Genomic DNA, 50263 nt, shown 5'->3' on the forward strand with positions numbered 1-50263 from the left:
TTGCATGTATTAGGCACGCCGCCAGCGTTCGTCCTGAGCCAGGATCAAACTCTCCATATAAGAGTTGATTAAGCTCGTTTGTCTTTTCTAAAAAGACTAATGATTTAAACGTTGACGTTTTGTTCGTTCAGTTTTCAAAGATCAATTTCGCTTGTTATATTTTACCTAATCGCTCAGAAGCGACTTTATTAATATAACATGTGTTGATTTTATCTGTCAACACTTTTTTTATAAGTTATCCGTCGTCTGTGAAAGTGTTTTTCGTTCATATCGCAGCGACGGATATAAATATAACAAGGATTTAAATAAAGGTCAATAGCTTTTAAAGTTTTTTTACGATAATTTTTTTTTGAGTTTGTAATACCTGTGATAAATTCCCTGACCTTTTGTTTCTATATTCACTACATCTATGAAATGCTTATCAATCAAATACTCCAGAAGCATGCTTAAGTCAACCGCATACAGATGAAGTTCATCATGGTTCATAATATCATGGATGGACCATTCTTCTTTCTCAGCAAGCACATCGGCAAGATGACTTATCCCTTGCTTGGTTCTTGAATGGATTAAAAACTCACTTGCAAGGAACAGCAGCTCCAGCCTTTTTTCAAGCGGCTCCTGGCTATTCACCAATTCTTCATACAGCTTCATGATTTCAGGCTCAATTTGCTTTACCTGATTCCATACAGTTACTTCCGGATGGAATCCATTTTCGATAACAGCAAGCCTGGCCAGATGATGAAGGGAATGGACAATATGGTTATAGGCATCAAAATAATGCCGATTTTCAAAGAAGGCTTTGCCATCCATATATCGTCTGATCAGCTTGGCAAACTCAAGTCCCATTTTTAATTTTCGTCCATAGAATGGAAACTCTCTTAATTCCACCTTCAGGTTATGAATATATTCATTTCGATCAAATAAAACTTTTCCACTATAGAGCCAATCAAAAATTTTCCGGTTCGACCCCAGCAGGATCCATTCGCGAAGCTGCTTATCGGTCACGATATGCAGAGCCGCTTTTTTATCTTTATATGTGTAATGTTTAACAAACACAGGTTCATCTGCTTCCTCAACAAGGATCAGCAGTACAGCATCAAATGTATCAGTAGCAGGAATAGCCTTTTGTATTTTTTCGGTCATAATCACGCCTAGAGTGTTTGTCTGGCTTGCCCGTTCCTGGTATATAGGACGGAGAATATCTTCCATCATAATTCCTCCATTTTATTGATAGCGTATATCTTCGACAATTATAAATGAAATCCTTCCAAAAGGTGAGACATTTTTCGACACCATTCTATATTAATATTTATTTCAGTAAAAGGAGTATGGTATAGTTAGTTTTTAGGAGGGAGCAGTATGGCTAAGTACTCAAATAAAATCAATAAGATTCGTACATTTGCCCTTAGTTTAATTTTCATCGGATTTATTGTTATGTATCTCGGAATATTCTTCAGGAATTCCGCTCTTCTCATGACAATATTTATGCTTCTCGGAATGCTCTGCATTCTTGCCAGCACCGGTGTTTATTTTTGGATCGGCATGCTTTCAACAAAAACCGTGCAGGTGGTTTGCCCGAATTGCGGAAAACACACAAAGATGCTTGGCCGCGTTGATATGTGCATGTACTGCAATGAACCTTTGACCCTTGATCCAAATCTTGAGGGCGCTGAATTTGATGAAAAATACAACAAAAAAAATACGAAGCAGAGCTGATTTATCTCTTGCTTCCATATTCAAGTTCTAAAATGACCGGCTCTCTAATAGCCGGTTTTTTATTGGATAAAGTGAAACTTCAATCAGTGGGGGTTTTCCTTATCCCCCACTGATTGTTAGTTGAACCAATCGGGCCTTTACGGGCAGTTTGACCCCCACTTATCCTCCTTTGATTCCTCTGAGTCTTGTAGTGGGGGTCTTACTGCCCGTTAGACTGCGATAAAAATAAAAAGCTGACAGCAAAGCGCCGGCAGCTTAAAAAATTTATTAGTGAGCTTCTTTACTTGCACAATCCGGACATGTTCCGTAAATCTCCATTCTATGATGGCTGATTTTAAAACCTGTAACATGCGAAGCAAGGTGCTCTACTTCATCCAGGCCAGGATAGTGGAAGTCTACGATCTTGCCGCAGCTTTCACAAATGACATGATAATGATGAGTGGTAACAAAATCGAAGCGGCTAGATGCGTCACCATATGTCAGTTCCTTTACCAGGCCAACCTCACGAAATACTCGTAAATTATTGTAAACTGTTGCCACACTCATATTTGGGAATTTCCCCTCTAATGCTTTGTATATATCGTCAGCAGTCGGGTGTGACATGGAGTTTATTAAATATTCAAGTATCGCATGACGCTGCGGAGTGATACGTACTCCAGTGTCTTTTAAAGTATCCAGCGCCTCTTTTAATTCCATATGCGCCACCGCCATGCACCTCTTTTCCAACAAATATTCTTACTTTATAATCTTTATAAATAGTGTACTAATTTTTTACCACATTTGTCAATATTACAAACACCTTAATAGAGGGAATCAGCTCTTTTCATCATGCAGCGGCTGCTCACCAGTGCCCAAATGGTGATTCACAAATCGCGCAGCAACAAACAGCAGATCAGACAGCCGGTTCAGATAGATTAAAACAAGCGGATTTACTTCATCACTGAGTGACACCGCACATCTTTCCGCTCTTCTCACAACGGTTCTCGCTACATGGAATGCCGCTCCTGAAGGATGGCCGCCAGGCAAAATAAAATTATTAAGCACAGTAAGATCAGCTTCCCACTCATCAATTTGCGTTTCCATGAGGGTGATATCCTCTTCCTTTATCGTCCATTTAACTTCTTTTCCTGCAGGCGTTGCCAGCTCTGCTCCTGCATGGAACAAGTCAGTCTGCACTTTATGGAATACCTGTTCCGTTTTTTCTTTACCGCTGAAATACTCGCTTCTTAAATGGCTTAAAGCCAATCCAATCATGGAATTCGCCTCATCACATGAACCGTATGCCTCTACGCGAATGTCATTCTTACTGACTCTTTGCCCATATATTAGTGATGTTGTCCCCTTATCTCCCGTTTTGGTATAAATCCTCATTTCAATACCCTCTTTCAAAATCGATGACATTCATATAATCTTTGTTATTTTTTATATATGTATGAAGGTTATGCCTAAAAATTTCAAAAGATCTTGGTAAATAGTTTTTTGTTCGGCTTGACAGGTGAGGTGTGACCGTTACATTTTCCATACTCCAGAAAGGATGGCCTTCAGGCAGAGGCTCACTTTCAAAAACATCCAGGTACGCATGTGAAATCTGGTGTTTTTCAAGTGCAGACAGAAGCACCTTTTCCTCGACAAGATCACCTCTTCCTATATTCATAAACACAGCAGAATTCTTCGCAGCAGCGAAATGCTTTTCTTTTAACAGATATTTAGTTTCTGGTGTGCTGGGAAGGACAGAAACGATGAAATCAGCTTCAGGAAGGATCCCTATTAGCCTGCTGAGTGGAAAAATACGATCTGTCCACATATTCTCCCTTCCGCTCCTATTCACTCCAGCCACTTTCATGCCGAAGCATTTGGCGAGTCTTGCAATCTCTCCCCCTATTGCCCCTACACCGATAATTAATAAGGTTTTTCCATGCAGCTCTTCCATTGGCAGATTACGATTCCAAACTTCTGCCTTTTCATTTTCAGCCAGCAATGCTCTTTGTTTAACATGGTCTAACATAGTTCCAAGTGCAAATTCAGCCATAGGGATTTTATGGATTCCTCTTGCATTTGTAATTAGGATGCCTTTCTCCTTGCAGGTTTCTAAAGGCATTTCATCCATTCCCGCTGACATCACCATAATCCACTTTAATTTTGTTGCTTTATGAATATGTTCTTCTGTCAGATCTTCACCATAGGTAATAAATACTTCAGCATTATAAAAGGATTCCCCTGCAGATTCTATTCCGTCGAAAAACAGGAAATCTCCCTCAGGGAAATCCCGAATTACTTCCTCACGCAGCTCTTCGGGAGGCAAAATGGAAGACACAATTTTCATAAACTCCACTCCAACGTAGTTTTATTCATCATACCACTCATCACTGAAGGGTAAAAATATTAAAAAAAAACGAACCTGTTCAGGTCCGTTTCGAAAAAGTATCTGAGGAGGTATGCCCTAATAAAATGATATGCAAAACTTGTTCTTCGGAATGGACAAAAGCCTTGTTCCGATAAAAAATAGGCTACCCATTTAAGCCTGAGTCAAATTCTCCTTAATATACTCCAGTGCTTCCTCGACATGATCCTTAACCTTTACCTTGCGCCATTCTTTCACGAGCTTGCCTTCCTGGTCAATTATAAAGGTTGAACGCTCAATCCCCATATATTCTTTCCCGAAGTTCTTTTTCAACTTCCACACACCGTACACCTCTGCCGCTTTATGGTCTTCATCTGCAAGCAGCAGGAAAGGCAATCCATGCTTTTCAATAAACTTCTCATGTCTGCTGAGCGGATCAGGACTTACTCCTAAAACGACTGCGTTCACATCTGCAAAATTCTGATGCTGGTCCCTGAAATCACATGCCTGCGTTGTGCAGCCAGGTGTCATGTCTTTCGGGTAAAAATACAGAACAACATTTTTCCCGCGGTAATCTGATAATTTCACTCTTTCACCATTGCTTGCCTCAAGCTCAAAATCTGGAGCCGTTTTACCGATTTCAATCGCCATCTTCATTCCTCCTGTTGAATAGTTTCTTACTCTAAGCCTATCCAACTTTTCCGGCAAAAACAACCGATATCATTATAAAGCACGGTCACCTGCATCAAATACTACCCTGGCTACGAATGCGGCCGGGATCACATACCCGATTAACGCTTCCAATACGGCAATAAGCCTGCCTATTCCAACAGGACTGACATCTCCATACCCAACAGAAAAAAGGGTTACCGCACTAAAATAAAAACCCGTCTCCAGCCTCTCGAGGAAACCGGTTTCCATATACTCAGTGCCGTCCATCAAAACCACCAGCCCATGTAAATCAAGCCAAATATATATCAGCCCAAACCCAATCAGAATCGTTGCATATAAACTTATGAGATAAAGGAAATTCTCAGCAGACACCCATCTTCCCTTAATCTTGGCGGATGAAAAAAGAGTCTGCAGACTCATGATCATGCACAGCACGATTAAAATCAGCGATAAATAAAAAGCCATACTGCACCTCATTTCGAAATGCCTTCCAATTCATTTATACGCTTATGGCCTTTCCCATATGACAGCCTGTCTCGGAAACTATTTCTGCTTTGGGACGGGTTCGCCCAATTAAGAAAAGCTCAAGCGCCTTGCTCATCCCCGACAAGCACAAGACGAGCCTTCCGGAAAGGCGTTCTTTGCCTTTTTGGGAGGATTGTCCGAAATGTGGAGGCGACTGCTTAGGGACGACAAGCATAAGACGAGCCCTGCAAGAAGGCGTTCTTTCCTTCTGGAAGGGATTGGCTTATGTCTCGAGTCCCTAGGAGCCGCAACTAGACAAGCTTGTGACCTCGAGGGGGTAGGCGCTGGAGCTAGACAGTTATCGACGTTCAAAAATTAAATACTTTCTTATCACTTAAAAAAAACCGGGATTTTATCCCAGTTCTAATTGCCCGCTCCCCGATATCGCTTAACACCTGAATTCCAGGTCAGGATCGAGATGCCGAAAAATACGATTCCGATTACAGGTGTTAAAAAGGAGTATAAAAACCATTCTTCTTTCCCCAGAAAGTAGGAAGCCGGATATACACCGACAAAGGCAAATGGAAGAACCCAGGTGAGGACAAAGCGTATAACACTATTGTAAATATCAACCGGATACCTTCCATAATTCCCGATGTTATACATCATCGGCATGATAGATGTTCTGGCATCAGCCCAAAAGCTGATACAGGCAATCAGTACAAAGATGCCTCCATACACAAGCATTCCGCCTATCACAAATAAGAAAAACAAGAACGGGTCTGTCCAGGAAATCCCTAAACCAAGGCTGTTTCCGGCGTAGATCATAACAGCAATACCTGTTACGGCCCCAAACAGGGATTCAAGCTCCATCCGTTCCAATACGATTTGAAACAAACTATGGATCGGCCTGGTTAAAATCCTGTCGAGTTCACCTTTTACTATATATCTCTCATTAAAATCCCAAATATTAAAGAACGATGAAAACAGTGCATAGGGCACAAGGAAAAAACCGTAAATAAAGATGATTTCATCCCTCGTCCAGCCGCCAAGCAGATTAGTATGGCCAAAGACGACCAGGATAAAAATTAAATTGACTGCCTGAAATAGAAGATCTGAAAAGATCTCAACAAATAAATCTGCGCGGTACTGCATTCTTGTTTTCATATATTGGGCGACATATTGAAAGAAAATGGCTATATAAAACATGCGTCACCCTCCTTGAATAATGAGCTGCTTTTTCGCTATGATCCACAGAACCTGAATGGGTATGATCAGAATAAGAACCCAGATCCCCTGCATAATAATCGCCTGGATGGCTTCATTTTTCGAAATACTATTTGTAAAAATCATGCTCGGCACATAGCTGATACCCTGAAAGGGCAGAAACTTCAGTACATCCTGTGCCCATAACGGAAAAAAGCTGATAGGAATCAGAAGGCCTGAAAAGAGATCAATCACAACTCTTTTTGCCCGGATAAGCCCTGTGTTATTAAATAAGAAGAAAGTGGTAATGCCTGTCAGCAAATTAATTTGAGTATTAATAAAAAAACTTAATACAATCGATACCGCAAAGAAAATCCAGGTCGTCCAATCCGCAGAAAATTGGAGCGGAAAAATGAACGAGACGATAACCATGCCCGGAACGGAGAAAAAGAAGAGACGGAATATTCCTTCCCCCAGTCCCTGCATCGTTTTCATACCCAGATAATTATATGGGCGGATCAGTTCCACCGCTACTTTTCCTTCTTTAATTTCAGCAGCCATTTCCCGGTCTATATTATTAAAATAAAACGCTCTGGCCATCCAGGCTACAGCCACATATGTCGACATCTGGATCACAGACATTCCCTCAATCGCATCTTTTTCTCCATAAATGGCACTCCACAAGAAATAGTAAGCGCCAATATTAATGCTGTAAATCAGAATACCTGTATAATAATTTGTTCTGTAGGCAAGCATCATCAAAAAACGGATCCGAATCATTTCGATATACTTATCCACAGGAACACCCCCGGGTAAAAGTAAATTCTTTCATTAAGATATCCCCCGGTCATAAATATTTCTTATGATTTCCTCTGTTGAAGTTTCTTTAATATTGATGTCTTTCACTTTCAAATCCGCAACCACCTTGGCAATCAGCAGGGAAATCAGTTCATCATTATCCTCTGTAAAGGCTGTAAAGATCGCTTCTTTCTCATCCTTTTCCCATTTCACTTCCGATGAAGCCGTTATTCGGTTTAAGTCGTTCAGGGTCACATCTTCAAGGAACTGGAATTCAATTTCCTTCCCTTCCCCCCATTTTTCCTTCAGGCTTTTTAAGGCTCCATCATAAATGATTTTCCCCTCATCCAGCATAACTACGCGTTCGCACAGCGCCTCGATATCAGACAGATCATGAGTAGTCAGCAGAATGGTTGTATTATATTTTTCATTAATTTCTTTTAAAAACTCCCTGATCTTCAATTTAACAAGCACATCAAGCCCGATAGTCGGCTCATCCAGGAACAAGAGCGGCGGATTGTGGATGAGTGCCGCTGCCAATTCACACCTCATTCTCTGTCCGAGTGAAAGCTTCCGGACCGGCTTATCGAGCAGAGGTTCAATATCCAGGGTTTTGATTACATGTGCCATATGGCTGTCGTATTGCTCATCAGTAACTTTGTACACCTTCTTGAGCAGCCTGAAGGATTCCTGAACAGCAATATCCCACCAAAGCTGGGATCTCTGGCCGAAGACAACTCCAATTGTGCTGACGAATTTTTCACGGTCTTTATGCGGGTTCATTCCATTTACGATCACTTCACCGCTTGTCGGGGTCAGGATCCCTGTCAGCATTTTTATGGTCGTTGACTTCCCGGCTCCATTTTCACCTATATAGCCAACCATCTCGCCCTGCTTTACATGAAAGCTGATATTGTTCACCGCTGGCACAATCTTATAATTCCTTGTAAGCAAATCACGGAAAGCACCCTTTAATCCCGAGCGGCTCGAATAAGCTTTAAATTCCTTTTTTAAGTTCCGGACTGTTATTGCATCATTCATCTTTACTCCTCCTGCCAATTAATGCCCTAATGAAATAGTTTAGACAAACAGTGCCTTCTTCACAACTAGATTGCTTCCAATCCTATTTTTAAAATACAGAATAATCCGCCTTCCCTTAGGATTGGACGAAGCCCCTTCCAAACATGTTAAAATAATGACGGACATATAAATGGATTTTATCAGGAGGATTAACATGCAATTTACTAATTCTGAACGGCTGCATAAACAAGCTTTAGAACATATTGTCGGCGGGGTAAACAGTCCTTCCCGCTCCTATAAAGCAGTTGGCGGCGGCTCGCCGGTCGCAATGGATCGGGCACAGGGTGCTTATTTCTGGGATGTGGACGGCAATCAATATATTGATTACTTGGCTGCATACGGCCCCATCATTACCGGGCATGCCCATCCGCATATTACAGAAGCCATAAAAACAGCTGCTGAGCGCGGTGTATTATATGGAACTCCGACACCACATGAAGTGAAATTCGCCGAGATGCTTAAGGAAGCAATGCCTAATTTGGACAAAGTCCGTTTTGTGAATTCAGGTACTGAAGCCGTTATGACAACGATACGTGTGGCAAGGGCCTATACGGGAAGGGACAAAATCATTAAGTTTGCCGGCTGCTATCACGGCCATTCCGATCTTGTACTGGTTGCTGCAGGTTCAGGGCCTTCAACACTTGGAACGCCTGACTCTGCCGGAGTTCCAAAGAGCATTGCCCAGGAAGTGATCACGGTTCCTTTCAATGAAATCAAACCATATAAGGAAGCGCTGGAAAAATGGGGTGACCAGATCGCTGCTGTGCTGGTGGAACCGATTGTCGGCAACTTCGGAATTGTTGAACCAAAGACGGGGTTCTTGGAACAGGTTAACGAATTAACACATGCAGCCGGTGCGCTTGTCATTTATGATGAAGTCATCACAGCTTTCCGTTTTATGTATGGCGGCGCTCAGGATCTGCTTGGTGTAAAACCCGACTTGACAGCCATGGGGAAAATCATTGGCGGCGGCCTTCCAATCGGTGCTTATGGCGGAAAGAAAGAGATTATGGAAACAGTAGCTCCTTTAGGTCCAGCCTATCAAGCTGGTACAATGGCTGGAAATCCGGCGTCGATTCTATCAGGAATTGCCTGTCTTGAAGTTTTAAAACAGCCTGGTGTCTATGAATATCTGGACAGACTGGGAGAACTGCTTGAAAAAGGGATAAGCGAGGCAGCTGAAGAACATAACATACCCATTACCATTAATCGATTAAAAGGTGCCCTGACAATCTACTTTACGGAAGAAAAAGTGGTGAATTACGAGCAGGCGGAAAATACAGATGGAGAAATGTTTGCAAAGTTCTTCAAGCTGATGCTCAATCAAGGTATAAACCTGGCTCCTTCGAAATATGAAGCCTGGTTTATGACAATCGCGCATACAGAGGATGATATTCAAGCCACCATTCATGCGGTGCAAAATGCATTTCAGCAATTAAAGGACGAATAAATATTCACTATTTTATACACTGACGGAAGCAGAAACGCTTCCTTTTTCTTTATTTCCAATAATGAAAACGTTTACAATAATGGGGTTTTTTTATACAAAAGCCTATTTCCCCCTCCAAACCATATCCAACTTTTTGTATAAATAATTGATTTCTGAAAATTCATATGATATGATGGGAGAAATCTTTTGTGTAAGAGCGGTTTACGCTGACATAAAAAACATTATGTCCTGAAGCATATCCCGAATTATCCAACTATTCATTCAATAAATGCTCCATGCATTTACCTTTCAAACCAAAGATAACTTTGCAATACCCTCATTTAAAACCCGTAAACAAAAAAAACTTATAGATTACTATTTTTCAGGAGGTGAACGGCTTTAAGGCACAGCCTTATTTACAGCCGAATTTTATGACATTACAGCAATGGAGTCCTTCACTTTTTAAAGAGTTTCACCGTCAGGAGCATGATGCGTGCGGCATCGTTTCTGCCATGGAGAAAAAGAAAGTCCCAACCCGCGAAAATATTTTCAGCTGCATCAATGCGCTTGTTACGATGAATCACCGTGCCGGTTTTATTAATGGAGAAGGGGACGGTGTAGGGATCCATATTGATATCCCGAGAGAGCTGTGGAAAGAAAAATTAAAGGAAGCGGGAGCCGATTCTAACGCAGCAGAAAAAGATGGATTTGTGGTTGGCCATGTATTTATGTCCAGAAAGCAGGATACTGAATTACTGAAAACGATCTTGCTGCAAAAACTCGCTGACGCAAATCTCACGGTTATTTATGCATCTGACGAAGTAACCGAATCTTCAGCTTTAGGACCGATTGCCATACAGGAAAATCCAGTATTCTGGCAGTTTGCCTGTTTAGCAGAATCGAATGGTGCAGAGCTTTCCAAAAAGCTGTTTGAATTAATCGTTGATTTTGAAGAAGACGAACATGTCCATGTCGCCTCCCTTAGTCAGCATCATGCTGTGTACAAAGTTATGGGAGCCGGGGATATTCTTCCGAAATATTATCACGATCTGGCAAGCCCCCTTGTTGCTTCAACAATGACGCTTGGGCATAATCGCTATTCAACTAACACATTATCAAGCTTTTTCCGCGTGCAGCCTTTTAGCGTGCTGGGACACAACGGGGAAATCAACACCATTGCCAAGCTTAGGGATGAAGCCAAAATGGTCGGCGTTCCGCTAGTAAAAGATGGCAGTGACTCACAGGATCTGAGCAGAACGCTTGAAACGTTTATTTGCCGTGACGGCTATTCTCTCTTTGAGGCAATGGACGTCATGTTCCCTCCTATCGTGAATGAAATCAAGTCATACCCTGAGCATCTTCAGGATATGTACGCCTATATCCGGGAAGCATGGGGACATTTTGCCCAGGGACCAGCAGGAATTATTTCAAGATTTGCCGATGAGGCAGTGTTCAGTGTTGATGCATTGGGCCTTCGCCCGCTGTGGATGCTGGAAACCGAAAGCTCCTACCTGTTCTCATCAGAACCAGGAATCATCCCATCCAGTGAATATGTTAATGAGCCAAAGCCGCTATCACCAGGTGAAAAGGTGGGGCTGAAATGGGACGGAGACACTCTGGCTGTTTACGAACATAGCCACTATCAGGCTGAAGTTTTTGAAAGATTTTCAAAGAGAGTGAACGCTGAAAACTTCCGGATTCGCCTGCAGGCTCCTAAACTGGAGAAAACCATTACTGTAAATTACCCGGATAAGATTCATAACGGGCAGTATAAAGCATTCGGCTGGGAGAGAGACCATGTCCAGCTTGTCGAGCAAATGGCAGAAAAAGGAGCGGAGCCAATCCGTTCTCTTGGACACGACTCACCTTTAGCAGCACTGAATCCTCAGCGGAAAAACATCGCAGATTTTATTAAGGAAAGTGTTGCTGTTGTTACAAACCCTGCCATTGACCGTGACCGGGAAACGGAGCATTTCTCAACCCGTACGATTATCGGCCAGCGTCCTTCTTTATTTGAAAAACAGGAGCAAGGGGCCGTTATTGAATTGCAGACTCCTATTTTAATAGAAGGCAAAGCAGGCTTTGAATGTTCCGATGAACTCAATCAGCCGAGCTATGACCAAGTAAGCGGCTTCTATCAGGAACAAAAGCTGATATCTTATTTATCTTCCACATTTACGAAAGATGAAACGGTAAAAGAAGCTTTAGACCGTTTAGCAGCAGAAGCGGTTGATGCGGTCAAAAATGGCAAAACCCTGCTTGTACTGGATGATGCCAATGCTCATCAGGAGGACGCTTACTGGATTGACCCGCACCTGGCCGTCTCTGCGATCGATCAGGCTCTTGTCAAAGAGGCATTGCGCCGTGAATGTTCCCTGCTGCTCCGGTCTGCTTCAATCAGATCGCTTCATGATATCATTACCGCGTTCGGTTTAGGCGCTGATATTATAAGCCCTTACTATATGTTTATGACGGTTCTAGGCGAATCTGATACACCGCTGAAGAATTTATATTCAGCTCTGACTAAAGGACTTGAAAAAGTCATTTCCACTATCGGGATTCATGAATTAAGAGGCTATGGCCGGTTGTTCTCTGCCATTGGTCTTCATGAGGAATTAGCCGGATATCTGAATATCGTCAACTTCTTCGGATCTAAAGAACTTTCATTCAGCTTCAGCGTTTTAAAGGAAGACGCTTTTGCCAGAGCGGAAGATTACCAGAATGAAAAGGAACGGATCGGAAAAACGTTCAGCCTTTTCCCGCGCATCTGGAAAGCGATCGGCGAAGTGGCATCGACTGGTGACTATAGTGTTTACAAGGAAAAAATTACTGAACAGGAAGACCAGAACCCGACAACAATCCGCCATTTAACCGGATTTAAGGAAACGGCTTCTCATCTGAAGCCGGATGATATCAGCCTGCATGTGGGCGAGCATGACCTGCCATTTGTTATCTCCTCCATGTCCTTTGGCTCTCAGAATGAAACGGCCTTTAGAGCCTATGCAGAAGGTGCTGACAGGCTGAACATGGTCAGCCTGAATGGTGAAGGCGGAGAAATCAAGGATATGCTCGGAAAATATCCGAGGACCCGCGGACAGCAGGTAGCATCAGGACGCTTTGGTGTTAATGCCGAGCTCCTGAATTCATCCAACCTGCTGGAAATAAAAATTGGGCAGGGTGCAAAGCCTGGTGAAGGCGGTCACCTTCCGGGATCCAAGGTTACGGCGAAAATTGCAGAGGCACGTAATGCTACAATTGGATCGGATTTGATTTCACCTTCCAACAATCATGACATCTACTCGATTGAAGATTTGGCACAGATGATTCATGAACTTAAGACAGCCAATGACAAAGCCAAGGTTGCAGTTAAGGTGCCGGTTGTGCCGAATATCGGAACCATTGCAGTCGGGATTGCAAAAGCTGGTGCTGATATCATCACATTGAGCGGTTTTGACGGAGGTACAGGGGCAGCGAGAATTCACGCCCTTCAGCATGTTGGCCTTCCAGTTGAGATTGGTGTAAAGGCAGCTCACAACGCCCTGCTCGAAGCAGGCATCCGCGATAATGTGGAGCTTTGGGCTGATGGCGGCATCAAGAGTGCTGCAGACGTATTGAAGGTTATGCTGCTGGGTGCTAACCGTGTAGGCTTTGGTACACTCTCCATGCTTGCTATCGGCTGTACGACATGCCGCGGCTGCCACCTTGATACTTGCCATGTTGGAATTGCAACACAAATAGATTCAGAGGCACAGGCGAAGGAACATGGCTTAAGAAGATTTGTTCCACGCCAATTCGATCTTGCTGTTAAAGGCATCATGAACCTGTTTACTGCTTTTGGCGAAGAACTGAAAGCATTGGCGGCTTCTGTTGGCATAAAAAATCTGCAGGATGCTGTAGGACGTTCTGATTTGCTAGTACAGATTAAAGGACAGGATCAGCTTGACCTGACTCACCTGCTGAAGACACTTGAAATCGGCCAATTTTCTGCCCAGGAAGCACCGGAAGCCCTGCAGGAAGCCCAGCTGCAGGTAGCAGTTGGAGCAGAGTATCTCGATGCAAGTGTAGAAGAACTGGATCAGTCACGTGAATTCCATAGCGTCACTTCCGAGCAGCGTGTACTGGGAAGCCGGGTTTCCTGCCACCGTGTAAGAAACAGACTCGACGGTTCTTACAAAACTCTTCCGCAAGTTGATTTGAAATACAAAGGCGGTTCCATCCCAGGCAATGGCCTTGGAGCTTACAACAGCTTCGGCATCAACATCGAAGTTGCCGGAGGCGCACAGGATGGCATCGGAAAAACTTCTTTCGGCGGACAAATTAAAATCTTTAAAGCAAAAGGCAAAAATGGCAAGTTCTATAATGGCTCTGTTGGTAAAGGCTTCGGCTATGGAGCACAGGAAGGCTTGCTTGTAGCTCAAGGAAATGCTGACGCCCGTGCCGGAATCAGATTATCCGGAGCGGATATGATTATCGGCGGCCAGCTGCAAAGGCGGCTGCCTGAAAAAGAATACGGCAATATCGGTTCAAACGCCAATATTAAAGGGTTTGCCTTTGAGTATATGACGAATGGCCGAGGCCTGGTCCTTGGCGATGCCGGTCCATGGATCTGCGCAGGAATGACAGGCGGTGTTGTTTACTTAAGACACCAGCCGGAAATGGGCTTAACAAAAGAAGCCATCCAGCGCAGAATTGCCAAGGGAGCTAAAGTTTCGGTTACTTCTCTTTCCGATAAAGGAAAGGAAGATGTAAAAGAACTGCTTGGCCAATACATTGCCATGCTGAATGATCAGGGACAGACTGAAGAAGCTTCCCAGCTTGCTTCCCTTCTTAATCATCCTGAAGACCACTTTGTTCAAGTAATACCGGTCAAAGAACAGGCAGACCCGTCCGTTTCCACAGAGTGATTATCTGCACAATCAAGCCCCACCCGTTTCTGCGGATGGGGCTTTTTGTCTTCTTTAAGGCAACCTTAACTTTTTTACTAACTTTTAATAATAATTTCATAAAAATGCCCCTTGAACTTCTTTCCATATCCCTGTATAGTACATTATTGTTTAACAATGAGCAAAATCGTTTAAAGTAGGTATAATTACTGCTTTTACGGTTAAGTCGCTTTTCAATGAACCCAATTTTTATGAAAGAAAGGACATACATTGTATGAAACTTGGCGCCCGCATACTTAAGACGGGAATCGCAATCATTCTAGCTTTATTATTATCAGAACTCTTTCAGCTTCCTGCTCCTATCTTTGCAGGAATTGCCGCTATTTTTGCCGTTCAGCCGACCATTTACAGATCTTATCTTTCTATTGTGGAACAGATCCAGGGGAACGCAATCGGTGCATTAATTGCCGTGATTTTTGTGCTTTTATTCGGCAACCATGTCTTTATCATAGGTCTGGCAGCTATTATTGTTATCACGATTAATCTTAAGCTAAAAATAGAGAACACAATTGGCCTGTCACTTGTAACCCTGATTGTCATCATGGAGACACCGGGTGATACCTTTCTGCAATTTGCACTTATTCGATTCTCAACCATTATGCTCGGGGTATTATCAGCTTTTATCGTTAATCTTGTATTTCTGCCTCCTAAATACGAAAACAAGCTTTATTTTAAAATATCCAATAACACAGAGGAAATTACCAAATGGATCAGGCTTACCATACGCCATGCATCTGAACACAGACTTCTGAAAAACGATATTGATAAAATGAAAGACAGCAATGTTAAGCTTGAACAGCTGTATCTAATGTATAAAGAGGAAAGAAATTATTTTAAACGAAACGATCTGGTTAAATCCAGGAAACTCGTTATTTACCGCCAAATGATTTCCACTGTAAAACGCTCACTGGAAACATTAAAAAAGCTTCATCGATTTGAAAATGATCTGCAGCAAATGCCTGAAGAATTCCAGCATGCTGTGCAGCAGCAGCTTGATATTCTTATCCATTATCATGAACATGTTATGCTAAAATTTATCGGGAAAGTTCGTCCGAATGTAGTATTTGAGGAAGGCGACTTCAGCCTGAGCAGAAAGGAACTGGTGAACCTTTTCCTGGCTCAGCAAAAAGAACATGAACATGATGAAGAATCCATTCTCCCGCATATCATGCAGATTGTATCAGCTATTGTTGATTACGATGAACATGTGGAGCACCTGGATAAACTTATATCCAGCTTTCAGTCATATCACAAGGATGAAAATGAGGTTACCATACCGGAGAATGCCGAGTAGACTGTGGTCTATTTTCAACTTAATTCATAGGAAAAAGCAGCTGAAGTCATGTCAGCTGCTTTTTGTTAATTCTTCATACGCGGATCAAGTGCATCCCTTAATCCATCACCCATTAAATTAAAACCGAGAACTGTAAGCATGATCGCAAGTCCCGGGAAGATCATCGTCCATGGAGCCTGTATCAAATATGCCTTCGCATCAGAGAGCATTTTCCCCCATTCAGGATTTGGCGCTTCTGCACCAAGGCCAAGGAATCCAAGGGCAGCACACTCAATAATCGCTGTTGCAATCGCAAGTGTTCCCTGTACAATGATTGGCGCCATACTATTTGGCAGAACATGCCTGAAGAGAATACGGCTGTTGCTCATCCCAATCGCTTTTGCAGCCATAATATATTCCTCCTGTTTGACACTCAGCACCCTTGAACGGATCAGTCTGCCAAAGTTGGGAATATTGATAACCGCAATGGCAATCAGGGCATTTCTTAATGATGGACCAAGTACAGCCACAATCGCAATAGCCAGCAATATGCTTGGGAAAGCAAGCATGATATCAAAAATGCGGGAGATGATGGTATCAACCCATTTGCCATAATATCCTGCTACTACACCTAAAAGGCATCCAACCACAATAGATCCGATTACGGCCAAAAAACCTACCCATAATGAGATCCTTGCCCCATAAACAACCCTGGAAAAGATATCCCGTCCGAAGTCATCTGTTCCAAACCAATGCTGGCTGGATGGAGCCTGAAGCCTTTTTGAGAGCATCTGTTCATTAATCCCCTGCGGCGCAATAAGCGGTGCAAATACAGCAAGAAGAACGAAAAACAATACAATAATGGTGCCGATTAAAGCCAGCTTATTTTTTCTAAAGCTCCTCCATGCTTCCACCCAGGGGGAAACCGCTTTTTCTTCAGCTGGCATAATAGGCGGCTGAAGGTCTTTTTGTGTTGAAAGTTCCAAGTCTGTTCCCCCTCCTTAATTATATTTAATCCGCGGATCAATTGCTGCATACAGCAAGTCCACCACCAGATTGATCATGACAAAGATAAATGCAATGATAAGTATGCCTGACTGGATAACAGGATAGTCCCGATAGTTGATAGCCTCATAAATATACCGTCCGATTCCCGGCCAGCTGAAAATCGTTTCCGTTAAAATGGCGCCTCCCAGCAATAATCCCATTTGAAGACCAATAATCGTAAGAACTGGAATGATGGCATTCTTTAATGAGTGCTTATAAACAACCCAGAACATTCTTAAGCCTTTGGCTCTCGCTGTTCTGACAAAATCGGATCTCATTACCTCAAGCATCGTAGAACGGGTAATTCTCGCAATGATCGCCATTGGGATGGTCGCCAGGGCAAATGCGGGCAGAATCAGGTGTCTGATGACATCCCAGAATTGATCGATTCTTCCCTGCAGGAGAGTATCGATCATATATATGTTCGTTATGGCCTCAATCGGATTTCTTACTTCTTCCCTTCCCGATGTAGGCAGCCAGTCCAGCTTAATGGCAAAAGCCCACTGCTCCATCAAGCCGAGCCAGAAGATTGGCATGGAAACGCCAATAAGCGCCAGCACCATTGCCACATAATCAAACCATGAATTCTGATACCAGGCACTGATGATTCCGGCATTCACACCGATAAAAACAGCAATTAACATGGCAACGAATGTAAGTTCAATTGTTGCAGCCAAATACGGCCAAATTTCCTGGCTTATTTCCGTTTTAGTCCGGAGTGATTCTCCAAGATCTCCCGTAATAAGCCCGCCCAGATATGTAAAATATTGAAGGTACCAAGGCTGATCCAGCCCCAGCTGCTTCGTTAATTCCTCTACTGCTTCTTTTGTTGCCAATTGTCCCAGGATAATCTGTGCCGGATTACCGGGTATTGCCCGGATCATAAAAAAGACGATTAGGGAAAGCCCCAGCAGAACGGGAATAAGGGAAAACAGACGTTTAAGTGTGTAGGACAGCATTGCCATCTCACCTCTCTTGAAGGGTTATTAAGAAAAGCGCAAGCGCCTTGGTCACCCCCGACAAGCACAAGACGAGCCTCTCAGAAAGGCGTTCTTTGCCTTTTTGGGGGGATTGGCTTGTGACCTCGAGGGGGTAGGCGCTGGAGCTAGACAGTTATCGAAATTCAAAGTTTCTTAATTTATAATATTTCTATATAGAAAAGGGAGCTACAGAACTGTACTCCCTTTTCCTTGAATATAAGAAGTATACTTATCTCACTTGTAAAGCAGCTTATTTAAATTCTACAGTTGCCAGTAAATCAGAACCTGTTGGATGCGGCTTGAAGCCTGTGATATCAGCTTTACCCGCAAGGATTGGTCTTGAGTGAACAAGCGGAATCCACGGAGCATCTTCTTTGATCAGAAGCTGAGCCTCTTTGTAAAGTTTTTCACGCTCTGCCTGGTCTGCACTAGCCTGAGCTTTTACAAGCAGTTCATGCACTTCAGGGTTTTCGTAGTAAGAGTAGTTGTTAGAACCAATGCTGTCCTGGTCAAGAAGAACATACAGGAAGTTATCAGCATCCCCATTATCGCCAGTCCATCCTAATAGGAATGTATCAGCTTCACCATTCTTAGCTTTATCCAGGTAAGTACCCCACTCATACGTTACAATCTTTGCTTTTACGCCGATTGCATCAAAGTTGGCTTGAAGTGCTTCAGCCACTTTTTGTCCATCCGGCATATATGGTCTAGGAACCGGCATTGCCCATAGCTCCATTTCAAAACCATCTTCATATCCTGCTTCTTTTAAAAGTTCCTTAGCCTTCTCAGGGTCAAACTCATAATCCTTAACGTCATCATTGTAACCCGCTACGACTGAAGGCATTGGGTTTTTCGCAGGCTCAGCTGCACCGGCATAGAATGCATCAATAAGAGCTTGCTTATCAACTGCATAGTTCAATGCCTGGCGGACTTTTTTATCTTTTAATGGTCCACGTGTGCTCGTCAATCCAAGGTAAGCTACGTTTAATGATGGACGTTCAAAAGTTTGAAGATCCGGATTTCCTTCGATTTGGCCAACATCACTGAAGTTAACGCCATCGATTAAGTCGACTTCGCCTGTAGCCAGGGCGTTCAGACGAGCAGAGTTTTCAGGGATGACACGGAAGATAACCTCATCCAGCTTTGGAAGGCCATCCTGCCAGTATTCTTCATTTTTCACAAGAGTAATGCGGTCGTTTGCTTTGTATTCTTTAAATGCAAATGGACCTGTTCCCACCGGGTTGTGAAGGAATTTTTCACCATGCTTTTCAATCGCAGCCGGGCTTGCAATTCCAAATGGAGACATTGCAAGGTTCTTTAAGAATGGTGCAATTGGCTTGTTTAAAGTAAACTCAACTGTGTAATCATCTACAGCTTTCACTTCAGAGATTTTATCCCCAAACTGAGAGTTATAGTAATAGAACTGCTCAGCGTTTCCAGCTTTCCATCTTTCAAAGTTGAAGACAACCGCTTCGGCATTAAAGTCAGTTCCATCGTGGAACTTTACGCCTTCACGAAGCTTTAATGTATGCTTTAGCCCGTCTTCGCTCATTTCCCATTCAGTAGCAAGGCCAGGCTGAATTTCCGTATCCTGCTCACCAAATTCGATCAGAGTTTCATAGATGTTTTTTGTAACTTTAAAAGATTCGCCTTCTGTTGTAATAGCGGGATCAAGTGAAGTAGAATCACCGCCGCGGCCAAATACTAATGTGCCGCCTGATGACGTTTCTTCTGTATCTGTACCTTTCTCTTTATCCTTTTCGTCTTTCGTTCCGCTGCTTGAGTTGCTGCTGCAGCCGGCAAGAGCCAGTGACAGTAACAAAGCTGCAACCAGGAACCAAATGCCATTGCGCTTCTTCATTGTTTTCCCCCTTTATTCTTTTGCCGGTATCGGCTGTTTACATATTTATCATCCATGCAGTTCTGCCTATATAGCTCAGCTATAGAGATGGCAGGCTGCAAAGTGACCCGGTTCAATTTCCTTCAGCTGCGGCCTATCTGTTTTGCAGATTTCCATGCATTCTTTACATCTAGTATGGAAGGCACATCCAGCTGGCGGATTCTGCGGGCTTGGAATGTCCCCGGTTAATAATTCCCTGTCTTTCTTTAATGTCGGGTCAGGGATGGGAACTGCACCAAGCAATGCCTTTGTATAAGGATGCAGCGGCTTATCGTAGAGCTGGTCAGAGGTTGTGATCTCTACTAACCTTCCAAGATACATAACACCGACCCTATCACTGATATGTTTAACTACCCCGAGATCATGGGCAATGAATATATACGTCAGCTGAAATTCTTTTTGAAGATCTTCCAGCAGGTTGAGCACCTGTGATTGAATGGATACATCAAGTGCTGAAACTGGTTCATCTGCAATGATCAGCTTAGGCTTGGTCATCAATGCTCTTGCGATTCCAATCCTCTGCCTTTGGCCTCCGCTGAATTGGTGCGGATAGCGTTTGGCATGGTAGCTGCTGAGGCCGACAACCTCAAGCATCTCTCTTACCCGCTGTTTACGCTCTTCTTTGTTCCCGATGCCGTGGACAATGAGAGGCTCCTCCAAAATCTGCTCAACAGTATGGCGGGGGTTTAACGATGCAAACGGATCCTGGAATACCATCTGCATTTCCTTTCTCATCTTGCGCATTTCCGCTGAGTTTAGGGAAGTCAGATCCTTGCCTTCAAAAACCACTTTCCCCTCTGTCGGTTCAATCAGGCGCATCAGCATTCTTCCTGTGGTTGATTTGCCGCAGCCAGATTCACCTACAAGGCCAAGCGTTTCCCCTTTGTTAACGAAAAAGGTGATATCATCAACCGCTTTCACATCACCCTGTTTTCTCCCAAACAGGCCGCCTGTTACGGGGAAATATTTCTTTAACTGATTAACTTCCAACAGCACTTCGGTCATCAATGACACCCCCAGACTCATGCAGAAAACAGCGCACTGTATGCTGTTCTGCATCATTGGCATTATAAAGCGGAGGACTTTCCGTCATGCACCGGTCATGGACAAATTCACAGCGAGCTGCAAAACGGCATCCAGTCTTGATGGAGCCCGGTTTAGGCACATTTCCCGGAATCGAATATAATCGCTCTTTTTTCTCTCTTACATCAGGCACTGATTGCAGAAGTCCCTGGGTATAAGGATGTTTTGGATGTTTGAATATCTCTTCTACAGGAGCTTCCTCCACTATTTTCCCGGCATACATGACAATTACCCTCTCACATACTTCCGCTACTACCCCAAGATCATGCGTAATCATGACTATGGCTGTGTCGAGCTTTTCATTAAGATCCTTCATAAGGGATAATATCTGGGCCTGGATGGTCACGTCCAAAGCAGTTGTTGGCTCATCTGCAATCAGAAGCCGAGGATGGCAGGACAATGCCATGGCAATCATTACCCTCTGCCTCATTCCCCCTGACAGCTGGTGGGGATATTCCTTTACTATCTGCTCTGCCCTAGGCAGGCCAACAAGCTTAAGCATTTCAACAGCCTGCTGGATTGCAGCCTTCTTATTTAACTTCTTATGTAATTTGATTCCTTCTGTCAGCTGATCTCCTATTGTAAATAACGGATTCAATGAAGTCATCGGCTCCTGAAAAATCATAGCCACTTCATTTCCCCTTATTTCACGCATTCTTTTTTCTGATGCTTTTACGAGATCTTCTCCATCTAAAAGAATTTCACCGCCAACAATTTTTCCCGGGGGCTGTGGAATCAGCTTCATAATGGATAGAGATGTAACACTCTTCCCGCAGCCTGATTCTCCTACTATCCCCAGAATTTCACCCTTGTTGACCGAGAAGCTGATATCATCCACAGCCGGAACTTCTCCATCTGAAGAGAAAAAGGATGTCCTTAGCTGTTTTACATCTAAAACTGGAGCTTGAGTCACACGGATACTCCTTTCCTGATCGTCCGTTTCTATGAAATGGGACATATTTAACAATTGTGGACCTTAGGTCACTATCTTTTTTTCATTCTATAAAAAAAGATTGGTTAAGTCTACTCATTTTTCTAAATTATTTAAATATAGTAAACATTATATATTTTTAGATATGGTTTTAAAGTAATATCCTACTAATAATTATGAAAAAGATGGAGATTAATGACCGTTATTTACAGGCAGCTATTTTAACACTATAGTAATTTAACGCATTGCTATAAAAAAGCACACAAACAAAGCCGGCCCTGTAATAGAGCCGGCTTTTAAACCTAATTTTCAAGCTGCTGAACTTGAAAAAGCTTGTAATAATTGCATTGTCTTTTCATTAATTCGTCATGGCTTCCCGCTTCAGAAATTTCACCATGCTCTATCAGAATTATCCTATCTGCATGTGTGATGGTGGAAAGGCGATGAGCGACGATAAAAGTCGTGCGGTCTTTAGCCAATTTTTCCAATGCTTCCTGTATCAGATGTTCACTCTCCAGATCAAGGGCTGAAGTGGCTTCATCCAGTACAAGGATCGGCGGATTTTTCAAAAAGATTCTCGCAATGGCAATTCGCTGCTTCTGTCCTCCCGAGAGTTTCACACCGCGCTCGCCAACCTTGGTATCATAGCCTTCAGGCAAATTCATAATAAATTCGTGGGCATTTGCAGCCCTGGCAGCATCAATTACTTCCTCTTCAGTGGCATCGGGTTTGCCGAGCAGAATGTTAGTTTTGACCGATTCACTGAACAAAATATTATCCTGAAGCACCATCCCGATTTTATCGCGAAGGCTCCTTACTTTAAACGAACGGATATCAGTGCCATCAAGCAGAATTCTGCCTTCATTCACATCGTAAAAACGCGGAATCAGCCCTACCAGAGAGGACTTTCCTCCTCCGCTCATCCCTACAAGGGCAATCGTTTCCCCTGCTGATACATCGAGATTTATTTCCTTTAATACCGGAGGCTCATTCTCATTGTAGGAAAAGCTCACTTCTTCAAATTGGATATGCCCTTTAACATCCCGGCATTGAATGGCATCAGGTGAATCGTCAATATCGTATTTCTCATCCATTAACTCAAATACCCGGTCCATGGATGCGATTGATTGCGTTAAGGTGGTTGAAGAGTTAACAAGTCTTCTAAGCGGTCCATACAATCTATCTATATAAGCGACAAATGCCATCATGACACCGAGGGAAATATCTCCCTGGATAACCTGATATCCTGAATACCCAATGACTAAAAGCGGTGAAATATCTGTAATGGTGTTAACTACTGCAAATGCTTTTGCATTCCACTTCGTATGGTCGATCGCTTTTGTAAGGAAATTCTTATTTTGCGCATCAAATTGGGTCTGTTCATAATCCTCAATGGCAAAGCTTTTAACAACTGCCATCCCCTGAACACGTTCATGAAGATAGCCCTGCACCTCTGCAAGAGCCTGTGAACGGGCCCTTGTCAGCTTTCTGAGGTTCCCAAAAAAGTACTTAACTGAGAAAGCATAAAATGGAAATAACAGCAGTGACACAATCGTCAGCGTAACGTCCATATTCAGCATAATGACAACTGCAATTAAAATGGTTGCCACATCAAGCCATAAATTCATTAAACCGGTTACTACAAATGTTTTGGTTTGCTCAACATCATTTATGACCCTGGAGATCACTTCCCCTGTTCTGGTATTTGCATAGAATCGGAAGCTTAACTTTTGAATGTGGGTAAAAAGCTTATCCCTGATATCATATAAAATTTTGCTAGCCACCCACTGGGCAAAGTATTGGCGGTAATACTCAATTGGCGGACGGGCGATGACAAATAAAGCAATCATCACAGCCATAACCATTAACAGTGTGCTGTTCTTATCGCCCTGACTCAATGTATCATTGCCAATAATATCATCTATTACATACTTAATCAGAAGCGGAATCAAAAGCGGTATGGCAAATTTAATGATGCCTATGATAATGGTTCCGATAATCTGAAGCCGATACGGCTTAACGAATTTCAAATATCTTTTTATACTGTCCAACCGGATCGCTCCCCCTCTCTATCTCAATCCCTGTTATTTTCTTAAACTTACCCCTAAACCCGGCAATCATGCAGATTCATGGCGAAAAGCGCAAGCGCCTTGCCCACCCCCGACAAGCTGTGACCCCGAGGGGGCAGGCTGCTTGCGCTGGACAAAAATAAAAACCTGCTGACTCAAGGTCCAACAGGCGTTTTTTCGGCATTCAGCCCTTTTTTAGCGTCTGTAAGTAAGATAACGTTCATACCATATATCAATAAAGTCGGGTGCAAAAGGACCTTTTCTCTGACGAATCCAATGGATGAGGTTGTCCACATTTGATTTAAGGATACTGTCAATCACATCGGGATAATTCATTTCCTGACGGTGCCGTTCATATTCGTCTTCGTCAAGCAAATTGAATGTCATGTCAGGATATACTTTAATATCGAGATCATAATCAATATACTTTAACGCTTCACCATCAAAAATAAATGGTGAACTAATATTACAGTAATAATAAACACCATCTTCCCGAATCATTCCAATCACATTAAACCAGTGCTGAGAATGAAAATAACAAATGGCTGGCTCTCTCGTCACCCATGTTCTTCCGTCAGATTCTGTTACGATTGTCCGGTCATTGCCGCCAATCACCAGATTTTGTGTCCCTTTTAATACGGTTGTTTCCTCCCAGACGCGGTGGATATGCCCATTATGTTTATAGCTGTGTATTTGCATTGGTTCGCCTTCGATGGGTACCGCCATTCTTTTCCCCTACTTTCCTTCCGGAAGCTTTGCAACCTGATAATACTTTTTTGGCGCCTTTAATAGGCTTCCTCCCCTTCATGCTAAGCGCATACTGCACAGCATGACTCAATAATATCCAAAAGAAAAAGGCAACAAAGTACGATTCCTGTTTTCTACTATTATAACGGTAAAAGGAAATTTTTAAAACAAAGAGCCATTGAAATGTATCAATGGCTGTAAAAAAAGGATATAATAGCTTATTTTATAGGTATTGAAGACAACGAAAGATTATAGAGAGTTTATCTTTAAACGGTTACATTTACTTTCTGATAGGAGCGGATGACCTCTTCGGTCTGTTCCTCAAATATACGATGAATTTGTTTGAGTTCTTCTTTCATTCTGGCAATTTCATACTGTACACTTTCAAGCTCTGTTTCCTGCTGAATGGCTTTTAATTCCTCTTCAATCTCCTGGCAGCGCTCCAGTTCACTCTGCAGATAAAGAAGCTTTTCCATCGTTTTCATCTGTTCTGAAACCAAACTGTTAAAGTTCTCCATGTTTGTTCCACCGTCCCCATTATTTTTCCTATTTCTATAATTTCGCTGTCCCTTTTTTTAACCCTTTGACTAGTTATGTTGACTTTATGGAAGTTTTGTCGAAGGGACACAAAAAAAAAGAAGCCGCCTTTTCCATTTAAAAGGCGGCTTCTTTCTTTAGATGTAATTATTAGCTTTGTTTGCCTGCATTTTGACCTTTGCGAGCTTCAGCTTGCTGGTTTTGCTGTCTTACTTCAGCAGCATTTGTTTCGCTGGCAAATTCAGTACCGTACTGGCCTTGGCCAGCAGATTGTGCGTTTTGTTGTCTCACTTCTTGAACGTTAGTTCCAGCTTGAGATTGGTTTGGTTGTTTAGCCATTATAATCACCTCCACGCTCATTAATTTAACCGGGAGTGGAGGAAACTATCCAACTTTTTTACAAACCAAAAATATCCATATTTAATTAAACCAGCAGAGAAATGCCGCCATCCACAATAATCGTCTGGCCGCGGATCATGCTAGATTCCTCACCTAACAAAAACATAACCGTATTCACCATATCTTCAATTTCAACCATTCGTCCTGCAGGTGTTTTCGTTTTTGCTTCTTCGAGAAGCTCTGCACGGTTAGGGAAATGTTTTAAAGCCTCTGTATCCACTGCACCGCCTGAAACAGCGTTTACGGTGATATTTTTAGGAGCCAGTTCAACAGCCAGGTAACGTGTCAATGCTTCCAATGCTGCCTTGGAAACCCCTACAGTCGTATAGTTTTCCAGGTAGCGAATCGATCCCAGCGAGCTGATGCTTACAATTTTTCCGCCGCCGCTTTTCTCCATTAGCTTTGCAGCTTCCTGACCGCAGAAAAGCAGGGCTTTGCTGTTGATATTCATTGTCCAGTCCCAATGAGATTCTTCCAGTTCCATAACCGGACGCAGAACCCCAGAAGCTGCATTGTTGACAAACACATCGAGTCTTCCGAATTCACGGTCAATCTCAGCGAAAAGTCCTTTAATTTTCTCTACATCCCCAACGTTTGCTTTTACAACCAGGGCTTTTCTGCCGAGCGCCTCAATTTCAGCTGCTGTTTCATTTGCAGCTGATTTGCTGCGTGCGTAATTGATGACAATGTCATAGCCGTCTTTGGCAAGCCTGATGGCTGTCGCCTTTCCAATTCCTCTGCTGCTTCCTGTTACCAGTGCTACTTTTTGTGTCATGATTCAATTTCCTTTCTGTTATGTATTTCTGTTGTTTAAGGATTTTTATCAAGGGAATTTATAAACAAAACACCTTACCGATTCATTTTAGCTTTTTCCATGTATATATGGCAATTCGAATTAAAACACTATCTGTAATCCAATTGAGGAAAGGAAGATGGCATATGTTTGTGGGTCGTGATATGACAGAGCTTTCGATGATGTCAAAATCGGACTGGAAGGACAGCGAGCTTGCTTTTTACCATCATTCATTTCAGCAGATCATGCCTTATTTAAATGCTGAAGGCCAGACGATTCATAGGGAGATTGTCGAAGAAATAGAAAACCGCGGCGGCTTGAAAAGACAGGAAGCCGATTATACACACGGGACCAGGGTAAGCTACGATTAACCTTATTGAAAAAGGGGGCACTCCCCCCTTTTTCTATTCTTAGCTTTTCAAATATTGCTTCCAGATTTTCTGATGGGAAACCGGAAAAGGAAATTCCTTCATTTCTTCAAGAGTGACTAATTTCAAATCATTTTTTTCCTCTTTAAGTTCTAATAATTTTCCTTTATAAACATTTATATTCCATGTTAAATGGGAAAAAACGTGTTCGATCTGACCCGTCATTTCCTGTATATCCACATGGGCGCCATATTGTGTGCTGAACGCATCCTTCATCTGCTCTTTGTCGCTTACATAAGCAATATTGATCTCTGCCATGGGGAATTCCCAAAGATTAGCAAGCAGGCCTTTGCCGGGTCTTTTGTGTATTAGCACTTTGTCCTGATCATCTATAAGGACAGCTGCTGCTAATTGCACATTTTTTTGCTTTTTGGTTTTCGTTTTTACGGGCAGCTCCTGCTGAGTCCCTTCATAAAACGCAGTACAATGTTCTCTCACCGGGCATAATAAGCAGGAAGGAGAAGTTGGTGTACATATTAATGCGCCAAGCTCCATAAGCGCCTGGTTGAAATGGGACGGATTTTCATGTGAAATTAATGTCCGGACAGAAGACTCAAAGATTTTCCTGGAAGAAGGCTTGGCGATATCTTCCCAAATGGACAGGATGCGCGAAAGGACACGCATTACATTGCCGTCCACGGCGGGTTCAGGTATCCCGTACGCAATACTGAGAATGGCCCCTGCAGTATAGGGCCCTACTCCTTTTAAGGAAGAGATCTCTTTTGGCGTATCCGGAACTTTGCCGCCATATTTTTCATGAACCTCCCTGACGGCAGCCTGAAGATTTCTTGCCCGTGAATAATAGCCCAGACCCTCCCAGGCTTTTAATACCTTTTCTTCGTCTGCTTCAGAAAGATCCTTGATGGTCGGAAACTGCTTAATAAAACGGTGAAAATAGGGGATTACGGTGTCCACCCTCGTCTGCTGAAGCATAATCTCAGAAACCCAGACTTTGTACGGATCCTGGTCCTTTCTCCAGGGCAAATCCCTTTGCTCGGCTTCGAACCAGCTGAGCAAATCATCCTGAAAACCTTTTATATCCGTTGATTCAATTGTATTTTGGCTAACTTCTTTCAATTTTTTAATCCTCCTGATGTTAAACAATCGGAAAATATGGGAATATATTAGTACAGTCGCTGCTTATTAATAATTGGACATCAACTTCTGCGACACCTTTAAAGGTACCCATATTCGGCTGTTAATACAAGAATTTTGCTGTTACACTTTAAGTAAATTAGGTACTCCACATAAGATTTGTTACCAGGGAAGGAGGTATTTTCCTCTTGGATACCGGCACACATGTAGTGATGGGGCTGGCGCTTGGCGGCATTGCCACTCTTGACCCCGTTGTTGCGGAAAGTTCTGCTACAGCAACGAGTGTCATGATTGGAGCCATCGTCGGTTCACAAATACCTGATATCGATACTGTCTTAAAACTAAGAAATAACGCCGTTTACATTCGCAATCACAGGGGAATTACCCACTCCATACCGGCCGTCCTGCTTTGGCCGCTTGTCATACTTGCAGTGGTTTACCCGTTTTTTCCGTCAGCGGATCTGCTGCACTTATGGCTATGGACCTTTTTGGCTGTATTCCTGCATGTTTTTGTAGACATATTCAATGCATATGGAACACAGGCACTCCGGCCCTTTTCATCCAAATGGGTAGCACTGGGGATTATTAACACATTTGACCCATTCATTTTCGGGATTCATGTCGCCGGATTATTCATATGGGCATTTGGGGCTCATCCTGGTTATACATTTCTAATCATTTATGGCATTATTTTCGTTTATTATCTTCTGCGGTTTGCAGCCCAGAGAAGTGTATTAAATGCCGTAAAGGTTATGATACCGGATGCAACTGAAATCATCATTGCCCCAACGATGAGGTTTAATCAGTGGCGAGTGGCGGTTATGAGCAGGCAGCAATTTTTCGTCGGGCGTGCTGTTAAAAAGCACGTGAGGATTCTCGATCAATTTAATCGCGTTCCCGTTCCCGAGACACCTGTAATAGAAGCCGCGAAGAAAGATAAAAATCTATCTGCATTCCTGTCCTTCTCACCGGTTTACCGCTGGGAAGTGGATGAATATGATGATTATTATGAAGTTCGCTTTATTGACCTTCGCTACCGGAGCAATGGACATTATCCATTCGTAGCCGTGGTCCAGCTCGATCGCGAGTTTAACATTCAATCATCCTATACAGGCTGGATTTTCAGCGAGGAAAAGCTTCGAAAAAAACTGGATATTCTTCCCGGATAATAAAAACAGGCTGCTACGATTGGCAGCCTGTTTTTAATTTAGGGTATTTTTATCCTGCTCAAGCAAATGCTTGTATTTAGGATTATTGGCAACAAATTCATGAAGCCTGCTGCCATAGTTTTCTATCCATTGCCTTACAATTCTTTCTGTCATTTCAGCACCCTTATATTCTCTGCCAGCCTTGGCATATGTTGCTTCGAAATCCTCCCAAAGCAGCTCAATCCATGTCTGGGCCTGACTTGCCGAAAGCAGGTTATTCTTTTCCAATAAAAGCTCATAAAGCTTTTGCTGGTACTCATTCATAAAAATCACCTCTTTTCCATTTATTAATCCCCTTAATCCTTCATAGCCTTCCGTAAAATACAAATAATAGTATTACGTGATTAGCTATTTGCCGGTCACGCTCTTATTCCGGTTTAGGAGGCTTGTTATGCGCAATAAAGCGAGAAATTTCCCAAATCAGAACAATATAAAATTGGAGGGGGAGCCGCGGGCAAAAGCAGAGTATGCTTCACGCCGGGCTGATGGCACGATTAACACACACCCTCAGGAACGAATGAAAGCTTCAACAGACCGCGAAAGTGACACACCTCAATTTTAAAATACAGGGAGGCTTGGTTATGGGAAACAGCAAAAACTTTTTTGGTGATAATCCTTATTCCAGTCCATTTACTTCACCGCACTTCAGGCCAAAACGTGCACATTCACAAGTAAATGGCGAGACCCAGCAAACTCAAGACCTCATTATTTTAAAAAGGCAGATTCGCAAAAACTCTTAAAGAAAATCAAATCAGGGGGGCTTTCCCCCTCTGATTGTTTCTTAATGCCCAGGCAGTTCACCCTTTTTCCGCTAATTTTTTCAGCATGGAAATGGGCAGAGCTTCTTCGCCCTTGCTTCCATTCAGCCGGAATCCCCAGGCAAACACACCATTCATATAGTCAATTTTAAAGTAAACTCCCGGATCCCCCTCGATTTCATAAATTTCACCGGGTAAAAAATCATCTGGATTGAGCAGGTAGGATTTCGCCATTATGACTTTGCGTTCAAGCACGGCAAACTCATTTACCATCCCCATCTGTTCCGCTTTCCTTGCTTTTTCATTTAAACTGGCAATTTCCTGCTGAAGCTCATATGTAGACATTGTACTGTATCTTTTTTCCTGCATATTAATATCCTCTTACTTTCTTCAGATAGTTACATTTACTGTTAAGGCTTCCATAGCTAAGTATATGAGAAAATGCCCGTTTAGAAAAGGCTCCTGCTTTTTGTTTTAATGCATTTCGCATGTGCTGGACTTTTTTGCTAAGATGGTGATTATAAGACGTTTCAAAGGAGGATTCAGATGAAGTCAGTCATCATTACCGGCGCAGGGTCGGGCTTGGGAAAAGAGCTTGCTTTATTGTTTGCGGGACAGGGATTTCATATTATTTTAACTGGCAGGACATTGGACAAGCTGCAAAGCGTGGAACAGGAAATTCATGAAGCCGGCGGAAGCGCTCAATCCTATACTGTAGATATCACACAAACCAAAGACATCAGCAAATTGATGACGCAACTCCAAAACCATGAACTCTATGGCTTGATAAACAATGCCGGGGTTGGACATTTTGGGCCTGTTAACAGCCTTTCAGCTCATGACATTCAGGAAATGTTCGAAACTAACACGCTGGGCACTATTTATATGACACAGGCCGTTCTCCCCCTTTTAAAGGAAATAAACGAAGGCCTGCTGATGAATATCATCTCGACTGCGGGCTTAAAAGGGAAAGTAAATGAATCCGTGTATGTGGCAAGCAAATTCGCTGTAAGAGGGTTTACGGAGAGCCTTCAGAAGGAACTGGAGAATACAAATATTAAAGTTAAAGCGGTTTATATGGGCGGCATGGATACCCCTTTCTGGGATGAAAACGACCATATCAAGGACAAATCGAGGCTTCGTTCTCCTAAAGCAGTGGCAGCCATGATTCTGGATCATATAGAAGAAGACTCAATTGTCATCGAGTCAAAAAAATAACACATGGGCTTCCATGTGTTATTCTTCTTCACTTAAAAATTGCTCTATCAAATCAAAAGAAAAACCTTTTCTGAACAAGGCTTGCTTCATTTTTTGCATATATTCGAACTCAGGAAGGTTTGCATATTTCTTCTTCGCTTTTTCCGCCTGGAACCTCAGGGCAGCCAGTTCTTCATCCTCTTCTTTATCAATCTCCGTTTCAGTTACAGCTTCTTGAATGATGTCGAAATTAAAGCCTTTGCGCATTAACATCTGTTCCAGCTTTTGCTTAAGGATTTTGGATGAATCACGGGCATATTTCTTTGAATATTTTTCACACAGCCTTATAGCGGCAGCTAACTCAGCATCCCTTGGATATTCCTCCAATGCCATTTCGATTAATTGAGGGGAAATCCCTTTTTCCTTTAGTTCTGTGCGGATCAGGCCTTTACCTTTATCTGATGTGTTCATTTGTGTACGCACAAATGCTGCTGCAAATTCTTCATCATTTAAAAAATGGTAATCATACAATTTGTGGATAACTTCCTGAATAACCGGTTCTTCCACTTCTTTTTCAGCTAAATGTTTGCGGACTTCGGTTTCTGAGCGCATTCTTCTGGATAAATAATGAATAGCCCTGTTATAGGCTTTCCGGATATCATCCTGATAGCCAATTTCATTTAAAGAGAATTCATCAAGCTCCATTCCCTTTTTTAGCTGATGCTTAATTAAAACATCTTCATCCACACTAAATGCATATTCTTCACCTTTCCCATAATCCATATATATATTGTAGCGGTCTGTGTTATTTTTCTGAACTGTGATTTTCGTAATAGTCGGCATTTTCTCCACCTCTTATCTTAAATGTAACACATCCAAAAAAGGATTTTGAAAGAAAACGTCGTAAAATGTACCAAAGTATATGACACTTGAAAGGGGAATTTCCCATGAGAATTGCCATCGCCGGCGGAACTGGTTTTGTTGGAAGCGCCTTGGTTAAAAAATTACTGGATAAAAAACATGAACTGTTTATTCTTACAAGGAATTCAGCTGATAAACATGCTTCTAAAAATTTGCAATATGTACAATGGCTGAACGATGATGACTCACCCGAGGATGCTCTGGAAAGCATTGACGTGTTTATCAACCTGGCTGGTGAGTCCATTAACAGCGGAAGATGGACAGATGAACGTAAAAAGCGTATATTAAACAGCCGCATTACTGCCACAAGGGAAGTTCTCCGCATTATTAGCCGCCTTGAAGAAAAGCCGTATACATTAATCAATGCCAGTGCGGTCGGTTACTATGGCACATCCCGGAATGAAACCTTTACAGAAGCCAACAGCAAAAGCGGCACTGATTTTTTAGCTGAAACAGTAAGATGCTGGGAAGAAGAGGCCTCCAAAGCAGAAGAATTTGAAGTCCGGACCGTTTTCTGCAGATTTGGAATCATTCTCGAAAAGAGCGATGGAGCTCTTCCGCGAATGGCCCTTCCCTACAAGCTATTTGCCGGAGGGTCTGTTGGAACAGGGGATCAATGGGTTTCCTGGATTCATTTAGATGATGTTGTAAACGGAATCCTTTATTGCATTGAATACGAGCAGCTGCAGGGGCCCGTTAACTTTACATCACCAAATCCCCTGACAATGAAAGAATTTGGAAAAATACTCGGTGAAGTCCTTAATCGTCCCCACTGGCTGCCCGCTCCCGGTTTTGCTTTAAAAATAGCTCTCGGGGAGATGAGTACATTGGTACTGGAAGGGCAAAAGGTGCTTCCTGAAAAACTGCAGGCATTAGGCTATGACTTTTTATATCCGGATTTACGTTCAGCTCTAAGGAATATTTATCAATGAAATTTGTATCATTTATGTCAAATAAGGGAAAAATAAGGTAAGTGTGTACCCTTATTCTGAAAGGATGATGCAAAGTGGATAAAAAGAAAAAAGACAAATCCAAAAGCACGTTATCAAGCATGCAGGAAGTAACTTATTCAAGAGAATTCAAACGGGCTGACAAGGCCGGCGGATTTGCAGGCAGACAGTCCAAACATTAATTTCCACTCATACCGCCCTGATCGATGGTACATGATAAAGGTACGGAAACACCTAAGTTTCCGTACCTTTATTGCTGAAAGGGGTTATTTGCAATGGGCCGTGCACATGGACATAAAACTCGTGATAAAAACAAAGCATCACTTCCACAAGTACCGAAAAACATGAAATCTGACGGCATCGACGTAGAATTTAACCGCGAACTCGCCGATCATGATGATCTCGAGGCAATGGCACGTTCCAAGGCTGCCGATCAGCGGGCAAAAAGCAGGAAAAAACGCTAGCTCAAAGGTAAAAAAGAAGCAGGAACATCAGGTTCCTGCTTCTTCCTATTTCTGCTTAGTGGGTGTGTGCTTCTCTTTTGCCTATGCCGTGACCGCCTTTCATCATTGTCTTGATATATGGATAAGCGAATCTGTCAATTCCCCAGTAGTAAGCACCAGCGCCTGTAAATAGAAGGATGATTGCTGCTGTATACAGTATTGGGTTAGTGCTTGTTGTTCCTGCTAACAAGAAGTTTAGATTCATGAAAGCTGCTGCAATTAAAGCCGGAATGGTCGCAGCTCCAAGTATAAGGCCAACCCCGACAAGAACTTCACCCCATGCCACTAGAGTGCTGAATAAGTCCGCGTTTGGCAGTGCCACATTTTCCAGGAATCCGGCATACCAGCCCTGCACTGCCGGATGATCGCCAGCTGCTTTGGCAATGGCCCCCTGCATAAATCCGCCTGCATCAAATCCGTCTGCTACCTTATGCCATCCTGCTTCAAGCCACTGAATACCCAGCCAAACCCTTAATACGGTCCAAACAACTGCTGCCTGAGGAGTTTTCCACCATTTCATCATCATAATCATCTCCATGTTATTATTGTGAATAATTTCACATAATATCTTAAAATTTTTCCCTCTTGGGGATTTAAAAAGCCGGCCAGCTCTTAGGAGGAAGGAATGCTTTAGTGAAGTTGTTTTTTGAATTGATTTGTGAAACATTTCACTAACTTTCCTCACTTATAATATACTCCATCCCTCCCCTTTTCGCAATACACTTCACCAATTCTTCACAATTATTGGGCCATCATAAAACAAGCTGTTTTCATCCTCCCAAAGCGGGAATAGTAAGAGAGGACTGTGTAAATTTATTGCTGTATTAAAGGAGGACCTTTGACATATGCTTGAAAACTTATTGAAAGATCTCATTTCAATTGACAGCTCTTCAAAGGAGGGAGCAAACCAGGCCATTGAATATTGCCATCAATGGCTGTCGGGACATGACCTCCCTTCCAGAATCATCGAAAATAATGGCTATAAAATGGCTGTCTGTGAAATCGGAAGCGGGGATCAGACCATTATTTTTAACGGACATGTGGATGTTGTTTCAGGAAAGGATGAACAGTTCATTCCTGTAGAAGTCCGCGATAAGATTTATGGACGTGGAGCTGCGGATATGAAAGCCGGTGTTGCCGCCATGATGTGCGCAGTAAAAGAGCTCAAAAATATGCCCATAGGCGTAAAAATACAGATTCAAATTGTTTCAGATGAAGAAATCGGAGGCTTTAATTGTTCCGGGTATTTAGCAGAACAGGGATATCGCGGCGATTTTGTCATTTGCTCTGAACCCACTCAGCTTGGAATTGCGCTCGAAGCAAAAGGCGTTATCAGGCTGGACATTGAGATAGAAGGAGACCCTGCACACGGCAGCCGTCCATGGGAGGGAGTCAATGCTATCGAAAAGGCTTTTGAAGTTCATCAAAAACTATTAAAATTGCCTTTTGCAAAGGAATCATCGGAATTTTACCCATACCCTTCGATTAATCTTGCAAAAATAAGCGGAGGGGATGTATATAATAAGGTGCCTGAAAAATGTGTAATGTCGTATGATATCCGCTATTTGCCGCAGCAGAACCATGAAGAGATCATCAAACAAATTGAAAATATCACAGATGGGGAAATTATCATGAATATGTTCTCAAAGCCGCTTGTGACAGCCAGAGATAATCCTTTCATCCTGATGCTTGAACCCATTGTCGAAAAGCACACAGAAGATAAAGCTGTTTTCTTTGGACAGCATGGTTCTGCGGATACTGTGTTCTTTGCCAATTACGGGATCCCTGCCATCGAATTTGGCCCAACCGGCATGAACTGGCACGGAGATAAGGAATACGTTCTGCCGCATTCCATCCATTTATATGAAAAAATGCTGATCGACTTTGCTATGAAATTCTCAAATTAGAAGCTTTTTTAATGCGGATAGTCTCCCGATATGGTAAACATTAGAATATATGATTAAAGGGGGATTCCACAGAAATGAGCTCTATTAGTTTATTAAAAAAATCAGCAGGCATTGTACTGGAAAAAAAGAATCTGACAAATGTCACTGCCAGAGTAGGTTTGGTGCTGGACATTTCCGGCTCCATGCGCAAGTTATATAAAAATGGCACCGTCCAGAGAGTTGTGGAGAGAATCTTAGCTGTTGCCAGCCAATTTGATGATGATGGCGCATTGGATGTCTGGGTCTATGATAATGAATTTTCCAGGCTGAAGCCCGTAACCGAACATGATTTTGAAGGATATGTGGATCAGTATATTTTAAATAATGATCTAATACACAAATTCGGACGAAATGATGAGCCTCCGGTAATGGAGGATGTCATTCAGAAATATACCTCTGAAGATCCGAGCAAAGATCCTGCCTTCATTGTTTTCATTAATGATGGCGGCTGCAAAAGAACCATCAAAAAACCTGTTGTTTCATCATCCGATAAACCCTTGTTCTGGCAGTTTGTCGGGATAGGCGATTCAAACTTTGAAGTATTGGAAAAGCTGGATGAAATGGATGGCCGCTATATTGATAACGCAAATTTTTTCCACATTAAAGATGTAGAGGCCATTTCTGATAACGAACTATATGACCTCCTGCTGAACGAATTCCCGGACTGGCTAAAAGAAGCAAGAGAAAAAAATGTTATTCGATAGATTAGCGAAAAGGCGGATTTGATCGTAATCAAGTCCGCCTTTTGTGATGGAATAGCCATTGACTTCATGCATTTGCCCCAGCCGCCGCTTTACCATGCAGCCGGTAATAAAAGCCCTCCTGTTCAAGCAGTGATTCATGTGTTCCCTCCTCAATAATCCTGCCCTCTTCCAGAACAAAAATTTTATCCGCATTTTGAATGGTGTTCAAACGATGGGCAATGACAAAGCTGGTCCTTCCTTTCATCAGCTCCTGAAGGGCATCCTGAATTTTAAGCTCTGTCACCGTATCAATGCTGCTTGTGGCTTCATCCAGAATTAAGATGTCCGGGTTGGCCAGAAATGCACGTGCAATGGAAAGAAGCTGCTTTTGCCCCTGACTGATGCCATTTCCGTCCTGACTCAGCACTGTTTCATACTGCTGCGGAAGTTTCATGATAAATGAGTGGGCATTGGCAAGCTTAGCCGCCTCCACCACTTCTTCATCTGAAGCTCCCAGCCTGCCGTAGCGGATATTTTCACGCACAGTGCCGCGGAATAGGAATGAATCCTGCAGGACAAATCCCATATGCTTTCTAATGCTTTCTTTTTTCACATTTGCGATATCTTCACCGTCAATTAAAATACGGCCTGAGTCCCGTTCATAAAAGCGGGAGAGCAAATTGATCATGGTGGTCTTTCCTGCACCTGTCGGACCAACGAAAGCAGCGGTCTGGCCTGCTTTGACATGGAGGTTAACGTTTCTTACCGTATTTCCGTCTTCTTCATACGAAAAAGAAACATCTCGGAATTCGACCTCGCCTTTCACTTCGGCAAGCTCTTTCAGCTGCTCTTCATTCCGGAATTCTTCATCTTCATCCATGATGTCAAATACCCGCTCTGCTCCGGCAAGCGCAGATAGAAGGGTGTTAAATTGGTTTGCCAGGTCATTAAGCGGACGTGTAAATTGGCGGGAATACTCTGTGAATATGACAATCACACCGATTGAGATCATCCCATTCAGGGCAAAAATGCCCCCTGCCCCGGCGATAATGGCAAAGCTCAAGTTGTTCAGGACATTCATCAGCTTCGGGATAAACCCGGAATAAGTTTGAGCCCAGAACCCTGCCAGCTTAAGTTTTTCCCCTTTTTCCCGAAACTCGGCCATCACTTTCTGTTCCTGAGAAAAGGTCTTGATGATCCTTTGCCCTGATATGGTTTCTTCAATAAAACCGTTCAGCTCTCCAAGATTCTTCTGCTGCTCTTTGAACAGCCTTCCTGTCCGTGCTGTAATCCATTTCATTCCAAAGAACATCAGCGGCACAATGATCAGGGTAATGAGCGTCAGCAAAGGACTTAGCCAAAGCATAACAGAGACAGTGCCAATTAAGGTCAGCAGGCTGGAAAAGACCTGTATCACTGAACTGTTCAGAGTCGAGCTGACATTTTCAATATCGTTTGTAACCCTGCTCATCAGTTCCCCCTGCTGCCGCTTGTCAAAGAACGGAATAGGCAGCCTGTGCAAGTGGCCAAAAAGCTTCGTTCTCATCGTAAAAACCGTTTCCTGTGCGATGCCGATCATCCAATAATTCTGAAACCAGAGGGCAAGCGAGTTCAACACATAAATGACGCCAAGCCAGATCAGTAAAGCGATAAATCCATCGCTGTTCTTTGTGACAATATAATCGTCAATAGCCATTCCGACTAAATAGGGGCCAAGCAGCCCCATTGCCGAGCTGATGACCACCATGAATAAAACGAGATATAACAAACCCTTATTATAGGCTAAATAGGACCAGATTCTTTTTAGTGTGGCCCCCATGTTTTCAGACTTGGGCTTTTTCCCTTTTGTAAATTCACCATTCAGCTCAAGAGGAATTCTTTTATGCTGGAAAGGTTCTTTAAAGTGTTTAAGCATAGTTTCTGTTCCCCTCTCCAGACTGGGATTGAAAAATTCGCTTATACAATCCGGATGTTTTAAGAAGAGTCTCGTGGTCTCCCTCAGCAAGAAGCACCCCATCCTCAAGCAACAGGATTCTGTCTGCTTCCATGGCTGTACTGATTTTCTGCGTAATAATCATGGTTGTACAGGTATATTGTTTCAATGAATTCAGAAGTTTTGCTTCTGTTTTCATATCCAGCGCACTTGTGCTGTCATCAAGAAGAAGGATTTTAGGCTTTCGTACAAGCGCCCGGGCAATGGAAAGACGCTGTTTTTGCCCGCCGGATAAGTTAACACCCTTTTGCCCCACTTTTGTTTCATAACCCTGCGGAAGCTTCATGATGGTTTCATGTATCTGCGCATTGACCGCTGCTTCAGTGATTTCCTCCATCGCTGCATCTTCTTTTCCCCATGAAATGTTTTCTTTCACACTGCCTGTAAAGAGCAGTGCTTCCTGAGGAACAAAACCGATTTTCCTGCGGAGGTTCTCCATTTTCAATTCCCTTACATCCCGCCCATCAATTTCAACTCTCCCGCCCGTCACATCATAAAGGCGGGGGATAAGCTGGAATAAAGAGGTCTTCCCGGAGCCTGTTGCACCCATTATTGCCACTGTTTCCCCGGGATGGATGATAAAGCTGATGCTATCGAGTACCTTCTCTGAAGTGCCTGGATATTTAAAAGATACATCTTTAAAGTGAATTTCCCCCCGGCTCACTGTTAAGCCCTTCCTATCATGAGATTCTTGACGGTCAGTTAAATCCACTTCGGTGTCCAGTACCTCTGTTACACGGTTTGCTGATGCCCTCGCCCTGGAAAATGCCATGATAATCCAGGAGAAAATGGAGAAGGCGGCCGTTATTCTGGTTGCATAGTTCACAATCGCAACTACCTCGCCTACCTTTACATCCCCTGCATTTACCTGTATGCTGCCAAACCATAGGACTCCAAGAATACTAAGATTCATAATGAAAAGCAGAACAGGCATAGTCACTTCCATCAGACGCAGTGCTTTAACGGTTCCATCTCTGAGATCCTCATTTGTGCGCGTGAAGCGTTTCACTTCATGGTTTCTGCGGACAAACGCTTTAATTAGCCGGATTCCCGTCAGGTTCTCCTGCATGACGCTATTCACAGAATCAAGCTTTTCCTGCACTGCCTTAAAAAGCGCGCCGCCTTTTCCCATGACCCAAAACAGAAATAGAAAAAGGAAAGGGGCAACAGCTGATAAGATAAGCGCAAGCTTTACATCTACCACAAATGCCATGATCAGGCCGCCGATGATTAAGAGAGGCGCTCTCATCATGATTCGAAGGCTCATAAAAACAGTATTCTGAAGCTGCGTAATATCATTCGTCATACGGGTAATTAATGAAGAGGTCGGAAAAAGATTAAAGTTGGCAAAGGAGAAGGATTGAACCTTGTCATATAAGCTTTTCCTTACATCAAAACCGAAGCTCTGGCTGACATGTGCAGCATAAAAGGAATTAATGACTCCAGCCGCAAAAGCCGCAAAAGAAGCAGCCAGCATGATCCCTCCCCACTTCATGATCTCCTGAAGATCATTCTGCAGGATGCCTTCATCTATGATTTTTGCCATTAATAATGGCTGAATAAGCTCAACAGCAAGCTCCGTCAGCATTAATGACAGAGCTATAGCCACCGCTATCCGGTAAGGCTTAAGAAATGCCAATACTTTCGCCATTTATAGTCCCCCAAGCTGTAATTGCAGTTAATATATGTATAATAATACTCTTAAAATCCTTCGGCAAACTAAATAATCCTATCCATATCATAATCCTTTTTACAAAATTTTTAAATAATTCCGTTAAAAAATTTTAAAAACGCCTGGATCAGACCAGACGTCTATTCTTTCCTATATACTGGGGCAATCAGCTCAATCCTGTTTGTCCAGATGCCTCCTGAATAGCTCTCAGGGAGCCGTTGTAGGTCTTCCGGTCTGTCAAAGCCTTCCGACCAGCTCCCATCCCCGGCAACCACTATAACTCTTGTACCTGCCTCATCCATTCGGTTTAAGAACTTATTTGGCCATCCCCACAGCAGCTTTGTATATGATTCAGGAATATGAACCTGTGTGTTTTTGCAGGCATTTGGCACATAACCTGTCCATCCCGCACCTATATATGGCAGGAGGCAATCTTTCAATGTAGCCTTAGACATAGCCCGCATTCCAGGCATTTCTTCCTTCAGTGCGGCAATTGGATTGTCTCCTCCATATACAGTTATTTTCTCCAATCTGTCTGCTGGAAATATCGACAGGTATTCAGCAAGCTTTACTCCTTCCTGGGAGTCATTGCTTTTAATATGGATTAAGATATCTCCTTTCGGGAACTCTTTCATGACTTCATCCAGGCTTGGCATCATTCCGATTCCCTTGCCGCGAAATGGATGGGTTTTACCGTGATCGGCTGTATAGCCGTATCCAATGTCCAGCTTTTTTAATTCCTCCATTGTATACTCTCTCGTATTTCCTTTTGCATTTGTCCGGCAATCCAGGGTCCAATCATGGAACACCGCAAATTGTCCATCCTTTGTAAGCTGTATATCCAGTTCGACTATATCTGCCCCTGCCTCAAAAGCTGCTTCCATGGAAGGAATCGTATTCTCAAGAAAGTTATGCTCAGGCTCGTAAATTCTTTCAGCCGTACACGTCTCTCCTGTGATCCCTTCCATATGAAAGGTCTGTGCCATTCCTCTATGAGCGAGCAGGAGCTGCTTATCGTTTCTTTCTTTTGTAAGCAGAGAGCTGTTGTTTAAAAATAGAAATACGCCGAGAATTAATAAAGTTATCATTATCCTTTTTAAGATTTTCTTTCTCTTATTCATTTGTCCTCCGGTTTTTGCACGTTGATTTCCGTTATTATCATAATGCATTAGGTAAAAAGATAAAAGGCCAAATCAAAAGATTCGGCCTTTTATCTTTAGCTTGATTTGCGCCCCAGGTATGCTTCCATGATGCGCGGATCATTCAGAAGCTTCTCTGAACTTCCTTCAGCAACCATTTTGCCTGTTTCCAAAACGTATCCGTAATCGGATATTTTCAGGGCCTGCCTTGCATTCTGTTCAACCAATAGAACAGTCGTGCCCGCTTCATTAATTTCTTTTATAATTTTAAAGATGTCAGCCACGATCAGAGGGGCCAGTCCCATTGACGGTTCATCCAGAAGAAGCAGCTTTGGTTTGCTGAGGATGGCCCTAGCAATGGCCAGCATCTGCTGCTGTCCGCCGGATAATGTTCCGCCAAGCTGTTTCTGCCTTTCTTCGAGGATGGGGAAACGCTCCATTACGTTCTTAATATCCTGGTCAATTTCATTATCCTTCCGGTGGTATGCCCCCATTTCCAGGTTTTCAAGCACTGTCATTCCGGAAAGAATCTGGCGGCCTTCCGGAACAAGGGCAATCCCTTTGCGCAGCAGCTGGTCCGGCCGGAGTCCCGTTACATCCTGCCCCTGAAATTGAATGCTGCCGGCTTGAGCCTTAAGCATTCCGGAAATGGTCTTCATGGTCGTTGTCTTCCCTGCACCATTTGCACCAAGGATCGTAACAATACTGCCTTCTTCCACTTCGAGGCTGATGTTTTTAAGAACTTGGATTTTCCCGTAAAAAGCGTTAATCCCATTTACCTTAAGCATACATATCCTCCTCCTCACTGCCGAGATAGGCTTCGATGACATCAGGATTATTCTGGATTTCAGCAGGTGTGCCTTCAGCAATCTTCTTGCCGAAATTCAGGACGGCAATACGGTCGCATAATTTCATGACAAGCGGCATATCATGCTCAATCAGGAGGACCGTAATGCCCTGTTCCTGAATTTTTTTGATGAGTTGAAATAATTCGCTTGTTTCTGTTTCATTCATTCCGGCTGCCGGTTCATCGAGCAGCAGCAATTGGGGAGAACTGGCCAGGGCACGGGCAATCTCCAGCCTTCTTTGCTGGCCGTATGCGAGGCTGTCTGACACAGTTTCGGCGAAGCCGCCCAGCCCCACAAACTCTAATAGTTCATTCGCTTTGCTGCGGATTCTCTCTTCTTCCTGCCGCTGTGATTTTGTCCTGAATACACTGCTGAAAACCCCTGATTTGCTTCGGCAGTGCTCCCCAACCATCACATTTTCTTCTGCTGTCATCTGCGGAAACAGGCGAATATTCTGGAATGTCCTGCAAATTCCCTTTTTCGTGATCAGGTGCGGCTTTAAGCCATTGATATTGTCTTCATTAAAGATAATCTCGCCTGAGGTAGGAGTAAACATCGATGTTATCAGGTTGAACATCGTTGTCTTCCCGGCTCCGTTCGGTCCAATCAGCCCAAAGATTTCTCCCTGATTAATGGAGAATGAAACATCAGACAGGGCACTCAGCCCGCCAAAGTTTTTACATGCTTTTTTGACTTGAAGTACCATGCTTTTGCCTCCTCTTTGATGTTTTAAGCTTGAGCCAGTTTAAAATATTTACATCAATTAATCCCTGCGGTCTGACTGCCATCATAATAATAATGATCAGACCGTAAATCATGTAGCGGTATTCGCTGATAAATCGGAGCACTTCCGGCATTACAGTTAGAAAGAGCGCCCCAAACACCGGTCCCCAGATTACTTCGCTTCCCCCGAAAACGGCAAAAATCAGAATCTCAACGGCACGGTGATAGGCAAAATCTGCAGGACTTATGTACGCAAGAACATGGGCAAACAGTGCACCTGCAAAACCCGCTACCAGGGCCCCCTGTGCAAATGCCAGGACCTTATAATACGTAATATTGATGCCCATTGATTCTGCAGCTTTTTCATCCAGCTTAATCGCTGCGAAAGCCCGTCCTACTCTTGAGCGGTTCTGCCTCCTGAAAAATGCGATGATGCTGATTGTCACCCCTAATAAAATGAGGAAGATAGCCAGAAATACAAACTGGTTATTTTGAAGTCCAAGTATTTTCGGATCAAAGCCTAAGTCTTTTAATGTATTCAGCAGCTCACGGCCCATATGCGGTATGCCTGATAAACCGACAGCTCCCTTTGTCATAGACTCCCAGTTTACAAAAATAACGCGGATAACCTCTCCAAACCCAAGGGTAACAATGGCGAGATAAACACCCTGAAGCCTTAATGTCGGTATCCCGATCAGGATTCCGAAAACACCTGCCAATAAAGTGCCTGCCAGTATGCCCACAATAATCGGAAGGTCAAAATTCAGCGTCAATAGTGCAGAGGTATAGGCACCGATCCCCATAAATCCGGCATTGGCGAGCGAAAGCTGTCCAGTTGATAGAGTAATATAAATACTAACTCCTAATATAATGTTGATTAATATAAAAGAAGCTACCTGTAAATAATATGGATTTATTAATTCTGCAAGCATGATTTCACCTTCTTACGCTGAAATTTTTTGGCCAAACAATCCCTGCGGCCTGATGAGAAGTATGATGATGATGGCCGCAAAAGCGATTGCATCTTTGTAACCTGAATCGCCGTAAACAACGACAAAGGTTTCGGCCAGACCAAGAATAAGCCCTCCTGCCATCGCTCCCTTGACATTCCCCATCCCGCCAAGAATGATGATGGCAAGTCCTTTTAGCCCAATTGATAAACCCATCTGCGGCGTTACAGAGTTAAAGGCCATCCCGACAAGGATACCGGCGATTCCGCCCATTGCCGATGCGATGATAACCGTCATTGTAATTGTTCTTTTGACATCAACACCAAGAAGGCTTGCTGTTTCCAGATTTTCAGCAGTTGCTCTTAAGGCTTTTCCTGCCTTTGTTTTGCCAAGCCAAAAAGAAAGGGCGTACATGAGCAGGACGGAAATGACAAAGATAACAATCTGCACAAGATATACAGTTATCGAACCGATCTGGAAGCTGATTTCCGCAAAAGAAGCACGGAAAGGATGGTTGCCCGGTCCAAAAATATGGTGGGACAGGTTTTCCAGCAGTATCGATACACCAATGGTGCTGATCAATGGCGCCAGATGGGATACACCCTGTTTATTCCGGAGCGGTCTCAGGGCAAATCGTTCAAGCAGATATCCCATTGCAGCAGTTACCGCAATCGCAGCCAGAAAAGCCAGCCAAAGCGGCCCTTTAAAAGTGGAAGTGACAACAACGCCAATGAAGGCTCCGAACATAAAAATTTCTCCGTGTGCCATATTGATAATCCCAAGCACCCCGAAAACCAATGTAAACCCAAGTGCAACGATGGCATAAATGCTGCCAAGGGTAATTCCGTTTATTAATTGTTCGATTAACACGGCATTCACCTGCTTACTCGTAATTTTCTTAAAAGTAAGCTCTGGCACTGAAGGCGCCAGAGCTTCACTTTCGCAGCTTTTTAATTAAATTCCTTAAATGCTCCTTCTTCAATAACTAAAACGGTCGGATCCATCACGACATCTCCTTCTTCATCGAAAGAGAACTCTCCAAGAATTCCATTAAAGCCTTTGACCTCGGCCAGAGCATCCCGAAGTGCATCACGATCAGCTTCACCCGCATTCTTCAATGCCTCAGCCATTATGTAAAGCGCATCGTATGCCTGTGCTGCAAACTGATCCGGCTTTTTGCCGTATTCCTTTTCATATTTACTTACAAATTCCTTGACCTTATCATCTTCTTTTTCACCATACCAGGGAGTTGCCACAATCAGGCCATTTGCTGCATCCCCTGCGATATTGATGACCTCAGGAGAATTGAAGCCATTTCCTCCGACAAACGGAACCTCAATGCCCATTTTCCTGGCCTGATCCATGATGACCGCACCTTCATTGTATAGAGCCGAAGCCAGAATTAGGTCCGGTTTTAAACCTTTAATTTTTGTCAGCTGAGCATTATAATCTGATTGGCCTTTTTGGAACGTTTCAATCGTTAAGATTTCGAGACCCTTCTCTTCCGCTGCTTTTTTCATTGTGTCAAAACCTGATTTTGTAAAAACATCATCATTTCCATATAGAATTGCTACTTTTTTAGCATCATATTTTTCAATGGCTTTATCTATTGCAGCCGGAATCGCCAAGGCCTCAGGCAGTGAGTTGCGGAAGACATAGTCCCCAATTTGCGGAATTCCTTCTGCCGTTGTTGAAGTTCCCATAATCGGCACTCCGTTGAGGTCGGCTTCCGGACCGACTACGTTCATTTCTGTGCTTAAGGTTGGCCCGATAATGGCTGTCACATTCTCGGAATTCATAAGCTTTTGTGCTGCTGTCAATGCCTGATCCTGCTTGCCGGCAGAATCCTCAGTTACAAGGTTAATCTTGACTTCTCCCTTGCCATTTATTTCTTCCTGTGCGAGCTTTAAGCCATTTGTGATAGCTTCACCATAAGCAGCACCCGGTCCGCTGATATAAGAAATAACTCCAATATCCGCTTTAACGGCTCCTCCGCTGCTCTCCCCATCTTCATCCCCTGCAGTCTGATTGCCGCCGCATGCTGAGAGGACCAGCAAGCTTGACAATGCTGTAAACTGCGCAAATTTCTTTAACTGCTTTCTCATCTTTCTCTAACCCCCATTTTCTGAAATAAATAAATATTCAAAACTATATTACTATTTAAATACAAATGCTTGTCATTGTAAACAATAATATGGAAACTTTTCTTACATATTAATTGACAACGAGAATTGGAAGTGACTGAAAGCGCAGAATATGTTTTCTCATATGGAAAATGCAGCCTTTCATTGTCTTATGTCAACAATAGATTGATAGAATCTTTGTTTTTTATGAACATTGTCGGAACTTGTCACAGAATTGTAAGATTAATCTAAAGATATAACCATTGGAGGTGCTTGTTTAAATGGAAGCGATTACAAGAGACTTTTTTCTATATTTATCAAAAAATAGCTTATTGAATAAAATTGCCCAGAACAGAGGCGGAAGTTTTGCCGCAGGTAAATTAATTGGCGGAGTTGATTTCAAAAGCAGCGTCCGCTTTATCAGAGATCTGAATAACCAGGGACTTTCTGTAACAGTGGACCATTTGGGTGAATTTGTTGATTCTGTTGAAGTAGCTAATGAACGGACAGAGGAATGTATTTCAACCATTGAAATGATCAGCAAAGAAGGACTGGATTCACAAGTATCCCTGAAAATGACTTCTCTTGGTCTGGATATTGATCATGATCTTGTTGTGAAAAACATGACCAGAATTCTTGATACTGCTGAAAAGCATAAGATCATGGTGACAATCGATATGGAAGATGTGCCGCGCTGCCAGGCAACGATCGATTTGTTTAAACAGTTTAAAGAAAAGTACAGCTGTGTAAGCACCGTTCTGCAGGCGTACCTGTACCGGACTGAAAAGGACCTGGAGGATCTGGGGAAATACCAGCCCTTCTTAAGACTGGTAAAAGGCGCTTATAAAGAAGCACCGGAGCATGCATTTCCTGAGAAGACAGATGTTGATGAAAACTATAAGAAATTAATAGAACAAAGTCTGTTAAAAGGAAACTATACAGCAATAGCTTCCCACGATGACCAGATCATCGAGTACACAAAAGAATTAGCAAAGAAGCATAACGTTTCAAACGATCGTTTCGAGTTTCAAATGCTTTATGGCATGAGGAATAAAACACAGCTGGAACTGGCAAAGCAAGGCTATAAGATGCGTGTCTATGTACCATACGGCATGGACTGGTACGGCTATTTCATGAGAAGGCTTGCTGAACGGCCGGCTAATATTGCATTTGCTTTTAAGGGCATTTTCAAGAAATAATATTTTTCTTCCAAAATATTAAAATATAACTATAATAAAAATAAACCATTCATGATTTCTAGGTAATGAGAAAGCAAACCACTGCTTTCTCATCGCTTATTTTATCTAAATATTTTGTTAAACCAACAAAAAGGAGGCTGACAAAATGGATTATGCATTAATTATATCCATTACCGTGTATATGATTGGAATGCTTTGGATTGGCTATTATGCCTATAAACGGACTTCCAATCTATCAGATTACATGCTCGGAGGACGAACACTGGGTCCTGCGGTAACCGCTTTAAGTGCGGGTGCTTCCGATATGAGCGGATGGCTTTTGATGGGACTTCCTGGAGCCATGTATGCCACTGGCCTAAGCGCTTCCTGGATTGTCATCGGCTTGACTCTCGGGGCATGGGCAAACTGGATCTATGTGGCACCAAGGCTCCGCACGTATACTGAGGTAGCCAATGATTCTATTACGATTCCCGGTTATTTAGAAAACCGGTTCGGGGATGCTTCCAAAATCCTCCGCCTGATTTCAGGATTAGTTATCTTAATTTTCTTTACCTTTTATGTATCATCAGGCATGGTTTCCGGGGGCGTTTTATTCCAGAGCACTTTCGGGCTGGATTACCACACCGGTTTATGGATCATTACAGGTGTTGTGGTTGCGTATACACTATTTGGAGGATTTCTTGCGGTTAGCTGGACAGACTTTGTTCAGGGTTTGATTATGTTTCTCGCCCTCATTCTTGTACCAATCGTAACCCTTTTCCATATAGGAGGATTTGGGCCGGCAATTGATACTGCCAGAACAATCAATCCAGCTTTCCTTGATATCTTTAAAGGGACAAGTCTATTAGGCATCGTTTCCCTTTTTGCATGGGGCCTTGGCTACTTTGGACAACCTCATATTATCGTCCGCTTTATGGCTATCAGTTCAGTTAAAGAAATCAAAAAAGCCACCCGCATTGGGATGGGCTGGATGATTTTCTCGAGTATTGGCGCTATGCTGACTGGTTTTGTCGGAATTGCTTATGTGGCGGATACCGGAATTAGCATCGAAGATCCCGAAACGATCTTCATCCTCCTTGGAGAGGTATTATTCCACCCGATCATTACAGGCTTTTTAATCTCGGCAATCCTTGCAGCTATCATGAGTACCATCTCATCACAGCTGCTAGTCACATCAAGCTCATTAACGGAAGATTTATATAAGACATTCTTCCGCCGCTCAGCTACAGATAAAGAATTGGTTACAATAGGAAGATTATCTGTATTGCTGGTTTCTGTCATTGCATTATTTATCTCATGGGAGAAAAATGAAACGATTCTCGACCTTGTGGGTTATGCTTGGGCTGGTTTCGGATCTGCTTTCGGACCGCTTATCATTCTCAGCTTATACTGGAAGCGCATGACAAGATGGGGAGCACTAGCAGGGATGATCATAGGTGCCAGCACCGTCATCATTTGGTCTCAAGCCGGATTATCCGACTTCCTTTATGAAATGATTCCAGGCTTCGCTGCCAGCTTAATTGCCATCATCGTGGTAAGTATTCTTACTGAAAAGCCTTCTGCAGAAGTTGAAAAACAGTTTGCAGACTTTGAAAAATCCTTAAAATAATCTAAACTTATCAGGACTGGGCTAAGAAAATGCCCGGTCCTTTTTCTTTCGGCAAAATTCGGGTGGTGCCTGTCACTGTTTTTCACTATAATAAGAACAGCAATAATGAGGAGGGAGCTTAATGAGCCAGCCGCTGGAGAAAATCCTTACTTTGACTGATATTGATGAGATTACAGAAATGGTCAGCACTTTTTTGAAGAAGCCTGTTGTCATCGAGGATGAGCAATTCTCGCTGCTGGCTTATAGCTCGTATTATATTGAGCATTTTGATTTGGCGAACCAGCAGACTATTTTTTCGAAGAGATGGCCGATTCCCATTTTGGAGAAATTTATGGATGAAGGCATTGTTGACCAGTTAAAGACAATCCCTGAGCCTTTCAGAATTAAGAAGATGGAAGAAATCGGCCTTAACCAGCGTGTAGTTGTAAGCGCTAAATATAAAGAGCAGATACTTGGATTTATCTGGGTTCAGGAATTGGACGGCTTCCTGTCAGAAAGCGAAATGAAATTTCTGCATGACGTTTCCTTCCATATTGGGAAGCTTTTATATCAGAAAAACCTGAAGAAGCTCCGCAAAGAAGAAGAAAAACATCAATTTTATCAAAAAATTATTGATCGCACGTATCAGACGGAAGATCAGATTAAGTGGGAAGCAGCCAATGTTAAAATCATCCTCCCGGAGGCCTTTATCATCAATGTATTTACGGTCCTTCAGGGAGATGAAGAGATGTTGGCAGAGTTAAATGAAACCGTTCGGCTATTTGCAAATGCTCTCAGCCATCCCGCTCACATCTTTACGAACCAGCATGAGATCATCGTGATGATCGGCAGCAGCTCCCCTGCACCCGGCAGCCTTTCAGAAGACGCACACGAATTAACCAATACCGTTCTAAGCCAATTCAGGCAGCAGAATGTGTATGCGGGAATCGGAGGAGAGTATTCCTCCATCCTCAAACTTCGCAAAAGCTATCGAGAGGCCCTGGAGGTCATCAAAGCCGCCAAATTCATTGGCTCGCCTGAAGAACTGCCCTATGAATATAAAAAGCTCTGGGTGTTCCGTTACCTGGAACCGATCGCCCAGCATAACAGCAAGACCAATTATGTTAATGAAGATCTTATGAAGCTGCAGAAAAAAGACCTGGAGAGCCAAACCAGCCTGCTGAAGACGCTTGAAGTCTATTTATTGAACAACTGCCGCCTCAAGCCGACAGCGGAACAGCTTTTCATCCATACCAATACATTAAAATACCGAATGAAACAAATTACTGACCTGACTTCAATCGATTTTGACGACTTTAATACAAGATGCCAGCTGTACATTGATTTACAGCTGCTTAAGCGGAAGAAATAAGAATGTGAGGAGGCTCTAAACGTGCGGCGTCATGGAGCGTTTATGGCGACCGTTTTTTCCTGCGCTTCCTCATTTTTAGCTTCATGAAGCGGTCATGGCGACCGTTTTCCTCGCTGCTTCCTCTTTTTCGGCTTCATCCCGCCTCTTTTTCCGTCACTTGCTTCTAAACTTGCCAGGATTTTCAACTCTGATAGAAACAATCTCCCCGCAGCTTAAACAAAAGCGAAAGATCTTCAGAGATCCAGTTGAAAGTTTTTTATTCAATGGCCTGACTGCCACATAGTCAGTGCCTTCTGCAAATTCTGTCCCTTTGCATCTCAGGCATTCTTTAACATGGTTCACCTTCATCAGCTCCCTTCAGCTTATATACGCATCAGAATGGTAAAAGTTCCCCAAAAAAGAAATGCCTGTCCCCTATCCAGGGAGCAGGCATTTTATCGCAGTCTAACGGGCAGTAAGACCCCCACTTCAAGACTCAGAAGAATCAAAGGAGGATAAGCGGGGGTCAAACTGCCCAATCTAGCTGCGGCTCCTAGGGGCTCGAGGTCATAAGCCAAT

Annotated in this window: 50 protein-coding genes and 1 rRNA gene; 17 read left to right on the forward strand and 34 right to left on the reverse strand. The window is 43.1% G+C overall.

Translation table 11 applies throughout. The features are described from left to right. Positions 1-60 (reverse strand): 16S ribosomal RNA (locus AC3WTL_RS22785); the annotation flags it as partial. A gap of 273 nt (positions 61-333) precedes the next feature. Next, positions 334-1209, reverse strand: a complete 876-nt coding sequence (locus AC3WTL_RS22790) for a nucleotidyltransferase-like protein (RefSeq protein WP_394584152.1) — start codon at positions 1207-1209, stop codon at positions 334-336. A gap of 150 nt (positions 1210-1359) precedes the next feature. Here AC3WTL_RS22790 and AC3WTL_RS22795 point away from each other — a divergent pair, with 150 nt between their 5' ends. Further along, positions 1360-1716 carry a YgzB family protein gene (locus AC3WTL_RS22795; protein WP_048010460.1) on the forward strand — a complete coding sequence of 119 codons (357 nt, stop codon included), beginning with the start codon at positions 1360-1362 and terminating at the stop codon, positions 1714-1716. A gap of 267 nt (positions 1717-1983) precedes the next feature. Here AC3WTL_RS22795 and perR read toward each other — a convergent pair whose 3' ends face one another. The 8 genes from perR to AC3WTL_RS22835 form a co-directional block, all read right to left on the reverse strand. Continuing rightward, positions 1984-2421, reverse strand: a complete 438-nt coding sequence (gene perR, locus AC3WTL_RS22800) for a peroxide-responsive transcriptional repressor PerR (RefSeq protein ID WP_162272000.1) — start codon at positions 2419-2421, stop codon at positions 1984-1986. A gap of 108 nt (positions 2422-2529) precedes the next feature. After that, complete coding sequence (locus tag AC3WTL_RS22805; protein ID WP_394582988.1) at positions 2530-3087, reverse strand: cob(I)yrinic acid a,c-diamide adenosyltransferase; 558 nt, start codon at positions 3085-3087, stop codon at positions 2530-2532. 1 nt (position 3088) lies between these two features. Next, positions 3089-4039: a D-2-hydroxyacid dehydrogenase gene (locus tag AC3WTL_RS22810; RefSeq protein WP_492370095.1), complete on the reverse strand. Its 951-nt coding sequence runs from the start codon at positions 4037-4039 to the stop codon at positions 3089-3091. A 192-nt stretch (positions 4040-4231) separates the two neighbouring features. Then, positions 4232-4708: a thioredoxin-dependent thiol peroxidase gene (gene bcp / locus AC3WTL_RS22815; RefSeq protein ID WP_227889008.1), complete on the reverse strand. Its 477-nt coding sequence runs from the start codon at positions 4706-4708 to the stop codon at positions 4232-4234. Positions 4709-4780: 72 nt separating this feature from the next. Further along, the gene (locus AC3WTL_RS22820) at positions 4781-5194 is read right to left on the reverse strand and encodes a potassium channel family protein (protein WP_035333128.1); all 414 of its coding nucleotides are present in this window, start codon (positions 5192-5194) and stop codon (positions 4781-4783) included. A gap of 423 nt (positions 5195-5617) precedes the next feature. After that, a complete protein-coding gene (locus tag AC3WTL_RS22825) occupies positions 5618-6403 on the reverse strand; it encodes an ABC transporter permease (protein ID WP_258751871.1) in 786 nt (261 codons plus the stop codon). Between the two features lie 3 nt (positions 6404-6406). Further along, the gene (locus AC3WTL_RS22830; protein ID WP_394582983.1) at positions 6407-7198 is read right to left on the reverse strand and encodes an ABC transporter permease; all 792 of its coding nucleotides are present in this window, start codon (positions 7196-7198) and stop codon (positions 6407-6409) included. 33 nt (positions 7199-7231) lie between these two features. Beyond that, positions 7232-8239 carry an ABC transporter ATP-binding protein gene (locus AC3WTL_RS22835; protein WP_222498705.1) on the reverse strand — a complete coding sequence of 336 codons (1008 nt, stop codon included), beginning with the start codon at positions 8237-8239 and terminating at the stop codon, positions 7232-7234. A gap of 193 nt (positions 8240-8432) precedes the next feature. Between AC3WTL_RS22835 and AC3WTL_RS22840 the strand changes: the two genes are divergently transcribed. The 3 genes from AC3WTL_RS22840 to AC3WTL_RS22850 all read left to right on the forward strand — a co-directional run bounded on the left by AC3WTL_RS22840 (position 8433) and on the right by AC3WTL_RS22850 (position 15944). After that, the gene (locus AC3WTL_RS22840; protein ID WP_492370096.1) at positions 8433-9728 is read left to right on the forward strand and encodes a glutamate-1-semialdehyde 2,1-aminomutase; all 1296 of its coding nucleotides are present in this window, start codon (positions 8433-8435) and stop codon (positions 9726-9728) included. Between the two features lie 410 nt (positions 9729-10138). After that, positions 10139-14611, forward strand: coding sequence for a glutamate synthase-related protein (locus tag AC3WTL_RS22845; RefSeq protein ID WP_492370097.1), 4473 nt, complete (start codon positions 10139-10141; stop codon positions 14609-14611). Between the two features lie 253 nt (positions 14612-14864). Beyond that, positions 14865-15944, forward strand: coding sequence for an FUSC family protein (locus tag AC3WTL_RS22850; protein WP_048010451.1), 1080 nt, complete (start codon positions 14865-14867; stop codon positions 15942-15944). Between the two features lie 65 nt (positions 15945-16009). Here the strand turns inward: AC3WTL_RS22850 and nikC are convergent, their stop codons facing one another. The 10 genes from nikC to fabL all read right to left on the reverse strand — a co-directional run bounded on the left by nikC (position 16010) and on the right by fabL (position 26391). Further along, positions 16010-16870, reverse strand: coding sequence for a nickel transporter permease (gene nikC, locus AC3WTL_RS22855; RefSeq protein WP_076260380.1), 861 nt, complete (start codon positions 16868-16870; stop codon positions 16010-16012). A 54-nt stretch (positions 16871-16924) separates the two neighbouring features. Further along, a complete protein-coding gene (locus AC3WTL_RS22860; protein ID WP_048010462.1) occupies positions 16925-17929 on the reverse strand; it encodes an ABC transporter permease in 1005 nt (334 codons plus the stop codon). Between the two features lie 271 nt (positions 17930-18200). Beyond that, positions 18201-19811: an ABC transporter substrate-binding protein gene (locus tag AC3WTL_RS22865; protein WP_197214470.1), complete on the reverse strand. Its 1611-nt coding sequence runs from the start codon at positions 19809-19811 to the stop codon at positions 18201-18203. Positions 19812-19886: 75 nt separating this feature from the next. Continuing rightward, the gene (locus AC3WTL_RS22870) at positions 19887-20855 is read right to left on the reverse strand and encodes an ABC transporter ATP-binding protein (protein WP_197205562.1); all 969 of its coding nucleotides are present in this window, start codon (positions 20853-20855) and stop codon (positions 19887-19889) included. Beyond that, positions 20830-21846, reverse strand: a complete 1017-nt coding sequence (locus tag AC3WTL_RS22875; RefSeq protein WP_226619344.1) for an ABC transporter ATP-binding protein — start codon at positions 21844-21846, stop codon at positions 20830-20832. The genes AC3WTL_RS22870 and AC3WTL_RS22875 overlap by 26 nt, the downstream gene beginning before the upstream one ends. Positions 21847-22166: 320 nt before the next feature. Beyond that, a complete protein-coding gene (locus tag AC3WTL_RS22880; RefSeq protein ID WP_492370098.1) occupies positions 22167-23915 on the reverse strand; it encodes an ABC transporter ATP-binding protein in 1749 nt (582 codons plus the stop codon). Between the two features lie 213 nt (positions 23916-24128). Next, on the reverse strand, positions 24129-24659 hold the full coding sequence (ntdP, locus tag AC3WTL_RS22885) for a nucleoside tri-diphosphate phosphatase (RefSeq protein WP_009335840.1): 531 nt from the start codon (positions 24657-24659) through the stop codon (positions 24129-24131). Positions 24660-24946: 287 nt separating this feature from the next. Next, on the reverse strand, positions 24947-25198 hold the full coding sequence (locus AC3WTL_RS22890) for a YgaB family protein (protein ID WP_035333110.1): 252 nt from the start codon (positions 25196-25198) through the stop codon (positions 24947-24949). Positions 25199-25367: 169 nt separating this feature from the next. Then, positions 25368-25556 (reverse strand): gamma-type small acid-soluble spore protein, encoded by a 189-nt coding sequence (locus AC3WTL_RS22895; RefSeq protein WP_197214468.1) that lies wholly within the window; start codon positions 25554-25556, stop codon positions 25368-25370. 85 nt (positions 25557-25641) lie between these two features. Further along, a complete protein-coding gene (gene fabL / locus AC3WTL_RS22900; RefSeq protein WP_222498697.1) occupies positions 25642-26391 on the reverse strand; it encodes an enoyl-[acyl-carrier-protein] reductase FabL in 750 nt (249 codons plus the stop codon). A 164-nt stretch (positions 26392-26555) separates the two neighbouring features. Here fabL and yfhS point away from each other — a divergent pair, with 164 nt between their 5' ends. Then, a complete protein-coding gene (gene yfhS / locus AC3WTL_RS22905) occupies positions 26556-26780 on the forward strand; it encodes a mother cell protein YfhS (protein ID WP_048011776.1) in 225 nt (74 codons plus the stop codon). A 39-nt stretch (positions 26781-26819) separates the two neighbouring features. Here the strand turns inward: yfhS and mutY are convergent, their stop codons facing one another. Continuing rightward, the gene (gene mutY / locus AC3WTL_RS22910; RefSeq protein ID WP_222498695.1) at positions 26820-27914 is read right to left on the reverse strand and encodes an A/G-specific adenine glycosylase; all 1095 of its coding nucleotides are present in this window, start codon (positions 27912-27914) and stop codon (positions 26820-26822) included. 206 nt (positions 27915-28120) lie between these two features. Between mutY and AC3WTL_RS22915 the strand changes: the two genes are divergently transcribed. After that, entirely contained in the window at positions 28121-29101 is a 981-nt protein-coding gene (locus AC3WTL_RS22915; protein ID WP_492370099.1) for a metal-dependent hydrolase, read from the forward strand. Between the two features lie 33 nt (positions 29102-29134). Here the strand turns inward: AC3WTL_RS22915 and AC3WTL_RS22920 are convergent, their stop codons facing one another. Continuing rightward, positions 29135-29404 carry a YfhJ family protein gene (locus AC3WTL_RS22920; protein ID WP_048011773.1) on the reverse strand — a complete coding sequence of 90 codons (270 nt, stop codon included), beginning with the start codon at positions 29402-29404 and terminating at the stop codon, positions 29135-29137. Between the two features lie 127 nt (positions 29405-29531). On the opposite strand from AC3WTL_RS22920, the gene AC3WTL_RS22925 reads away from it, so the two are divergent. Together AC3WTL_RS22925 and AC3WTL_RS22930 are read left to right on the forward strand one after the other, a co-directional pair. Further along, positions 29532-29702 carry a small, acid-soluble spore protein K gene (locus AC3WTL_RS22925; protein WP_222498693.1) on the forward strand — a complete coding sequence of 57 codons (171 nt, stop codon included), beginning with the start codon at positions 29532-29534 and terminating at the stop codon, positions 29700-29702. Between the two features lie 19 nt (positions 29703-29721). Then, on the forward strand, positions 29722-29880 hold the full coding sequence (locus AC3WTL_RS22930) for a YpzG family protein (protein WP_009335831.1): 159 nt from the start codon (positions 29722-29724) through the stop codon (positions 29878-29880). Positions 29881-29937: 57 nt separating this feature from the next. Here the strand turns inward: AC3WTL_RS22930 and AC3WTL_RS22935 are convergent, their stop codons facing one another. Next, positions 29938-30267, reverse strand: coding sequence for a YfhH family protein (locus tag AC3WTL_RS22935; protein WP_222498691.1), 330 nt, complete (start codon positions 30265-30267; stop codon positions 29938-29940). A 177-nt stretch (positions 30268-30444) separates the two neighbouring features. Here AC3WTL_RS22935 and AC3WTL_RS22940 point away from each other — a divergent pair, with 177 nt between their 5' ends. Next, a complete protein-coding gene (locus tag AC3WTL_RS22940) occupies positions 30445-31116 on the forward strand; it encodes an SDR family NAD(P)-dependent oxidoreductase (RefSeq protein ID WP_222498689.1) in 672 nt (223 codons plus the stop codon). 18 nt (positions 31117-31134) lie between these two features. Here the strand turns inward: AC3WTL_RS22940 and recX are convergent, their stop codons facing one another. After that, the gene (recX, locus tag AC3WTL_RS22945; RefSeq protein WP_222498687.1) at positions 31135-31938 is read right to left on the reverse strand and encodes a recombination regulator RecX; all 804 of its coding nucleotides are present in this window, start codon (positions 31936-31938) and stop codon (positions 31135-31137) included. Positions 31939-32042: 104 nt separating this feature from the next. Between recX and AC3WTL_RS22950 the strand changes: the two genes are divergently transcribed. From AC3WTL_RS22950 to AC3WTL_RS22960, 3 genes are all read left to right on the forward strand, one after another. Continuing rightward, a complete protein-coding gene (locus tag AC3WTL_RS22950; protein ID WP_061793374.1) occupies positions 32043-32948 on the forward strand; it encodes a TIGR01777 family oxidoreductase in 906 nt (301 codons plus the stop codon). A gap of 74 nt (positions 32949-33022) precedes the next feature. Beyond that, entirely contained in the window at positions 33023-33148 is a 126-nt protein-coding gene (locus tag AC3WTL_RS22955; RefSeq protein ID WP_081757217.1) for a YfhE family protein, read from the forward strand. Between the two features lie 93 nt (positions 33149-33241). Further along, positions 33242-33430, forward strand: a complete 189-nt coding sequence (locus AC3WTL_RS22960) for a YfhD family protein (RefSeq protein WP_048011767.1) — start codon at positions 33242-33244, stop codon at positions 33428-33430. Between the two features lie 55 nt (positions 33431-33485). Here the strand turns inward: AC3WTL_RS22960 and AC3WTL_RS22965 are convergent, their stop codons facing one another. Beyond that, complete coding sequence (locus AC3WTL_RS22965) at positions 33486-33989, reverse strand: DoxX family protein (RefSeq protein ID WP_095244476.1); 504 nt, start codon at positions 33987-33989, stop codon at positions 33486-33488. A 325-nt stretch (positions 33990-34314) separates the two neighbouring features. Between AC3WTL_RS22965 and AC3WTL_RS22970 the strand changes: the two genes are divergently transcribed. Then, the gene (locus AC3WTL_RS22970) at positions 34315-35376 is read left to right on the forward strand and encodes a M20 family metallopeptidase (RefSeq protein ID WP_197214459.1); all 1062 of its coding nucleotides are present in this window, start codon (positions 34315-34317) and stop codon (positions 35374-35376) included. A 74-nt stretch (positions 35377-35450) separates the two neighbouring features. Continuing rightward, complete coding sequence (locus AC3WTL_RS22975; protein ID WP_197214458.1) at positions 35451-36119, forward strand: vWA domain-containing protein; 669 nt, start codon at positions 35451-35453, stop codon at positions 36117-36119. 64 nt (positions 36120-36183) lie between these two features. On the opposite strand, the gene AC3WTL_RS22980 is transcribed toward AC3WTL_RS22975, so the two are convergent. The 8 genes from AC3WTL_RS22980 to AC3WTL_RS23015 form a co-directional block, all read right to left on the reverse strand. After that, complete coding sequence (locus AC3WTL_RS22980) at positions 36184-38013, reverse strand: ABC transporter ATP-binding protein (protein WP_197214457.1); 1830 nt, start codon at positions 38011-38013, stop codon at positions 36184-36186. Beyond that, positions 38006-39742 carry an ABC transporter ATP-binding protein gene (locus AC3WTL_RS22985; protein WP_492370100.1) on the reverse strand — a complete coding sequence of 579 codons (1737 nt, stop codon included), beginning with the start codon at positions 39740-39742 and terminating at the stop codon, positions 38006-38008. The genes AC3WTL_RS22980 and AC3WTL_RS22985 overlap by 8 nt, the downstream gene beginning before the upstream one ends. Before the next feature lie 161 nt (positions 39743-39903). Beyond that, entirely contained in the window at positions 39904-40884 is a 981-nt protein-coding gene (locus AC3WTL_RS22990) for a glycerophosphodiester phosphodiesterase family protein (RefSeq protein ID WP_492370101.1), read from the reverse strand. Between the two features lie 95 nt (positions 40885-40979). After that, positions 40980-41690: an ABC transporter ATP-binding protein gene (locus AC3WTL_RS22995; protein ID WP_197205547.1), complete on the reverse strand. Its 711-nt coding sequence runs from the start codon at positions 41688-41690 to the stop codon at positions 40980-40982. Beyond that, entirely contained in the window at positions 41683-42456 is a 774-nt protein-coding gene (locus AC3WTL_RS23000) for an ABC transporter ATP-binding protein (protein WP_222498675.1), read from the reverse strand. The genes AC3WTL_RS22995 and AC3WTL_RS23000 overlap by 8 nt, the downstream gene beginning before the upstream one ends. Beyond that, positions 42428-43405 carry a branched-chain amino acid ABC transporter permease gene (locus AC3WTL_RS23005; protein WP_197205545.1) on the reverse strand — a complete coding sequence of 326 codons (978 nt, stop codon included), beginning with the start codon at positions 43403-43405 and terminating at the stop codon, positions 42428-42430. Before AC3WTL_RS23005 ends, AC3WTL_RS23000 begins: the two co-directional genes overlap by 29 nt. 12 nt (positions 43406-43417) lie before the next feature. Then, positions 43418-44293 carry a branched-chain amino acid ABC transporter permease gene (locus tag AC3WTL_RS23010; RefSeq protein ID WP_048011758.1) on the reverse strand — a complete coding sequence of 292 codons (876 nt, stop codon included), beginning with the start codon at positions 44291-44293 and terminating at the stop codon, positions 43418-43420. A gap of 80 nt (positions 44294-44373) precedes the next feature. Further along, complete coding sequence (locus tag AC3WTL_RS23015) at positions 44374-45528, reverse strand: ABC transporter substrate-binding protein (protein WP_197249145.1); 1155 nt, start codon at positions 45526-45528, stop codon at positions 44374-44376. A gap of 299 nt (positions 45529-45827) precedes the next feature. Here AC3WTL_RS23015 and AC3WTL_RS23020 point away from each other — a divergent pair, with 299 nt between their 5' ends. The 3 genes from AC3WTL_RS23020 (at position 45828) to AC3WTL_RS23030 (ending at position 49705) form a co-directional block, all read left to right on the forward strand. Continuing rightward, complete coding sequence (locus tag AC3WTL_RS23020) at positions 45828-46745, forward strand: proline dehydrogenase family protein (RefSeq protein ID WP_252221065.1); 918 nt, start codon at positions 45828-45830, stop codon at positions 46743-46745. Positions 46746-46890: 145 nt separating this feature from the next. Next, positions 46891-48354, forward strand: coding sequence for a sodium/proline symporter PutP (gene putP / locus AC3WTL_RS23025; RefSeq protein ID WP_252221064.1), 1464 nt, complete (start codon positions 46891-46893; stop codon positions 48352-48354). 121 nt (positions 48355-48475) lie between these two features. Further along, complete coding sequence (locus AC3WTL_RS23030) at positions 48476-49705, forward strand: PucR family transcriptional regulator (protein ID WP_252221063.1); 1230 nt, start codon at positions 48476-48478, stop codon at positions 49703-49705. A 153-nt stretch (positions 49706-49858) separates the two neighbouring features. Here AC3WTL_RS23030 and AC3WTL_RS23035 read toward each other — a convergent pair whose 3' ends face one another. Beyond that, the gene (locus tag AC3WTL_RS23035; RefSeq protein ID WP_492370102.1) at positions 49859-50047 is read right to left on the reverse strand and encodes a hypothetical protein; all 189 of its coding nucleotides are present in this window, start codon (positions 50045-50047) and stop codon (positions 49859-49861) included. Between the last annotated feature and the right edge of the window lie 216 nt (positions 50048-50263).

This window comes from Cytobacillus sp. EB106-05-05-XG126, assembly GCF_058791715.1.

What these genes read in the sequence shown, in the direction of transcription:
- AC3WTL_RS22790 (WP_394584152.1), bottom strand. Translation starts at nt 1,209, where the DNA reads ATGGAAGATATTCTCCGTCCTATATACCAGGAACGGGCAAGCCAGACA.
- AC3WTL_RS22795 (WP_048010460.1), top strand. Translation starts at nt 1,360, where the DNA reads ATGGCTAAGTACTCAAATAAAATCAATAAGATTCGTACATTTGCCCTT.
- AC3WTL_RS22805 (WP_394582988.1), bottom strand. Translation starts at nt 3,087, where the DNA reads ATGAGGATTTATACCAAAACGGGAGATAAGGGGACAACATCACTAATA.
- AC3WTL_RS22810 (WP_492370095.1), bottom strand. Translation starts at nt 4,039, where the DNA reads ATGAAAATTGTGTCTTCCATTTTGCCTCCCGAAGAGCTGCGTGAGGAA.
- bcp (WP_227889008.1), bottom strand. Translation starts at nt 4,708, where the DNA reads ATGGCGATTGAAATCGGTAAAACGGCTCCAGATTTTGAGCTTGAGGCA.
- AC3WTL_RS22820 (WP_035333128.1), bottom strand. Translation starts at nt 5,194, where the DNA reads ATGGCTTTTTATTTATCGCTGATTTTAATCGTGCTGTGCATGATCATG.
- AC3WTL_RS22825 (WP_258751871.1), bottom strand. Translation starts at nt 6,403, where the DNA reads ATGTTTTATATAGCCATTTTCTTTCAATATGTCGCCCAATATATGAAA.
- AC3WTL_RS22835 (WP_222498705.1), bottom strand. Translation starts at nt 8,239, where the DNA reads ATGAATGATGCAATAACAGTCCGGAACTTAAAAAAGGAATTTAAAGCT.
- AC3WTL_RS22840 (WP_492370096.1), top strand. Translation starts at nt 8,433, where the DNA reads ATGCAATTTACTAATTCTGAACGGCTGCATAAACAAGCTTTAGAACAT.
- AC3WTL_RS22845 (WP_492370097.1), top strand. Translation starts at nt 10,139, where the DNA reads ATGACATTACAGCAATGGAGTCCTTCACTTTTTAAAGAGTTTCACCGT.
- AC3WTL_RS22850 (WP_048010451.1), top strand. Translation starts at nt 14,865, where the DNA reads ATGAAACTTGGCGCCCGCATACTTAAGACGGGAATCGCAATCATTCTA.
- nikC (WP_076260380.1), bottom strand. Translation starts at nt 16,870, where the DNA reads ATGCCAGCTGAAGAAAAAGCGGTTTCCCCCTGGGTGGAAGCATGGAGG.
- AC3WTL_RS22860 (WP_048010462.1), bottom strand. Translation starts at nt 17,929, where the DNA reads ATGCTGTCCTACACACTTAAACGTCTGTTTTCCCTTATTCCCGTTCTG.
- AC3WTL_RS22865 (WP_197214470.1), bottom strand. Translation starts at nt 19,811, where the DNA reads ATGAAGAAGCGCAATGGCATTTGGTTCCTGGTTGCAGCTTTGTTACTG.
- AC3WTL_RS22870 (WP_197205562.1), bottom strand. Translation starts at nt 20,855, where the DNA reads ATGACCGAAGTGCTGTTGGAAGTTAATCAGTTAAAGAAATATTTCCCC.
- ntdP (WP_009335840.1), bottom strand. Translation starts at nt 24,659, where the DNA reads ATGGCGGTACCCATCGAAGGCGAACCAATGCAAATACACAGCTATAAA.
- AC3WTL_RS22890 (WP_035333110.1), bottom strand. Translation starts at nt 25,198, where the DNA reads ATGGAGAACTTTAACAGTTTGGTTTCAGAACAGATGAAAACGATGGAA.
- AC3WTL_RS22895 (WP_197214468.1), bottom strand. Translation starts at nt 25,556, where the DNA reads ATGGCTAAACAACCAAACCAATCTCAAGCTGGAACTAACGTTCAAGAA.
- fabL (WP_222498697.1), bottom strand. Translation starts at nt 26,391, where the DNA reads ATGACACAAAAAGTAGCACTGGTAACAGGAAGCAGCAGAGGAATTGGA.
- yfhS (WP_048011776.1), top strand. Translation starts at nt 26,556, where the DNA reads ATGTTTGTGGGTCGTGATATGACAGAGCTTTCGATGATGTCAAAATCG.
- AC3WTL_RS22920 (WP_048011773.1), bottom strand. Translation starts at nt 29,404, where the DNA reads ATGAATGAGTACCAGCAAAAGCTTTATGAGCTTTTATTGGAAAAGAAT.
- AC3WTL_RS22925 (WP_222498693.1), top strand. Translation starts at nt 29,532, where the DNA reads ATGCGCAATAAAGCGAGAAATTTCCCAAATCAGAACAATATAAAATTG.
- AC3WTL_RS22930 (WP_009335831.1), top strand. Translation starts at nt 29,722, where the DNA reads ATGGGAAACAGCAAAAACTTTTTTGGTGATAATCCTTATTCCAGTCCA.
- AC3WTL_RS22935 (WP_222498691.1), bottom strand. Translation starts at nt 30,267, where the DNA reads ATGCAGGAAAAAAGATACAGTACAATGTCTACATATGAGCTTCAGCAG.
- AC3WTL_RS22940 (WP_222498689.1), top strand. Translation starts at nt 30,445, where the DNA reads ATGAAGTCAGTCATCATTACCGGCGCAGGGTCGGGCTTGGGAAAAGAG.
- recX (WP_222498687.1), bottom strand. Translation starts at nt 31,938, where the DNA reads ATGCCGACTATTACGAAAATCACAGTTCAGAAAAATAACACAGACCGC.
- AC3WTL_RS22950 (WP_061793374.1), top strand. Translation starts at nt 32,043, where the DNA reads ATGAGAATTGCCATCGCCGGCGGAACTGGTTTTGTTGGAAGCGCCTTG.
- AC3WTL_RS22960 (WP_048011767.1), top strand. Translation starts at nt 33,242, where the DNA reads ATGGGCCGTGCACATGGACATAAAACTCGTGATAAAAACAAAGCATCA.
- AC3WTL_RS22965 (WP_095244476.1), bottom strand. Translation starts at nt 33,989, where the DNA reads ATGAAATGGTGGAAAACTCCTCAGGCAGCAGTTGTTTGGACCGTATTA.
- AC3WTL_RS22970 (WP_197214459.1), top strand. Translation starts at nt 34,315, where the DNA reads ATGCTTGAAAACTTATTGAAAGATCTCATTTCAATTGACAGCTCTTCA.
- AC3WTL_RS22975 (WP_197214458.1), top strand. Translation starts at nt 35,451, where the DNA reads ATGAGCTCTATTAGTTTATTAAAAAAATCAGCAGGCATTGTACTGGAA.
- AC3WTL_RS22980 (WP_197214457.1), bottom strand. Translation starts at nt 38,013, where the DNA reads ATGCTTAAACACTTTAAAGAACCTTTCCAGCATAAAAGAATTCCTCTT.
- AC3WTL_RS22985 (WP_492370100.1), bottom strand. Translation starts at nt 39,742, where the DNA reads ATGGCGAAAGTATTGGCATTTCTTAAGCCTTACCGGATAGCGGTGGCT.
- AC3WTL_RS22990 (WP_492370101.1), bottom strand. Translation starts at nt 40,884, where the DNA reads ATGAATAAGAGAAAGAAAATCTTAAAAAGGATAATGATAACTTTATTA.
- AC3WTL_RS22995 (WP_197205547.1), bottom strand. Translation starts at nt 41,690, where the DNA reads ATGCTTAAGGTAAATGGGATTAACGCTTTTTACGGGAAAATCCAAGTT.
- AC3WTL_RS23000 (WP_222498675.1), bottom strand. Translation starts at nt 42,456, where the DNA reads ATGGTACTTCAAGTCAAAAAAGCATGTAAAAACTTTGGCGGGCTGAGT.
- AC3WTL_RS23005 (WP_197205545.1), bottom strand. Translation starts at nt 43,405, where the DNA reads ATGCTTGCAGAATTAATAAATCCATATTATTTACAGGTAGCTTCTTTT.
- AC3WTL_RS23015 (WP_197249145.1), bottom strand. Translation starts at nt 45,528, where the DNA reads ATGAGAAAGCAGTTAAAGAAATTTGCGCAGTTTACAGCATTGTCAAGC.
- AC3WTL_RS23020 (WP_252221065.1), top strand. Translation starts at nt 45,828, where the DNA reads ATGGAAGCGATTACAAGAGACTTTTTTCTATATTTATCAAAAAATAGC.
- putP (WP_252221064.1), top strand. Translation starts at nt 46,891, where the DNA reads ATGGATTATGCATTAATTATATCCATTACCGTGTATATGATTGGAATG.
- AC3WTL_RS23030 (WP_252221063.1), top strand. Translation starts at nt 48,476, where the DNA reads ATGAGCCAGCCGCTGGAGAAAATCCTTACTTTGACTGATATTGATGAG.